Raw genomic sequence first — 57177 nt, 5'->3', positions numbered from 1 at the left:
AGGACATGGCCGGCGACCGCAAGAGCGTCGCGGTGCGCGAGCTGGTGCGCGGCGCCGTCTCGCTCAGCGACAACACCGCCGCCGACGTGCTGATGCGCCTGATCGGCGGGCCGGCCGCGGTCACCGCCGCGCTGATGGAAAGCGACATCGCCGGCCTGCGCGTCGACCGCTACGAGCGCGAGCTGCAGCCCGAACTGGCCGGCCTGCCGCCCTATGCCCCCGGGGTGACGATCGACCCGGCGGAGTGGAAGAACGCCGTGGCGGCCGTGCCGGAGGAGCGCAAGGCGGCGGCGCTGCAGACCTATCTGTCGACCGACGAGCGCGACACCGCGACCCCGAAGGCGGCTGTCGCCTTCCTGGCCAAGCTGGACCGCGGCGCCATGCTGTCGGCGGACATGACCGCGGTCATGATCCGCGCCATGGCCGAAAGCCCGACCGGCGCACAGCGCCTGAAGGCGGGCCTGCCGGCCGGCGCCCGGCTGGCGCACAAGACCGGCACCGGTCCGGACGTGCTCGGCCTCAACGCGGCGACCAACGATATCGGCATCGTCACGCTGCCCGGCGGCGCGAAGTTCGCCATCGCGGTGTTCCTGGCCGGCTCCGCCCTGCCGGAAGCCCAGCGCGAGGCGGTCCATGCCCGCGTCATGGCGATCCTTGCGGAGGCCGCGCGTTAGGCCTATCCGGAGGACCCGTTCCGGAGAGACTGCCCGATGCCGACCCTGATCCGCCCCGCGACACCCGACGATGCCGGCCTTGTCTTCGACTTCGTCATGAAGCTCGCCGAATATGAGAACCTGACGCACGAGGTCGACGCCACGGCGGAGGGCATCGCCGACGCCCTGTTCCGGCCCGATCCGAAGGCTTTCTGCGATCTGGCCTTCCGGGACGGCGAGCCGGCCGGCTTCGCGCTGTGGTTCTACAATTTCTCCACCTTCCGCGGCCGGCACGGCATCTATCTGGAGGATCTGTTCGTCGAGCCGAAATTCCGCGGCCTCGGCATCGGGCGGACGCTGCTCGAACGGCTCGCGGCGCGCTGCGTCGCGGAGGGGCTGGCCCGGTTCGAATGGTCGGTGCTCGACTGGAACGCGCCGTCGATCGCCTTCTATCGCTCGCTCGGCGCGGAGCCGAAGGACGAGTGGACTATGTATCAGGTCAGCGGCGCGGCGCTGGCGCGGCTCGGGGGAGGGGCGCGGTGAGCGCGACGGACGGCCGTGACCCGGAGCCGGGCGCGCCGGAGATCGCCCTTGTCGCGGCGGTCGCCCGCAATGGCGTGATCGGGCGCGACAACGATCTGCCCTGGCGGCTCTCGTCCGACCTCCGGCATTTCCGTCGCCTGACCATGGGGCGGCCGATCCTGATGGGGCGGCGCACCTTCCAATCCATCGGCAAGCCGCTCGACGGCCGGACCAATATCGTCATCACCCGCGACCCGGCCTTCGCGGTCGCGGGTGTCGAGGTCGCGGCCTCGCTCGCGGCGGCGCTGAAGCTCGGACGCGCCATCGCGATCCGCGACGGCGTCGATGCCGTCATGGTAACCGGCGGCGGGCAGATCTATGCCGAGGCCATGCCGTGCGCCGATGTGCTGCACCTGACCGAGGTCGACCTTGCGCCCGAGGGGGCGGTGCATTTTCCGGCGATCGATCCGTCCGTCTGGCAGGAGACGGACCGGGTGCCGGGCGAGCCTGGGCCGCGCGACGATGCCGGCTTCGCCTTCGTCACCTACCGGCGCCGCGATCGGCCCGCGCGCGCCGAACCGGCGTGAATTCAAACCGATATTCCGAACATGACAAGGTTGACAGGTTGGGTGCGGCACCCCACCTGTCGTGCCGTCAGGGCATCGCGGCGTGCGGCGGGTCCCTCTGAACGCGGCGCCTTTGCCCTGGTATCAGGGGGCCGGAGCGCCATCTAAAGGGGGGTCCGACGCGTGGCGTTCCCGGCGGCGCAAGCCGGACGTTAGGGATGAAGCGCGGTTTCGTTGAAAGAGCGGGCTCGCACCCCTATAACCCGCATGCCGGTCGCGAACCGGCGGCTTCGCCGACTGAACAGCCCGCGCCGCGACGGATGATCCGTCGGGGCGGGCGATCGAAGAGACAGGACGACACATGCCTTGGAGTAACCAGAGCGGTGGTGGCGGTTGGCGAGGCGGCGGTGGCGGCGGGGGCGGCGGTCCCTGGGGCTCGCCGCCGCGCGGCCCCTCGGGCGGCGGCGGACAGCCGCCGGACCTCGAGGATCTGCTGCGCAAGAGCCAGGACCGGCTGAAGAGCATTCTCCCGGGCGGCGGTGGCGGCGGCGGGTTCGGCGGCAAGGGCATCGCCCTGGTGGCGGCCGGCGCGCTCGTCCTCTGGCTGGTGACCGGCTTCTATCGCGTGGAACCGGACGAGACCGGCGTCGAGCTGGTGCTCGGCAAGGTCACCTCGCGCACCAGCCCGGGTCTGAACTATAATTTCCCCTATCCGATTGGGTCGGTCTATACGCCCAAGGTGCTGAGCGTCCGCGAAACGACGGTCGGCTTGAGAGAGACCGATACCGGCCGCGGCATCACGGTGCGCGACGTTCCCGAGGAAAGCCTGATGCTGACCGCCGACGAGAATCTCGTCGATGTCGACTTCAAGGTGCAGTGGGCGGTCAAGGATGCGGCCGCCTTCCTGTTCGCGATCCAAAATCCCCAAGACACCGTCAAGGCGGTCGCCGAGAGCGCCATGCGCGAGGTGATCGGCCGCAGCAACATCCAGCCGATCCTGACCGAGGACCGGCGCCGCATCGAAATTTCGGTGCGCGAACTGATGCAGAAGACGCTGGACGACTACAAGTCGGGCGTCGAAATCCGGCTCGTGCAGATGCAGAAGGTCGACCCGCCGGCGGACGTCATCGACGCCTTCCGCGACGTGCAGGCCGCACGCATCGACGCGGAGCGGCTGCAGAACGAAGCCCATTCCTACGCCAACCGGATCGTGCCGGAAGCGCGCGGCGAGGGCGCCAAGATCATCAACGCCGCCCAGGCCTATCTGCGCCAGACCGTCGAGGATGCGCGCGGCCAGGCCGACCGCTTCGTCAAGGTCTATGACGAATACGCCAAGGCGCCGCAGATCACGCGCGAGCGTCTCTATCTCGAAACCATGGAGCGCGTCTTCGGCGGCATGGACAAGGTCATTCTCGACCAGTCCGGCAATGCGCAGGGCGTCGTGCCCTACCTGCCGCTCGACCGCGTCAACCGCGCCGCCCCGGGCGGCACCCCGCGCACGGGAGGCCAGCCGTGAAGAACGGATTGTTCGGTATCGCCATCGCGGTCGCGGTGGGCGCGGCCATCGCCGCCGGCACGTCCGCCTTCGTGGTCGACCCGACGCGGCAGGCGCTCGTGCTCCAGTTCGGCCAGGTCAAGCGCGCGATCACGGAGTCTGGCCTCTACTTCAAGGTGCCCTTCATCCAGAATGTCGAGTATCTCGACCGCCGCATCCTGGATCTCGACATGGAGAGCCAGGAGGTCATCGCCTCCGACCAGAAGCGGCTGATCGTCGACGCCTTCGCGCGCTATCGGATCGCCGATCCGGTGCAGTTCTACCAGACGGTGCGAACGGTGCAGGGCGGCGCGCAGCGCCTGAACACCTTCACCTCCTCGGCGCTGCGCGCGGTGCTCGCCGATGCGACCTTCTCGTCGGTGGTGCGCGACGACCGCGCCCAGCTGATGGACAAGATCAAGGAAGCGGTCGACATCCAGGCGAAGACGATCGGCGTCGACATCATCGACGTGCGCATCCGGCGCGCCGACCTGCCGGCCCAGAACAGCCAGGCGATCTTCCAGCGCATGAAGACCGAGCGCCAGCGCGAAGCCACCGAACTGCGGGCGCGCGGTGCGGAGGAAAGCCAGCGCATCCGGTCCAAGTCCGACGCCGACAAGGAGATCATCCTGGCCGAGGCGCGGCGCGATTCGGAGCGCCTGCGCGGTGAGGGCGACGCCCAGCGCAACCGGGTCTTCGCCGAAGCCTTCGGCCGCGATCCGGAATTCTTCGCCTTCTACCGCTCCATGCAGGCCTACGAGCAGGGCCTGAAGGCGGGCGACACCCGGCTGGTCATCTCGCCCAATTCGGACTTCTTCCGCTACTTCGCGGATCCGAAGGGCCGGCCCGTCGGCACCGCTCCCGCGCCGGCCGCCGCCCCGGCTGCGGCGCAGTGATCGCCGACGGCCGCCGCATCCCACGGCCGGCCTTCGGTCCCGCATGACAGGAGGGCCCGTCTCGGACGGGCCCTCGCCGTTTCGACGGCGTCGGCGCGCTTACGACGACGGCCCGTCTTTCTGCAGGTCATCCCCCCTGCATGTCCTCACCCTGCATGTCCCCCCGCATGTCCCACTGGCCGGATCGAACAGCGCCATGAGCCTCTTCCTGATCGCCCTCGGTCTCGGTCTTGCGATCGAAGGCACGCTTTATGCGGCCTTTCCCCGCGTCGCCAAGGCCATGATGGCGCGTGCGCTCGGCCTGCCGGACCCGGTTTTCCGCCTGATGGGCGTCGGCGCGCTCGCTCTCGGGGTTGTGATCGTGGCCCTGGTCCGTCTGGCCGGCGGCGGCGTATGATCGCTATCTGTCCGGAGCGGTCGATTTTCCGCCCCATTTGAGATTTGATGCTGATCGATCGGTTGGTAGCCGGCGACGGCGCCATGTCGTGTGGCGCCGGTGTCCTGGGACCACGCAACAGTAGGCGATCCATGCTGAACGGAACTCAACGTCTGGGCGTCCTCAAGAGGACCTTCGCTGCCACTGCGGCGCTGGGTCTCGTTCTCGCCCCGCTCGTCCTGGCCCCGCTTGTGGTCTCCACCGGGCCGGTCGCGGCAGCGCCCGGCAAGGGGCCGGACTCGGTCGCCGATCTGGCCGAGGGCCTGCTCGACGCGGTCGTCAACATCTCGACCTCGCAGACCGCCAGCGCCGAGCGGGCGACCCCGCCGGTGCCGACCCCGAAGGCACCCGAGGGTTCGCCCTTCCAGGAGTTCTTCGACGAGTTCTTCAACAAGCAGCAGAAGAACCGTGAACGCGAGCCGCGCAAGGTCCAGTCGCTGGGCTCCGGCTTCGTCATCGACGCCGACGGCATCATCGTCACCAACAACCACGTCATCGACGGGGCCGACGAGATCACCGCCAATTTCCCCGACGGCACCAAGCTCAAGGCGGAGCTGATCGGCAAGGACCAGAAGACCGACATCGCCGTCCTGCGCGTCAAGCCGACCAAGCCCTTGAAGGCGGTCAAGTTCGGCAACAGCGACAAGGCCCGCGTCGGCGACTGGGTGATGGCGATCGGCAATCCGTTCGGCCTCGGCGGCACCGTGACGGTCGGCATCGTCTCGGCGCGCAACCGCGACATCAATTCGGGCCCCTACGACAACTTCATCCAGACCGACGCGGCCATCAACCGCGGCAATTCGGGCGGCCCGCTGTTCAACATGGACGGCGAGGTGATCGGCATCAACACGGCGATCATCTCGCCCTCGGGCGGCTCGATCGGCATCGGCTTCTCGATCCCGTCGAACGGCGCCGCCGCGGTCGTCGAGCAGCTGCGCACCTATCGCGAGACCCGGCGCGGCTGGCTCGGCGTGCGCATCCAGGGCGTGACCGAGGACATCGCCGAAAGCCTCGGGCTGAAGGACGTCAAGGGCGCGCTGGTCGCCGGCGTGACCGAGAAGGGTCCCGCCGAGGCGGCCGGCATCCAGGCCGGCGACGTGATCCTGAAATTCGACGGCCGCACGGTTCCGGGCGTGCGCGAACTGCCGCGCATGGTGGCGGATTCGGCGATCTCCAAGGAGGTCGACGTGGTCGTGCTGCGCAAGGGCAAGGAGGAGACCCTCAAGGTCCGGCTCGGCCGCCTGGAGGAGGGCGAGAAGATCGAGCGCGAGAAGGCGGCGGCCGGCAAGGGGACCACCGCACCGACCGTGCAGCCGGTCATCTCGCGCGCCCTCGGCCTCGGCCTCGCCGATCTCGACGCGGCCAACCGCGACCGCTTCAAGCTGAACAAGGACAAGGTCACCAAGGGCGTCGTCGTCACCGAGGTGACCCCGGATTCGCCGGCCGCCGAGAAGCGCATCGTCGCCGGCGACGTGATCCTCGAAGTCGGTCAGGAAGAGGTCAAGTCGGCCGACGACGTGGTCAAGCGGGTCGAGGCCCTGAAGAAGGACGGCCGCAAGCGGGCGCTGTTCCTGCTGTCCAACCCGGACGGCGAGATGCGCTTCGTCACCGTCCAGGTGGACTGACGCGATGGACGGCGCGCGATCCGGCAGGCCCGCCGTCGCGCCCGTCCCGATCCGGCCGCCCGTCCCGATCCGGCCGCCCGTCCCGATCCGGTCGCCTGACCCGATCCGGCCGCCTGGCCGGGTGCGGACCGCCATCGCGGCTGCGATGGCGGCAGCCGTTTCGGCAATCGGGCTGCCGTTGGCCGGCCTTCCGGTGGTCGGCCTTCCGGTGCTTGGGCTTCCGACAGCCAGCTTTTTGACGGTCGCCGTGCCCGGTTTCGCGCTGGCGGGGATTGCGCTGAGCGCGACCCGGGCCGCGGCCGGGCCGGCCGTTCTCGACGCCTTCCTGATCGGTTTCGAGGATGGCTGCCGCGAGGGGCACGACTTCGGTCTCTGGGCCGACACCGTCATGACCAACGACAAGGCCGGCCGCTGGACCATCACGGCCGGCGGCGAGGTCCCTCCGGAGCTCGCCGGGGCCTTCGGAAGGCCGAGCCTCACCGTGCAGCGCGAGAAGGCGTCCGATCTCGCCCGCCTGGTCGTGCCGGTCGCCGACGCGACCTACAAGGGCCTGCGCGTCACCGCCCTCGAACTGCGCCGCTCGACCGGCTATTTCCTCGCCGACGACACGGTCGTCTTCGCCGAACCGGAGGCGACCGTGCGCGATAAGCTCGCCCCGGTCCTGAGGCGCGCCCGCAAGCTGATCGGCAAGGGTCCGGCGATCATCGACCTGAAGACCGAGAACGGCCGGGTCCGCTTACGCTGTCTCGACAAGGACGACGCGACGGGCCGGCCGTGATGGTCATGCAGTCGTGCGGGACGGCGCTGCGATCCGGTGCTTCTGGCGGGCCGATATCATGGGGCGAGGAGGAGCTTGGATGCGGTTTCTGATGGCGGCGTTCTGCCTTCTATGGGCGATCGGCACGGCGCTCGCCGCCGAACCGGCGCCGGTCTTGGTCCTGTCGGCCTATGCGCCGGAGGTGGCGGCGATCCGGGCGCGCGTTGCGGAGCCGCGCGACAGCCGGCTCGGGGGGCTGCCGGTGCTGGAAGGGCGGCTCGGCGGCAAGGCCGTCGTGGTGGTGACGACCGGCATCAGCATGGTCAATGCCGCGATGAACGCGCAGCGCGCGATCGACCGCTACGCGCCGCGCCTCGTGGTCTTCTCCGGCATTGCCGGCGGGGTCGACCCGGCGCTCGGGATCGGCGACGTGGTCGTGGCCGCGCAATGGGCGCAGTATCTGGAGGCGTCCTTCGCCCGCGAGCGGGCAGGCGGGGCGGGGGGCGCCGGCGGCTACAGCCCGCCCGGCGGATACAGTCCGCCGCCGCTCTTCCCGAACGACTTGCCGAATTTCGGCATGATCTTCCCTCATCCCGTCGGCGTGGTCCTGCCGGACGGCACGGCCGAGACGCGCCTGTGGTTTCCGGTCGATGCCGAGGCCCTGGCGGTGATGCGCCGCGCCGCGGAGGGCCTCACCCTGGAGCGCTGCACGGCGGCCTCGGCCTGCCTCGATCGCACGCCGCGGCTGGTGATCGGCGGCAACGGCGTCTCCGGTCAGGCCTTCGTCGACAATGCCGCCTTCCGGGCCTGGACCCAGACCACCTTCCAGGCCTCGGTGCTGGACATGGAGAGCGCGGCCGTCGCGCATGTCGCCCGCGCCAACGGGGTCGGCTTCATCGCCATCCGCTCATTGTCCGATCTCGCCGGCGGCGGGCCGGGCGAGAACGAGATCATGACCTTCCTGGGGCTGGCGGCGGCCAATTCCAGCCGCGTCCTGGAGGCTTTTCTCGCCGCCCTGCCGTGACCGCCCGTCGCGCTCAGGCCGCGACGAAGTCCGAGTGGCGGTAGCCCTGCAGGTAGAGGAGGGCGGTCAGGTCGGCATGCTCGATGCGCGCCGCGGCCGCGGCGGCGACCTTGGGCTTGGCCCGATAGGCCACGCCGAGGCCGGCGGCCTGCAGCATCGGCAGGTCGTTGGCGCCGTCGCCGACGGCCAGCGTCAGGGCCAACGGGATGGCCCGCGCGGTCGCAATTTCATGCAAGGAGGCGAGCTTGGCGTCGGCGCCGAGGATCGGCTCGGCGACCCGTCCGACCAGGCGGCCGTCCTCGGCCAGCAGCGTGTTGGCGCGATTCTCGTCGAAGCCGATCTTGCCGGCGATCGGCCCGGTGAACACCGTGAAGCCGCCGGAGACCAGCGCCGTATAGGCGCCGTGCGCCCGCATCGTGCGCACCAGTTCGCGACCGCCCGGCGTCAGCGTGATGCGCGTGCCGATGATCCGCTCGACCACGCCGGCATCGATCCCGGCGAGCAGGCCGACACGCTCGCGCAAGGCCGGCTCGAAGGCGAGTTCGCCGCGCATGGCCCGCTCGGTGATCGCCGCGACATGATCCTTGATGCCGATCTCGGCGGCCAGTTCGTCGATGCATTCCTGACCGATCATGGTCGAATCCATGTCGGCGATCAGCAGGCGCTTGCGCCGGCCTTCGACCGGCTGGACGACGATGTCGAGCGGCAGCCCGGCCAGCGCGGCGCGCAGGTCCGCTTCTCCGTCGCTCCCGGCGACGGGTGCGAAGTGCAGGTCGGCGGCGACGCCCGGGGCGAGGAGAACGGTTTCGCCGGGGCCGAGCCGGTCGCGTGCGGCGGCGATCGCGTCCGGGGTGAGGGCCGGCGCGGCGGGCGACGAGATCAGGGTTGCAACGTGGGTCATCGTCCGGGGATAAGCAGGAGCCGGCGTCGAGCGGCCCGACGGGCGGGCGCCTCGGCCGGCTGCAGGGGGCGGAAGGCGGAATGGGCGGCATGACGGAAGGCCGGCCGCGCGCGGTCCTTATCGCAGGCCCGACCGCCAGCGGCAAGTCGGCCCTGGCCATGGCGGTCGCAGAGCGGATCGGCGGCGCCGTGGTCAATGCCGATTCCATGCAGGTCTATCGCGAACTCAGCATCGTGACCGCGCGGCCGACGCCCGCCGACGAGGCGCGGGTCCCACACCGGCTCTACGGCCATGTCGCGGCCGCGGCCGGATACTCGGTCGCCCAGTGGCGCGCCGACATGGCCGGCACGCTCGCCGAACTCGAAGCCGGCGGCCGGCCGGCCGTGGTGGTCGGCGGGACCGGGCTCTATTTCCGCTGTCTGACCGAAGGCCTGTCGGCGGTTCCTGAGATTCCGCAGGAGGTTCGCACGCACTGGCGCCAGCGCGGGCTGAACGAACCGGCGGCGGCGCTGCATGCCGAACTCGCCCGCCGCGATCCGGACGGAGCCGCCCGCCTCCGGCCGGGCGACGCGCAGCGCATCCTGCGCGCCCTGGAGGTGATCGACGCGACCGGCCGCTCGCTGGCCGCCTGGCAGGCCGCCCCGGGCCTGCCGCCGCTCCTCGAGGGGCCCGGCATCGAGCGGATCGTGCTCGCCATCGACCGTGCGGAACTGCATCGGCGCATCGACCGTCGCTTCGAGGCGATGGTTGCGGCCGGCGCCCTCGACGAGGCGGCGGCGCTCGATGCGCTCGGGCTCGATCCGGACCTGCCGGCGATGCGGGCGATCGGCGTCAAGCCCCTGATCGCGGCGGTTCGGGGCGAGATCGGGCTCGACGAGGCGATCCGGTGCGGCCAGGCGGAAAGCCGGCAATATGCCAAGCGCCAGGAAACCTGGTTCCGCAACCAGATGGCCGATTGGCCGCGGCGCGCCGCCTCGGCGGCAGCCTGACCCGGCGGGCGGCCGTCCCGTCCGGCGGATCGGTCGGTGGCGTGCCGTGGGACGGTCCTGCTGAGGGGCGGGGACTGTGCAGGGCGGCGGCTGCGGGGCGGGGCGTCACAGCGCTCCCCTATGGGGCGAGCCCGCCTGCTCTGTCTCGTTTGGCACTCCGGATCGTCCGCCGGATCGATAGGGTGGAGCCTGGGAGAGGGTGCGCTCGGCGCGGCCAGCGGCCATTGCGGGCGGACAGGCCGGCAAAGGCGAACCGGCCGGGACGTCGGGCGGGCCGAAGGTGTCGGCCTGTGGACAAGGGCGACGGACGCCCTTTCGAAGCCATCGGACGCCGGCGCCGCGGTGCGGGGGGCGTGCCGGACGACAGCATGCGGGACAGGCGTCCCGCGACAGGGAGGAAACCATGCAGCTTGCGGATGCGGTCCAACAACTCGGCCGTCAGATCGGCCTGCCTTTGAAGCTCGACGGCGACGGCGCCTGCCGGCTGGTCTTCGACGGCAAGCTACCGGTCGATATCGAGGCGGTCGAAGGGTCGGTCGCCTATCTGCACACCGGCATCGGCATCCTGCCGACATCGGGCGGCGAGGCGCTGATGCGCAGCCTGCTCGAAGGCAATCTGTTCGGGCGCGGGACGGGCGCCTCGGTGATCGGCATCGACAGCCATCTCGGCGAGATCCTGCTCACGCGCCGCCTCGACATGAGCAAGACCGACTATGCCGAATTCGCCGCGGCGATCGAGGATTTCGTCACCCATGCCAAGGCCTGGATCGAACGGATCCGGCAGATGAGAGCCGCGCCCGCAGCAGACGCGCCGGCTTTCGGCGCCGGCGAGAGCTTCCTGCGCGTCTGACCCGCGCGCCGACGCCATAGCGCGATCCTGGCTGCCGGCCGGGGACCCGGACGGAAGGTCCCGGTCCGTCCGATGCTGCCGCCATGGCGGCCGGGTCCGCCCGTCGCCGCCACGGCGCGCCGGCCCCCCTCGGCCGATCTGGTCCGGCCCGCTCCCTTTCAAGCCCGCGCGGGTCTTCGGTGCTTCGTGTCTCATTCGGCACAGCGGGGTGCGCGAGCGCCGCTAGTATCGATGTCACACACCGGCTGGTTCGATTGTCGGCGGCGAGAGCCCGACAGCAACGAGACGGAATTCGACAGACAAGACAGCCGCGCGATCGCGGCTTTACGCGACGATCAACAGGAGATCGACATGGCCGGCCCGGTCCACAACCAACCCCCGCCCGTGCAACAGCCGATCGGCATCGGCATCGGCCAGGTGCCGCAGGACCAGGACGGTGTCGTCCCGATGGGCCAGCATCAGGCCGAGGTCGGTCAGGCCCAGCCGCGGGCGACCAGCGCGCTGAAGACCGCCTGGATGGACGTGAAGCACTTCTTCACCTCGCTGTTCGGCAGCCGCGTCAGCACGCCGACCCCGCTCGCCGTCACCAATGGCCACGAGGCGACCGACAACGTCCTGCACGAGCTGACCCGCAGCAAGCCGAACGAGGGGCTGGTCTATCTGGCGCTCGCCGAATGGATCGGCCACAACCCGTTCCAGCAGGACGCGTCGCGCGACGGTTTGCGGCAGGAGGTTCAGGTCCAGTTCGGCGACAAGCTGGACGACATGTCCGACATGCAGCTGTTCCGCCTCTATCGGACCCTGCAGAACAATCCCTCCCTGGTCCAGGATCTCGGGCAGAACGGCTCCGCCTATGTGATGTCCAAGGTCGACGACATGAACGACCCGGGCGCGATGGAGATCATGCAGGCCTGCGGCAAGGTCAACGACATGGGCGGCGTGGTCACCGAGCTGGCCGCCATGGTCAAGGACCGGCTGGAGGGGCGCGGCTACGAGACGCCGCACATCAACGGCACCGGCCCGACCCCGTTCATGGACCGGTTCACCGAGAATGCCGTCCTGAATTCCGGCGATCTGGTTGCGGCGCTGCGCGACACGGTGCTGCAGAACAATGCCGAGAAGGACCGCGTGATCATCGGCTCCCTGGAGGTCTCGGGCCTGCGCGACGAACCGAAGGGCCCGCAGCGCAGCCCCGGCCGCCCGCAGGATGCCACGACGGCGCTCGAAGACCCGTTCTTCGACGATCCCTTCAAGGGCACCGGGACCGACGGCGAGAAGATGATCGACTTCTTCGACAAGCATTTCGAGGTCTGCAGCAGCCCGGAATTCTGGTCGCATTTCGGCGCCAAGACGAACCAGGACAATTTCGGTTCCGCCATGGCGCTGGCCTGCCTGTCGCGGATCGCCGGCAACGGCGAAGTCACGCCGCGCGACCTGGAAGATCTGCGCAAGGCGCTGAGCCCGCCGGACGACCGCGTCAAGCCGCTGGGGCAACTGCCGCTCAACCTCATCGGCACCGCCTCCGACGAGCGCATGAAGATGCTCGGCCAGCTGGTCTTCGACCGCTACTTCGCGATGGGCTCGCCGTTCGAGCTCAATCTCGAACCGCAATTCCCCGAGACCGGCATGGTTCGCGACACCTTCGCGGATCCGACCAAGACCGGCCAGGAACGCTTCGATGCGTTGACCAATGCCTTCGTGCAGATGCAGGGCCGCCAGCGCTTCCCGATGGACAGCCTGACCAATCCGCTCCGCGGCATCGCCGGCTGAGCGACGGTTCCCTGCGCCGCCCGGCCACGGCCTCGTCCGTCGCCGGGCGGTTGCGGTTCGCGACAAAGGCGGCGCGTTGGCGCTTGACCGCACCGCCATCGAGGCGTAGGGTCCGCGCCCATCGACCAGATCAGGGAAACGCGCGTCATGTCGCTGCGGACCATTATCGTACTTAGGGAGCGCGCGAGCGGGACGGGGCACTGACCCGTCACGGCAGGTTCGCGCGCAGCGAACGGGGCCCCTACGAAACGGTTCCCCTTTTTTCATCGACCGAAAGACACTCGAACGAAGGCCCGAGAGAGGCCCGAGACGTGAAAGGGAAGACCGATGACACGGGAAATGACCGGTGCGGAAATGGTGGTTCAGGCCCTGATCGACCAGGGCGTCGAGCACATCTTCGGCTATCCCGGCGGCGCCGTACTCCCGATCTATGACGAGCTGTTCCAGCAGGACAAGGTGCAGCATATCCTGGTCCGCCACGAGCAGGGCGCCGGCCATGCGGCCGAAGGCTATGCCCGCTCGACCGGCAAGGTCGGCGTGGCGCTGGTCACCTCCGGCCCCGGCGCGACCAACATGGTCACGCCGCTCACCGACGCCTTGATGGATTCCATCCCGATGGTCTGCATCACCGGGCAGGTGCCGACGCATCTGATCGGCAACGATGCCTTTCAGGAATGCGACACGGTCGGCATCACCCGGCCGTGCACCAAGCACAACTGGCTGGTCAAGCGCATCGAGGACCTGCCTCGCATCCTGCACGAGGCGTTCCGGATCGCCGAGACCGGCCGGCCCGGCCCGGTCGTGGTCGACATCCCGAAGGACATCCAGTTCAAGTCCGGCCTCTACGAGAATCTGAAGGGCGCCCGGCAGACCCAGTACCAGCCGCGCGTCGAGGGCGACGAGCGCGCCATGCGCGAGGCGGTGCGGCTGATGGCCGGCGCCAAGAAGCCGATCCTCTATACCGGCGGCGGCGTGATCAATTCCGGCCCCGAGGCGACCCGGCTGCTGCGCGAGTTGGTCGAGCTGACAGGCTTTCCGATCACCTCGACCCTGATGGGCCTCGGCGCCTATCCGGCGACGGGCAAGAACTGGCTCGGCATGCTCGGCATGCACGGCACCTACGAGGCCAATCTGGCCATGCACGACTGCGACGTGATGGTCTGCATCGGCGCGCGCTTCGACGACCGCATCACCGGCCGCACCGATGCCTTCTCGCCGAATTCGAAAAAGATCCACATCGACATCGATCCGTCCTCGATCAACAAGAACATCCGTGTCGACGTGCCGATCATCGGCGACGTGGCGCGCGTGCTCGCCGCCATGGTGGCGATGTGGAAGGAGGCGAAGCCGGTGCGCGATGCCGCCGCCCATGCCGCCTGGTGGGGCGAGATCGACCGCTGGCGCGCCAAGAAGTGCCTCGCCTATCGCAAGAACCGCGACGTGATCATGCCGCAATACGCGATCGAGCGGCTCTATCAGCTGACGCGCAAGCACGACACCTACATCACCACCGAAGTCGGTCAGCACCAGATGTGGGCGGCGCAGTATTTCGGCTTCGACGAGCCGAACCGCTGGCTGACCTCGGGCGGCCTCGGCACCATGGGCTACGGCCTGCCGGCCGCGCTCGGCGTGCAGATCGCCCATCCGGACTCGCTGGTCATCGACATCGCCGGCGATGCCTCGGTGCAGATGACCATCCAGGAGCTGTCCTCGGCGGTGCAATACGAGGCGCCGATCAAGATCTTCATCCTCAACAACCAGTATATGGGCATGGTCCGGCAGTGGCAGCAGCTGCTGCACGGCAACCGCCTGTCGCACAGCTACACCGAGGCGATGCCGGACTTCGTCAAGCTCGCCGAGGCCTATGGCGGCGTCGGCATCCGGGCCGACCGGCCGGACGAACTGGACGACAAGATCGAGGAGATGATCGCGGTCCGCAAGCCGGTCCTGTTCGACTGCCGCGTGGCCAGCCTCGCCAACTGCTTCCCGATGATCCCCTCGGGCAAGGCGCATAACGAGATGCTGCTCGGCGAGGAGGTGTCGGACGACGACATCGGCCAGGCGATCGGCGCCGAAGGCAAGATGCTGGTCTGACGCCCGGCCGTCGAACCTGCAACGCTCCCGTTTCCTTCGTTCGGCCCTGACCCGTTGCGGATCGCTTCGATCGGCACGGGACGGGCACCAGCCAATGAGCCACGGATATGAACGCCATGACCACGCCCGGGCAGTCCCATTCGGCCTATTTCCTTGACGACGCGCCGAAGACCACCGAGAGGCACACCCTTTCGGTCCTCGTCGACAACGAGCCCGGCGTCCTCGCCCGGGTGATCGGCCTGTTCTCGGGCCGCGGCTACAACATCGACAGCCTGACGGTCTCGGAGACCGAGCACGAGAAGCATCTCTCGCGCATCACCATCGTCACCACCGGCACCCCGATGGTGATCACCCAGATCAAGAACCAGCTCGACCGCATGGTGCCGGTGCACCGGGTGATCGACCTGACCGTGTCCGGCCCGGCGCTGGAGCGCGAACTGGCGCTGATCAAGGTGCGCGGCACCGGCGAGATGCGCGTCGAGGCGCTGCGCCTGGCGGAGGCCTTCAATGCCCGCGTGATGGACGCCACCACCGAGAGCTTCATCTTCGAGATCACCGGCAAGGGCGACAAGATCGACCAGTTCGTCACCATCATGGTGCCGCTCGGCCTGGTCGAGGTGTCGCGCACCGGCGTCGCCGCCATCCGTCGCGGCCCGGAACGGACCTGATCCCGGTACCGCCCGGCGGGCCGGCGCGGCCTGCCGGCGACGCGTTACCGCAATGCCGAAAGGCGAGGTCCCGGACGTGCGCCGGGACCGTCGCATTCTTTCTACACCCTTGGATATTTCATGAAAAAGTCGCTGTCCGGTCAGCCGCCTGACAGGCTGGAAACGGTATAAACGGGGTGTTCGCAGTGCTTCGGCTGCGGACTGGCTTTCCCGAACAGCGATCCTTTCCAATCATGAGCGAATCGATTTTGTTTCGCGCAAGCGCCATCGGCGCGCGCGTCCGCGCTGCCGCGCCGAGTGTCGGACTTGTCTTCGCTCTCCTGTTCGCGACGGTCTGCGTGCCGATCTTCGCCGTCAAGGTCGCGCCGCTCAACGACTACATCAACCATCTCGCCCGCATGCATGTCATGGCGGTCGGAGGGTCCGACCGGTTCCTGTCCGCCTTCTATGCCGTCGACTGGCAGCTCCTGCCCAACCTGGCGATGGATCTGGTCGTGCCGCGGCTGGCACGGGTGTTCGACATCTACACGTCGGGCCAGATCTTCGTCGCGCTGACCATGTTCATGCTCGCCTCCGGGCCGATGGCGATCAGCTGGGCGCTCAACCGGCGCTTCGAGCCGTGGCCGCTGGTCGCCTTCCTGATCCTCTACAATCAGGTCTTCCTGGTCGGCCTGATGAACTACCTGATGGGCGCCGGCTTCGCCATGTGGGGTCTGGCCGCCTGGATCGTGCTGCGCGAGCGGTCGATCCTGCTGCGCATGGCGGTGTCGGGCGCCGTCGTGGCGCTGACCTTCCTGTGCCATCTGTGCGCGGTCGGGCTCTACGGGCTGGCCATCGGTTCCTACGAGCTCTGGCTCTGGTATCGCCGCGGGCTGAAGGTCGACCGCCGGCTGGCGCTCGATTTCGCCGCGCTGGCCGTGCCGGCGCTGCCGATCGTGCCGCTCCTGCTGGCGAGCGCCACCTGGGGTCTGGCGGCCGAATACGAGTGGAGCGCGCAGGGCAAGCTCGATTCGATCACCATGATCTTCCGCGCCTATTCGGACCCGATCGACATTGCCGTGCTGGCGGTCTGCGCCGCCGCGCTGGCCTGGGCGGTGCGGCGTTCGCTGATCAGCTTCCATCCGGCGGCGGCGGTGTTCGCTGTCGTCAGCTGCGCCGTCTTCCTGGCGCTGCCGACCGTTCTGTTCGGCTCCTACATGGCCGACCAGCGCCTGCCGGTGGCGATGCTGCTCACGCTGATCGGCTTCGGCAGCATCCGTCTCGGCCAGCCGGCCGTGGCGCGCGCGTTCGTCTTCCTGGTCCTGGCGATCTCGACCATCCGGGTCGGCGACGTGACCGCCCAGTGGCTGCATCTGGCCAAGGCGCATGACGAATTCCGCGCGGTCGTCCAGGGTCTCGACCGCGGCCAGAAGTTCATCGTCGCCTATGCGGACGAGCCGCAGCTCAGCCAGCGCGAGCAGGATGCGATCAGCCATCTGGCCAGCACCGCCGTGATCGAGCGCTCGGCCCTGGTCTCGACCGAGTTCACCGTGCCGGGCAAGCAGATCCTGCGCGTGCGCTCGCCCTATGAGGACCGCGTCGACACCGAGGACGGCACGCCGCCGAATATCAGCCAGCTGATCGCCGCCACCATGGTCGAAGGGGCTGCGACCGGCCACTATTGGGATCGCTGGCAGGAGAAGCACGACTTCGTCCTGGTGCTGTTCACCGAACGCGGCCGGGCCAATCCGGATCCCGACCTCCTGTCGCTGGTCCATGACGGCAACGGCTTCCAGCTCTACGAAATCCTGCGCTGAGCGGTGACCGGCCGGGACTGCGGCGGCTCGCGGGCCGCATGCAGGCCCGGACCGGCGTGACGGTGGCGAGGTCTGCGTTTTTCGCTGCAGTGCAGCGATATGCCGTCCCACGCATGCTTGGGCGGCATGGCTGGCCCACGCGACGGCGTTTTCGGCGTCTGCGACCGGATTCCGCGCCCTTCCAGGCGTTCGGACGGTTGCCCTCCGGGGTCTCTCCCGCTAAACCGCTCCACGATTTTCACGCCCCGCGCCTCACCGCGACCGGGCGAGATCAGTCCAGCCGACAACACCCGAACCGGGGGGAACGCTTCCATGCGCGTCTATTACGATCGTGATGCCGACATCAATCTGATCAAGGGCAAGAAGGTGGCCATCGTCGGCTACGGCAGCCAGGGCCGCGCCCATGCCCTGAACCTGAAGGACAGCGGCGTCGCGGAAGTCACGATCGCGCTGAAGCTTGGCTCGGCCACGGTCAAGAAGGTCGAGGCCGACGGCCTGACCGTGAAGTCGGTGGCCGATGCCGCCGCCTGGGCCGACCTGATCATGATGTGCGCCCCGGACGAGCTGCAGGCCGACATCTACAACGACCACATCGCCCCGAACATCCGCGACGGCGCCGCGATCGCCTTCGCGCACGGCCTCAACGTGCATTTCAACCTGATCGAGGCGAAGTCCACGGTCGACGTGATCATGATCGCCCCGAAGGGGCCGGGCCACACCGTGCGCTCCGAGTATCAGCGCGGCGGCGGCGTGCCCTGCCTGATCGCGATCCATCAGGACGCCTCCGGCAACGCCCACGATCTGGCGCTGTCCTATGCCTGCGGCGTCGGCGGCGGCCGTTCGGGCGTCATCGAGACGACCTTCAAGGAAGAGTGCGAGACCGACCTGTTCGGCGAGCAGGTCGTGCTCTGCGGCGGCCTGGTCGAGCTGATCCGCGCCGGCTTCGAGACGCTGGTCGAGGCGGGCTACGCCCCCGAGATGGCCTATTTCGAGTGCCTGCACGAGGTGAAGCTGATCGTCGACCTCATCTATGAGGGCGGCATCGCCAACATGAACTACTCGATCTCGAACACCGCCGAGTTCGGCGAGTATGTCACCGGCCCGCGCATCATCACCGACGAGACCCGCGCCGAGATGCGCCGCGTGCTCAAGGACATCCAGTCCGGTGCCTTCACCACCGAGTGGATCCGCGAGTGCAAGGCCGGCCAGCCCAAGTTCAAGGCCACCCGCCGCCTGAACGACGCCCACCCGATCGAAGAGGTCGGCGTGAAGCTGCGCGGCATGATGCCCTGGATCAAGCAGAAGGCCCTGGTCGACAAGACCCGGAACTGAGATCGCGAAAGCCAGTCCTCGGGCTGAAGACAATCGCCGCCCGTGCGTCACGCACGGGCGGCAATTTTATGTTGAGGGGTCCGCAACCCTGCCGCATACTGCCTTCCGAAAGGTGACGGGGGGAGAACGGATGCGATGGGAGAGTGCAACGGAACTGCACAAGGAGTTGGTGGCGGATTTTCTCCCGGCGGCAGACGAGACCGCGCTACCGGCCACAGTTCATGGTGTTGCCGCGGACGATCGCCGCTCGCCCTTCCGAAACACCGTCCTGGCGCCGGGCTTTGCGATTGGGATCGGTATTTTTGATCAGGGCGGCAGGCGCAGCTACGGCATCGGCATCACGGTGCAGTCCGCCCGAGACCTCGGTTCTCCCGTCATCGATGAAATCGCCAGCCGCAGTCACGGCGAATTCGAGGTGGTCGTCGGCGGCCGTGTTCGGCCCGCGACCGGCTGGCATCTGACGCAGTGCAATCCGCTCAGGATCGGTTGCAGTGTCGGCCATCCGGATGTGTCGGCGGGAACGCTCGGGTGTTTCGTGCGTTCGAAGGCAGGGGGGCGACCGGGTTTCCTGTCGAACAATCATGTGCTGGCGAATTCCAACCGGGCGAAGGTCGGGGAGCCGATCTTCCAGCCCGGCCCTCTCGATGGCGGTCAGCAAGCCGATACGGTGGCCACCCTCGCCGGGTTCGTGCCGATCACCTTCGGAAATACGATCAATGGCTTCGATGCCGCTTGGGCCAGGCATCTGGCGCGCCAGCCGGATTTCGATCCGATCGCCTTGATGGACACGGGCGGCCGCCGCTATGGAGCCATTCCGGATGGTGCCTCCAGTAGCCTCTTGCCCGGGGCACATGTCGTGAAGGTGGGGCGGAGCACCGGTTTGACTTTTGGGCGGGTCAGACAGGTCAATGTGTACAATGTCAACGTGCCCTACGGCAATAAATACGCCCGATTTGACGGTCAGGTTCTGATCGAAAGCCGTTCGGTGGCGCCCTTCGCCTTGCCGGGAGACAGTGGGAGCGTCATTGTGGACGAAGAGTGCCGGGCCGCAGGCCTGCTCTTCGCGGTGACGTCATCCGGTGGTAGCTTCGGGTCGGGTCTCGTCTATGCGTCGCCGATGGAGCCAATCCTGACCGCTCTGGATCTCGAAATCGTATCGGGGTGATGCCATGTCCGAACTCACTGGAATGGACCGAGCCATCGCGGCTCAAAGCGAGCTTGCGAATGCGCTCTCGTCGGTCCGCGGCGTGAATGGCATCGGTGTCGGGGCCGGCCGAGAGCCGGGCACCTACGCGCTTTATGTCGCCGTCTCCGACAAGCGCGCCGCCAAGTCCATCCCGGACAGCTGTTCCGGTCTCGATGTGGTGGTGGATGTCGTCGGCAGGGTCTCCCATCTCTGACAGCCGAAGGTGAGGGCACTGCGCCATATCAAGGTCGGAACCGGAGCCGCAGGGCATGCTGGCGACGCGTTCCAAGGAGACCAAGGTGCCGCAACCCACTTCGATCGGGCATGATGCCGATCATTTCTGGCAGGACGGACCCGGGCCGGCCTTTGCGGCCGTCGGGTCGCGTGCGGAGGGGCTGACGGCGGCGGAGGCGGCCGAGCGGTTGGCGCGGTTCGGGCCGAACGAGGTTGCGGCGGAGCGCCGGCGCAGCATTCCCGCCAAGATCCTGCGGCGGCTGGCCGAGCCGATGGTCGCGATCCTGCTGACCGCGGCGGCCGTGTCGGGCGCGACCGGGGAGTGGCCGAGCTTCGTCATCATCCTGGCCATCGTCGCCGCGTCGATCACCCTCGACGTGGTCCAGGAACATCGCGCCGAGAAAACCGCGGAGGCGCTCAGGAGGTCGGTCGCGATCCATGCCGACGTCCTGCGCGACGGGGCCGTCGTCCGGGTCCCGGTCGACCGGCTGGTGCCGGGCGACGTGGTCCGTCTGGAGGCCGGCGATCTGGTCCCGGCCGACGGGATCGTGCTCGCCGCCCATGGCGCGCGCGCCGACGAGGCGCTTCTGACCGGCGAGCCCCTGCCGGTCGACAAGCGGCCCGGCCCGAGCGGGGCGACCGATGCCGCGGATGCCACGGACGCCCTCTTCGGCGGCACCGGCCTGGTCAGCGGCTCGGCCACCATGCTGGTGCTGCGGACCGGCGCCGCGACCCGCTTCGGCGGCATCGCGGCCGCCCTTGAGGCGGCTGAGGTGCCGACCGCCTTCGAGGTCGGGTTGCACCGGCTCGGCGTCCTGATCGTCCGGCTGACCGTGTTCCTGGTTCTCGGCGTCCTCCTGGCGCATCTGGTCTCGCACCGGCCGGTGGTCGAATCCTTCCTGTTCGCGGTCGCGCTGGCGGTCGGGCTGACGCCGGAACTGCTGCCGATGATCGTCACCGTGTCGCTGTCGCGCGGCGCGTTGCGGATGGCCGAACGCAAGGTGGTGGTGAAGCGGCTCGGCTCGATCCACGACCTCGGCTCGATGGACGTGCTCGCCACCGACAAGACCGGCACGCTGACCGAGGCGCGCATCGCGCTGACCGGCCATCCGGGCGCCGACGGGAGCGAGAGCGGCCGCGTCCTGATGCTGGCGGCCGCCAATGCGGCGCTGGGCACCGGCATCCGCAGCCCGCTCGACGAGGCGATCCTGGCCGGCTCGGGCGGGGCGGCCGCAGCCGGCTGGGCGCGCATCGCCGACATCCCGTTCGATTTCGAGCGCCGGCGGGTCACCGTCCTGGCGGAGCGGGACGGCGAGCGGATCGTGATCGTGAAGGGGGCGCCGGAGGAGGTGCGTGCGCGCGCGACCCGCATCGAGAACGCGGACGGCACGCTCGCGCCGCTCGATGCTGCGGCGGCGGCGCGGCTGGAGGTCTTCGAGGCGGCGCGCGCCGGGGAGGGGATGCGGCTGCTGGCGGTCGGCTGGCGTCCGGCGGCCGGACAGGAGACGCTCGACGAGGCCGGGGAGGCGGAGCTCGTCTTCGCCGGCTGGTGCGTCTTCGTCGACCCGCCCAAGGCGTCGGCAGCCGCGGCCGTCCTGCGGCTGAAGGCGGCCGGCGTGCATGTCAAGGTGATCTCCGGCGATGCCGCGCCGGTCGTCCAGCATCTGGTCGCGACCCTCGGCCTGCCGCATCGCGGCCTCCTCACCGGCCACGAGATTGAGGCGATGACCGACAGCGCGCTGGCGCATCGGGTCGGTTCGGTCGATCTCTTCGCGCGCGTCTCGCCGGACCAGAAGCTGCGCATCATTCGGGCGCTCAAGGCGCGCGGCCACCGGGTCGGCTTCATCGGCGACGGCATCAACGACGCGCCGGCCCTCAAGGCGGCCGATGTCGGCATCTCGGTCGACGGTGCGACCGACGTGGCGCGCGCGGCGGCCGACATGATCCTGCTCGCGCCCGATCTCGGCGTGCTCGCCGACGGCATCGAGGAGGGGCGGCGGACCTATGCCAACATCATGAAATATGTCCGCATGGGCACGTCGTCGAATTTCGGCAACATGCTGTCGATGGCGATCGCCTCGCTGGCGATCCCGTTCCTGCCGCTGACGCCCGTGCAGGTGCTGATCAACAACCTGCTCTACGACCTCTCCGAGGTCGGCATCCCGTTCGACCGGGCCGATCCGCAGGAGACCGCGCGCCCGCACGGCTGGGACATGGCCGACATCCTGCGCTTCACGCTGGTCATGGGGCCGCTCTCCTCGGTGTTCGATCTCCTGACCTTCGCGCTCTTGGCGCTGGTCTTCTCGGCCGAGCCGGCCGTGTTCCGCACCGCCTGGTTTGCCGAATCCATGACCACCCAGATCCTGGTCATCTTCGTCATCCGCACCGCGGCGCCGGCCTGGACCAGCCGGCCGCACCGGGTGCTGGTCGCCACCTCGCTCGGCGCGCTCGCCGTGGCGCTCCTTCTCGCGCTGACCCCGCTCGGCGCGCCCTTCGGCTTCGTCCCCCTGCCGCCGACCCTGCTTGCGACCCTCGCCGTGCTGGTGGTCGCCTATCTGACGCTCGCCGAATTCGTCAAGCGCTGGGCCATGGCGCCGCCCCGGCGCGGGCGGCACGTGCGGGTTGCTGCCGGGACGGCCGGGCGATAGTCTTGACGGGACAAGGGAGGCGGTCGTGAAGACATGGCCCGTTCAGAAATGTCCCGCTCTCCATGAAGCGGCCTCGGATGTGGCCATCAGGTTGCTGCTCGCACCCGAGCCGCGCTTCAAACTGGATCTGCCCGATCGAAGGGCTTTGACGGGACGTGCGATGCCCGATCTCGGGGGCTAAACAGCCTTCTGTGTTCCCATGTTCAATCCGTTCTCTTGACGGGCAACCGAGCAGGTCCGCCTCAGCCATGCCCATCCGCATCGCCACCTTCAATGTCGAGAACCTGATGCGGCGGCATACGGCCGAGCGCGACCGGCATACCGGAGCCTGGATTCCGGATGCGGCGGTGGGGCTCTACGATCATGCCAACGAGGCCGAGGGGCGGCTGATCGAGCGGGCGGTGCAGATCGGCATCTCCGACGACCAGCGCCAGATGACCGCGCAGGCGATCCGCGATCTCGATGCCGACATTGTCTGCCTGCAGGAGGTCGACGATCTGCGTGCCCTGCGCTACTTCCACGACCGCTATCTCCGCAAGGCGATCGACGAGCCCTACGAGGAATTCGCGCTGCTGCAGGGCAACGACAGCCGCGGCATCGATGTCGCCGTGATGGCGCGGCGCGGCTATCCGATCAAGGTCAAGAGCCACGCGACGCTGAGCTACCGCGACCTCAACCTCTTCAACGACGATCTGCGCCGCGGCGGCCATACCGAGGACGACCGCATCTTCCGGCGCGACTGCCTGGAGGTGGAGGTCGAGATCGCCGGCAAGGTGCTCGACATCTTCGTCTGCCATCTGAAATCGATGGGCGGCGACCGCGACCGGACCATGGCGATCCGGCGCGCCGAGGCGCGCGCCGTGCGCCGGATCATCGAGCGCAAATACGACCAGCGCGCCCGCTTCTGCAACTGGCTGATCTGCGGCGACATGAACGACTATCGCGAGAAGATCGCGGTCCGGCAGACGCGCCAGGGACCGCCGGACTGGACGCCGGCCAAGGCCGAGGCGTCCGGGCTCGATGCCTTCTTCGCGGATCGCTTCGCCATCAATCTGATCGAGCGGCTGCCCTGGGAGGAGCGCTGGACGCATTGGTGGGGCGAGGGCAAGGAGCTGTCGCAGCTCGACTACATCTTCGCCTCGCCGGCGCTCGCCGCCGCCAACCCGCGCGCCAAGCCGGAGATCGTGCGCCGCGGGCTGCCCTACCGAGTGCCGGTGCGCGCGCGCAATCCGGACGGAACCCCGTTCGAGCGCTATCCGCGCGTCGGCTTCGACCGGCCGAAGGCGTCCGACCATTGCCCGGTCGTGATCGAGCTCGAAATCCCCGACGACGGCCGGAGCCCGGCGTGACGCTGGCGGCGATGGACGCCCCCGTCGTTCGGGTCGAGGCGGTCGATCTGGTCATCCGGCCGGGCCGGCTCGGCTTCGCGCCCGAGGATGCGGACCGCATCGCGGCGCGCTGGGCGGAAACGCTCGCCGCCAAGCCGGAGGTCTGGAACGGGCCGTTCTTCCTGTTCGAGCGGGCCGGTTTCGAGACCCGCGCCGGCGCCGCCGTCTTTGCGGGCGAGGGCGCGCAGACGGATTTCGCCAGCTACATGGACTGGCGCGCCGTCGACCCGCCGAACCCGCGCTTCCGGCATGTCTTCCCCGTCGGCGCGATCCTGACCGCCGACCGCCGCCTGGTGGTCGGCCGCATGTCGCCGCACACCGCCAATGGCGGGCGTCTCTATCCGCCGTCCGGATCCTTCGATCCGCACGATCTGGTCGCCGGGCCGGACGGGCAGGTGCGGCTCGATCCGCTCGCCAACATCCTGCGCGAGATCGCCGAGGAGATCGGCTTCGACGCCTCCGGCTGGCCGCGCGCGCCCGGCTGGCTGGTGGTCGATTCCGGGCCGAACCGCCATGCCGTCGTGACGCTGATCGAGGCGCCGATGACCGCGGCGGCGATCGAGGCCGCCGCCATGCCCCATATGGCGGCCGATCCGGAGCGGGAACTCGATCGGCTGGTCTTCCCGGCCTTCGGCGAGCGGCTCGACCCGGCCGCCTCGGCGCTCTACGTCAACCGGTTGCTGGACCATCTGGCGGACCGATATCCGTAGAGGCCGGGCTTGCACCCGCGCCCCGGTCCGGGCCCTATCGGGGCTCGTGTCGCAATCAGGAGAATCCCCCCTCATGGCCGAGCGCCGCTACGCCGTCCTCGACGTGTTCACCAGCCGCCCCCTGGAGGGCAATCCGCTCGCCGTGGTGCTCGACGCCGACGGGCTCGACACGGCGGCGATGCAGCGGATCGCCGGGGAGTTCAACCTGTCGGAGACGGTGTTCGTGCTGCCGGCCGACAACCCGGCCCACAGTGCGCGGCTGCGCATCTTCACGCCGACGCGCGAACTGGCCTTCGCCGGCCATCCGACGGTCGGCACGGCCTGCCTGCTGGCGAGCCAGCGCTTCGCCAGCATGCCGGACGGCATCGACGCGGTGCTGGCGCTGGAGGAAGAGGTCGGGCTGGTCCGGGCGGCCGTCCGGCTGAAGCCCGACGCGCCGGCCTATGCCGAATTCGACATGCCGCGCCTGCCCGAGGCCGACGCCCTGGAACTCGGCGTCAAGACCGAGATCGCGCTCGCGCTCGGCCTATTGCCCGGTGAGGTCGGCTTCGAGAACCATGTGCCGAGCGTCTGGGGCGCCGGTAACCATCCCTTCGCCTTCGTGCCCGTCGCCGGCGTCGCGGCCATGCGCAAGGCGAAGCCGGATGCGGCCGGCTGGGCGGCGGCCTTCGGCACCTGTCCGTGGGTCTATCTCTATTGCCGCGAGACGCTCTTCCACGATTCGAGCTTCCACGCGCGGATGTTCGCGCCCGGAGCCGGCATTCTCGAGGATCCGGCGACCGGATCGGCGGTCGCCGCGATGACCGGCGTCATCAACCATTTCGACGACCTGCCCGACGGCACCTACCGGTATCGCATCGAGCAGGGCTTCGAGATGGGCCGGCCGAGCCTGATCGATCTGGAGATCGAGGTCGGCGGGTCGAAGGTGACCGCGGGCCGCATCGGCGGCCACGCGGTCCGGGTCATGCAGGGGACGCTGGAGGCGTGAGCCGTCCCGCGCCGCCCACGCACGGTCTCAGTTGGCGGCCTTCGGCGGCTCGTTGATCGGCTGGAAGGCGAACGGGGCTTCGACATTGTCCGGGTCGACCACGACCCGGACGGCGCCGACGATCGCCTCGCCCATCACCTGCAGGCGGGTGACGTTCGGCACCGGCTTCAGGTCGGTGCCGTAGAAGGGCGTGACCAGGAAGATGTGGTTGTCGCCGTTGATCACCAGCACCGGCTTGCCGAAAGCCCGCGCGCCGCGCTCGACCGCCTTGATGGTGTCGACGAAGCCCGAGGCGACCGGAACGGCCGGCTCGCTCTGCTTGATGTCCCAGACATCGGCCTGCCAGGCGATCACCATGGCGGAGAGATTGTCGGCCTTGGCCTTGGCGAAGGCGGCGTCGAGCCAGGCCACGTTGGCCTTGTTGCGGGCGAAATACTCGTTGACGGTGTCGAGGTCGCGCGGCTCGAAATTGTTGTTCGAGCCCGGCACGTGGACGGCCGCGAACAGAACGCCGTTCTTGACCCAGCGCGCATTCTCGACGAAGCCCGAGCCGTCGGTCGCCTTCATCTCCGGCATCACCTCGGCCTGACGTTCGACCGCGATGGCGGCCTTGGCGAGCGGCTTGCCGTCGAAGAACATCTGCCGGACCTTGGTCAGCCGCTCGGTCGGCTTGAACTTGCCGGCGCGCTCGCGGTGGCAGTCGGTCCACTCGTTGTCGCCGATGGCATAGACCAGCGGCTGCTCGAAGGTGGCGAACTGGTCCTTGACCTTCTGGAAATTCTCGTCGGTGCAGGGCGTCGAGCCGGACTTGATGTCGCCGACATGGATCGAGAATTCCGGCTTCGCCTTGTTGATCTTGGCGATCAGGGCGTCGAAGCGGGCATAGTCGTCGGGCAGCTTGTAGGGCATGTCGCCGAGCGCCATGAAGGCGAAGGCGCGCGGGCCGCCGACCTCGGCGCCTTGGGCGGCGGGCACGGCGACGGCAAGCGTGAGGGCGAGGGAGAGCGCGAGACGCATGGCGGGATCGTCCTTCCGGGAAAGCTGCCGCCCTGGTAGCCGGGCCGTGCGACAGACCCGTGACAGGCCGTCCGGGTCTCTGCCCCGGGCCGGCAGGCCGGCTGCCGCATCCGGAGCCCCGGTCGCGCTGGGCGGGCCTCCCGGGCCTCAGCGGCGCCCGGTCAGGCGGCGCCACAGCGCGGCCGGCGACCAGGCTCCGGGTCGCTTCGTGCCCGGCCCGCGACCGCCCGACCCGTGACCGCTTGGCCGGCCGCGTGCGATCTCGAGCGCGCGATTGACCACCGTCGGCAGCGGCACGGGGACGTGGCCGTCCGGCAGGGTCTCGGCGAGGGCGCGCCACATGGCCCGGTCCAGGAACAGGTCGTGGACGAGCCGGGATTCCTGCGTGCGCCGCGTTTCGTCCCAGCCGCTGCGCTCCGGACTGGCCAGCTTCAGGGTCGTCGCGGCCTTCGAACTCGCGACCCGCACCCAATCCTGGCTCAGGAACTTGCGCCACATGTTGAGGTCGGAGGCGACGCCGGGCGGTCCGGGACTCCAGCCGTCGGGCAGGCGCCTGTAGGCATCGAGCCGATGGCCGGCACAGGTCGGGCCGAAGCAGTTCCAGAGCTCGTCGATCATCCGCCGCCGCACCGCCGCATCGGCCGGCGTCTCGTCGATCGCCCGGATCGCCAGGTTCGGGGCGATCATGACATGCCGGGTATGGGCGAAATCGGCGTCGCGCAGCAGGCCGGCGAGCGCCTTCAGATGCTGCGGTCCCCAGATGTCGTCGTCGCCGCAATAGGCGACCGCATCGGCCTGGGCTGCGGACAGAATCTCGTGACGCCAGGCATCGCCGTTGCCGGCGCCCTTGGGGAAGACATGCAGTCTGACGCGGGCGTCCTTGGCGGCGAAGTGGCGGACGAGGTCATGCGTGTGCGGCGGCGACCCGTCGGCGATCACCGCCAATTCCAGATTGCGGTGCGACTGGTGCAGAATGCTGCGGATGGCGAATTCGATGGTCCGGCCGTGATCGAAGGTCGGGATGATGACGAGGAAGCGCATGGCGGTCTCCGCGGGGCGCCGGGACCCTAGATCATCCGGCCGGGCTGCGGAACCGGGCCGTGGCGCCATCACGCAACCGCAGGGCTGCTCTTCCACACCGGATCGGAATGCCGGCAAGTCGATGTTCCACCCGTGCGGGAAATGCGTTAGGTGTCGCGGCTCGGCGGATATCTTGCGGGTCTGCCGGTCCATGATCCCCAATGCGGTCCGGGCGTTCCGGCCCGATCTGCGCACCTGGACGGAGGGCGACGGAATGGCTTTGGAATTCGTGCAGGACGCGCCGCGCCCGATCGGCAGATCGGCGCGGGTGACGGATGGCGTGTCGATCGACGGCGTCGTGATCGAGCGGCTGGAGCCGAACGCCGACGGCCGCGGCCGGCTGATCGAACTGATCACCACCCGCGACGAGCCGATCGAGCCGATCGTGCATGTCTACCAGGTGATCGCCGAGGCCGGCAGCCGGCGCGGCTGGGTCTATCACAAATGGCAGCACGACCGGCTCGCCTTCACGATGGGCCGGTTCGAGATCCATTTGGTCGATATCCGCGAGAATTCGCCGACGCGCGGCGCCCGCATGGTGCTGGAGGCCGGGGAGGCCAATCCGACCCGCCTGCGCATTCCGCCCTATGTCGCCCACGCGGTGATCAACAATGGCGCGACGGCCTGCTTCGTCAACATGCCGACCAACATCTACGACCCGAACAATCCGGACAAGTTCCGCTATTCCGGCGATCTGGACGATCTCGGCACCGTCCCGGTCGCCTGAGGCCGGAGAGGCACCGGGACCGGCCGCGGCACGCTGCGGCCGGCGGCCCGGTGCCCCCCGCCGGGGCAACGACGCGTGGCCCATTCGGCCAGGGCCTCTTGCCAAGCGGGCTGCGTAAAGCTATTCGAAATCGATCCCGCGCAGACTGCGCGCGGGCGCCGGCATGAGGCCGGCCCTGGGACCGGAACCGAACGACCGCGTGATGACGATCGCGAACGCCACGACACCGCACGATGCGACCGCTCCGGTCGCCGCTGCCGTGCGTCTGTGCGTTCCCGCGCCGCGGCCGGCCGCTCTGCTTCTGTCCTCGCTTCTTCTCCTTACCGGCCCCTGAGCGCCGGCTGGCCCTTCGTGGCCGGGTACTCAGGGGATGCGCAACCGACCAGGCACCGAATCATCGGCGCCGATGGACGACGGCCGAGAGCCCGTCCGGAGCGCCCGGAAACACCCGAGAGGAAGCCCATGAACGCCCAGACCAGCTCCGCCGACGCCGTATCCGCTTCCGCCCGCGACCGCGTCATCATCTTCGACACCACGTTGCGCGACGGCGAACAGTCGGCCGGCGCCTCGATGACCTATGACGAGAAGCTGCAGGTCGCCGAACTGCTCGACGCGATGGGTGTCGACATCATCGAGGCCGGCTTCCCGATCGCCTCGATCGGTGATTTCGAGGCGGTCAGCGAGATCGCCCGCAACACCCAGAACGCGGTCATTGCCGGTCTCGCCCGCGCCATCCCGGCCGATATCGCCCGCTGCGGCGAGGCCGTGCGCCACGCCAGGCGCCCGCGCATCCACACCTTCGTGTCGACCTCGCCGATCCATCTGAAGTACCAGATGAACAAGTCGCTCGATCAGGTGATCGAGATCATCAACGCCACCGTCGCCCAGGCGCGCGGCCTGGTCGAGGATGTCGAGTGGTCGGCGATGGACGCGACCCGCACGCCGATCGACGATCTCTGCCGCTGCGTCGAGGCCGCGATCCGCTGCGGCGCGACCACCATCAACCTGCCCGACACGGTCGGCTATGCCACGCCCGAGGAATATGAGGCGATGTTCCGGCAGGTGATCGAGCGCGTGCCGGGCGCCGACAAGGCGATCTTCTCGGCCCATTGCCACGACGATCTCGGCCTGGCCACCGCCAACTCGCTGGCCGCCCTGCGCGGCGGCGCGCGGCAGATCGAATGCACCATCAACGGCCTCGGCGAGCGCGCCGGCAACGCGTCGCTGGAGGAGGTCGTCATGGCCATCCGCACCCGCGCCGACCGTCTGCCCTACGTCACCGGCGTCAAGACGCCGATGCTGGTGCAGGCCTCGCGGTTGGTCTCGGCCGTGTCCGGTTTCGCGGTCCAGTACAACAAGGCGATCGTCGGCAAGAACGCCTTCGCGCATGAGAGCGGCATCCATCAGGACGGCATGCTCAAGAACAACGAGACCTACGAGATCATGCGCCCCGAGGATGTCGGCGTGCGCGCCACCAACCTGGTGATGGGCAAGCATTCCGGCCGCCATGCCTTCAAGGAGAAGCTGAAGGAGCTCGGCTTCGAACTGGGCGACAACGCCTTCGAGGATGCCTTCCGCCGCTTCAAGGACCTGGCCGACCGCAAGAAGCATGTCTACGACGAGGATATCGAGGCGCTGGTCGAGGACGAGATCTCCAGCGCGGGCGAATCCGTCAAGGTGATGGCGCTGACCGTCATCGCGGGCACGGGCGGGCCGCAGAAGGCGATCATCACCATGGACGTGAACGGCACCCACGTCACCAAGGAGGCCAACGGCACCGGCCCGGTCGACGCCACCTTCAACGCCATCACGTCGATCTGGCCGCACCAGGCCAAGCTGTCGCTCTACCAGGTCCATGCCGTCACCGAGGGCACCGACGCCCAGGCCGAGGTCTCCGTGCGCCTGGAGGAGAACGGCCGCATCGCCACCGGCCGCGGCGCCGATGTCGACACGCTGGTCGCCTCGGCCAAGGCCTATGTGTCGGCCCTCAACAAGCTGACCGTGCGCCGGCAGTCGCCGATCGTGAATGTCGCCGGCGCCGAGCCGATCCGGATCGGCGAGCGGGTCTGAGGGCGCGGGCCGGCGCGGCCCGACCGACCCATTTGAAGGCGAGGGGCGGCCATCGGTCGCCCCTTTTTTGCGTCGAGTCCTGCCCCGTGTACGGGCGCCGGCGGGAGGCCTGGGTGCAACGCGGCAAGGCGCGTCAGCGCGCCGGATAGGCGCCGCCGCCGCCGGGGCGATCGGGCGGGGCGAGGGCCAGCACGTCGGTGACCGCGGCCGGCTGCGGGCCGGCCGGCTGGCCGCGTTTCGGCATATGGGCGACGAAGGGCATCAGCTGCAGGCGCGCGATGCCGAGGATGCGGCGCAGTTCGCCGACCGGGTGCGGGTGCTCGTCGGCGCGGATGTCGAGCAGCGGATAGGCTTCCGGCCCATGGACCCTGAGCGCTGCGGACTGCTTGCCGCGCCGGTCGCCGCCGGCGGCGTCGCCGGCCTCCAGCGCGCGCATCAGCCGTTCGTCGAGCGCCTCCCCCGCGGACGCGCGGAAGGCCGCCGCCATGGCGTCGATCACCTCCGGCCCGGTCAGCATGTTGCCCTGGACGGCGAAATCCTCACCCACGATATGCCCGGCCCAGGGCGTGCAGGCGGCGCCGGTCCAGGCGCTCGCGCGTCCGGCGCCGTCGACCACGCCGATCTGGCGCAGGTCCGCCGCCTCGTCCTCGGCCAGCACCGCCGCGAGCGCGGCCTCGGCGTCTTCGCCGCCGGCAAGCCGGTCGAGCACGGCCAGCGCTAGGTAGGGATTGACCCAGGACTGGGTCGAGACCGCGCCGGTGGCGGCCATCGTGAACGGGCACATCGACCCGACCGCCGGCACGGCGGTCGCGACCGCGACGCCGAGATGGCCGGCCGCCGCACAGCGCGCGACGATCGAGAAGGTGTTCAGTTCCATCCTTCGGGTCCCCTCACAGACTGAGATGGCGCGCGATCTCGGCCGCCGCGCCGGGCGCGCCGGCTGCGCCGGCATCGACGATCTCGCCGCGGTCCATCACGACGAAGCGGTCCGCGACCGCGAGCGCGAAGGGGATATGCTGCTCGACCAGCAGGATGCCGGCTGCGCTGCGGCCGCGTTCGGCGCGCAGCACGCCGCCGAGCCGTTCGATCACCGAAGGCTGCAAGCCTTCCGTGATCTCGTCGACCAGCAGGAGCTTCGGGTCGGCGGCGAGCGAGCGGGCCATCAGAAGCATCTTCTGCTCGCCGCCGCTGAGCGTGCCGGCGCGCTGGCGGATGCGTTCGAGCAGGAACGGGAAGGAGCGCTCGACCGCCGCCCGGGCCTTCGGCCAGTCGCGGTCGGAGGCGAGCGCGAGGCGGATATTCTCCTCGACCGACAGGTCCTGGAACAGCGACTTCTCCTGCGCCACATAGGCGACGCCGCGCCGCGCGATCCGGTGCGGCGCCTCGCGCGTCACGTCCGCGCCGCCGATCGCGATCCGACCGGCGAGCTTGGGCAGGTAGCCCATGATGCTTTTCAGCAGCGTCGACTTGCCGGTGCCGTTCTTGCCGAGCACGGCCAGGATTTCGCCGGGGGCGACGGTGAGCGCGATCTCGCGCAGCACGACCGCCTCGCCATAGCCGGCCGAGATCGCGTCGATGTGGAGGGCGGGCGTCATCGGGCGGCCTCCGCGGGGGCGCCGTGATGGCCGGCGCCGGCATAGATCTGCTTGACCGTCTCCGATCCGACCACCTCCTCGACGGTGCCGTCGAGCACCAGGCGGCCCTGATGCAGCACCACGACGCGCGAGGAAATCTCGCGGACGAAGTCGAGATCGTGCTCGACCAGCAGGATGCACAGCCGCTCTTGCGTGGCGAGATCGGTCAGGATGCCGCCGATCAGCATCCGCTCGGCCTTGGAGAGACCGGCGGTCGGCTCGTCGAGCAGCAGCACCTTCGGTTCGAGCGCCAGCACCATGGCGAGTTCGAGCGCCTGTTTCTGGCCGTGCGACAGGAGCCGCGCCGGGGTGGCGAGCCGCTGGTCGAGGCCGGTCGTGGCGACGACGCGGGCGGCCGGGCCGGGCAGGGCAAGCTCGGTCGAGCGCCTGACGAGCGACGGCCGGTCGATCCGCGTGCGGGCGATCTGCAGGCATTCGGCGACCGTCAGGCTGTCGAAGACATTGGCCATCTGGAACTTGCGGCCGATGCCGAGCGCGACGCAGCGCTCCGGCGGCAGCCGGCCGATCGAGACGCCGCCGATCTCGATCGTGCCGCCCGAGCGCTCCGAGCCGTCCGCGATGCAGCGCATCAGCGTGGTCTTGCCGGCCCCGTTCGGGCCGACCAGGCTGACGAGTTCTCCGGCCCGCGCCTCGAAATCGATGCCGCGCAGCACCGGCAGGCTGCCGAAATGCTTCGCCACGCCCCGGATACGGATGGCCGGGCCGTCGGAGGCGGTCGCGACGGTGCGGCGGGCGGCCGTCACGAGGGTGGCGGTCCGGGCCGTCGTCTTGCCGCCGAGCCCGACCCAGCGGCCGAGCCGCTTCAGGCCGTCGCCGAGGATCGGCAGAAAGCCGCGCGGCAGGGCGACGATGACGGCGACGAAGACGAGGCCGATGATCAGCTTCCAGACGAAGGGATAGTCGCCGGAGAGCTGCGCGCTCTCGTAGTCGACCAGCACGGTGCCGATGACCGGGCCGAGCAGGGTGCCGCGGCCGCCGAGCGCGACCCAGATGACCAGTTCGGTGCCGAACACGAAGCCGACCAGCTCGGGTGCGACCACGGCAGCGTAACCGGCGAAGACATAGCCGGCGACCGCCGCCAGCGCTGCGGATACCAGGAAGGCGATGCTCTTCAGCCGCGCCGTGCCGATGCCGAGATACTTGCAGCGCTGCTCGTTCTCGCGGATCGCGACGATCAGCCGGCCGGCATCGCTTGCCATGACCACCCAGGCGGCCGCCGTCGCCACGGCCAGCAGCGATCCGGCGAGCACGAACCAGGCCTCGATCGAGAGATCGAAGGTCTCGAAGCCGGACAGGCCGCTGCTCGATCCGGTCCAGGTGCCGCCGGAGAAGATCACCTGCGTGGCGACGATCGGCAGCACCAGGGTGATGACCGAGGCATAGAGTTCGCTGGCGCCGTGCCAGAAGGCGAGCCAGGCGACGACGGCGGCGACCAGGACGGCGATCGCGATGCCGGCCGCCAGGGCGAGGACGGCTGTGCCGGGCGAGAAGCCGACATGCATGAAGACCAGTCCGGCCGCATAGGCGCCGATGCCGAAGAAGGTCGACTGGCCGAAGGTCAGGATGCCGAGATAGCCCCACAGGATGTCGACCGTCAGCGCGACCATCGCATAGAGCAGCGAGCGCACCAGCACGTTCATCGAATAGGTGTCGAGGATCTGTGTCGCGCCCGCAAAGGCGGCGATGGCCAGCGCGGCCATGCCGGCGGCGAGGAGAATGGGACGTTCAGCCACGGGCGAAGCCTTGCGGACGGGTGCGGAGGATGATCGCCGCCAAGAGCGCGATCGTGATGCCGCCGAGGACGGGGCTGTAGAGGCTCGACACGATCACCTGCGCACCGCCGAGCACCAGGCAGGCGGCGGCGAGGCTGGCGAGCGAGGTGCCGGAGACCAGGACCAGCATGAAGGCGTTGACGAGCCACGGCACGCCCATGTTCGGATCGACGCTCGACAGCGGCGTGATCAGCGCGCCGGCGACTGCCGCGAGCGCCGAGCCGAGCGCGAAGGTGACGAAGCGGACCCAGGTCGAATCGATGCCGAGGCCGCGCGCCAGGTCCTCGTTCATGATCACCGCGCGCGTGGCCAGGCCGAGCCGGGTGCCGTTCAGCAGGAGCGCGATGCCGAGGCCGAGCAGGATGGCGATCGGCACCATGACGATGCGGTAGAGCGAATAGCTCTCGCCGAGGAGGTCGATCGTGCCGCCGAGCGGGGCGGCGGCGAACTGCACCTCGCGGCCGAAGACCAGCACGATGGTCTGGCCGATGATGATGCCGAGGCCCCAGGTGGCGAGGATCGCGTCGAGCGGCCGGGCATAGAGCGGGCGCACCACGACGCGCTCGATCAGCGTGCCGGCGACGGCACCGAACAGGGCCGCCATCGGAATGCCGAACCAGGGATTGAGGCCGAGCTGGGTGGTGATCAGCGCCGCGTAGCCGCCGAGCGTGATCAGGCCGCCATGGGCGAAGTTGATGATCTTCATGACGCCGAAGACCAAGAGCAGCCCGGAGGCGACCGCGAACAGGATCGCGGCGGTGGTCACGACATCGAGCAGAAGTGCGGTCATCCGGTCGGTTTGCCTTCTCTTCGGGGCGTCGCCGCGCTCCAGCCTGATCCGGCCCCAGCCTGATCCGGGGGAGGGCCGGCAGCAAGGGTCGCGCGCCGCATCCGGCCGATGGCCGGCAGCAGGAGTCGCGCGCCGCGGCGGGACCCGCGGCGCGCGAACCCGTCAGGCCCTCACTTCAGGTTCGGGCACTGTTCGCCGGGGTCGACATCCTTGAAGGTCGACAGGAGCTTGATGCCGCCGTCGGCCTGGACCTGGCCGAGATACATGGTCAGCGGCGCATGACGCTGCTTGCTCATGGTGATCTTGCCGCGCGGGCCGTCGACCGACACTTCCGCCAGCGCCTTCAGAACGGCGGCGGCATCGGTCGAGCCCGCCTTCTCGACGGCGGCCTTGTAGGCGTAGACCGCCTCGTATTGCGGCACCGACAGGTCGTTCGGGGTCTTCAGGTTGGAGCCGAACTTCTTGTCCATCGAGGCCAGGAAGGTCTTGTTGGCGGCGCTGTCGATGTTGGTCAGGTAGGAGCCGGAGATGTAGATGCCCTCGGCATCCGGCCCCATCGCCTTGGCGGTGCCCTCGTCGACGGCGAGATTGCCGTAGGGCGCCTTGATGCCGGCCGCGCGCAGCTGCTTGGTCAGGGTGACGTTCGGCGCGCCGCCGGCCGTCGAAGTGACCAGCGCGTCCGGATTGCTCGCCTTGATCTTGCTGATGATCGCGGTCCAGTCGGTGGCATCCATCGGCGCATATTCGTCGCCGATCACCTTGCCGCCCTTCTTCTCGATGTAGCTCTTGGTGAAGGCCAACATGCCGCGGCCGAAGGCATAGTCGCTGCCGACCAGGAAGAAGGTCTTGGCGCTCTTCTCCTTCATGAAATAGTCGATGATCGGCGCCACCTGCTGGTCGGGCACCCAGGCATTGACGAACAGATACGGGCTGCAGGAGCGGCCTTCGTAGAAGGAGGTGTAGATGTAGGGGGTCTTGCCGCGGGCGACGATCGGCAGGCCGGCATTGCGGGCGGCCGAGGTCTCCATCGAGATCAGCACGTCGACCTTCTTCTGGAAGATCAGGCTGTCGAAGGCCTTCTGCGCGCCGGCCGCGCCCGAGCCGTCATCGGCGACCTCGAGCTTGACCTTCTTGCCGAGGATGCCGCCCTTGGCGTTGATCTCCTCGACCGCCAGTTCGGCGGACTGCACCACCGACGGCGCCACGACGCTGTTGGCGCCGGACAGGCCGACCGGGATGCCGATCGTGATGGTGTCGGCGGCGAGCGCCGGGGAGGCGAGCAGGCAGGCGGCGAGCACGAGGCCGCCGATCGTCCGGGGATGGGGATGGGTCATCGGAAGGTCTCCGTTCTGCGTCTCGGGGGGTCAGTACCAGCCGCGCGGAACCGTCGAGCCGAGCATCTCGGCATAGACGTCCGTGCGGCGATCTCGCAGGATCTGGTTGAAATCGTTCCAGTTCCGCTTGCGTCGCGCCTCGCCGAGATCGACCTCGGCATAGATGATCTCCTCGCGGTCGCGGCTCGCCGGGCCGGCCGCCGGCCAGCCGGTGTAGCTCGCGATCAGGCTCTGCCCGACGAAGGGCTGGCCGCGTTCGGTGCCGACCCGGTCGGCGGCGGCGATGAAGATCGAGTTGGAATGGGCGGCCGCCATGACCAGGATATTGGCCATCGCCTCCCGGTCCGGCGCCTGGCCGGGGATCGGCACCCAGTTGGTCGGCACGCAGACGATGTCGGCGCCCTGCAGCGCCTGGAGGCGGAAGGTTTCCGGGAACCAGCCGTCATAGCAGATGGCGACGCCGATCCGGCCGATCGGCGTGGCGAAGACCGGGAAGCCGCGGTCGCCGGGCTCGAAGAACAGGTTCTCCTGGCCCCAGAGATGCATCTTGCGGTAGGTGCCGATATGGCCGGAAGGGCCGATCACCACCGCGGAATTGTAGAGCGACTGGCCGTCGCGCTCGGTGATGCCGGCGACGATGTAGAGGTTGCGCGCGGCGGCCACCTCCATCCAGCGCCGGCTGCTCGGCCCGTCCGGCACCGCCTCGGCCAGCGCGAAGGCTTCCTCGCGGGTGGCGAAGACATAGCCGGTATTGGCGAGTTCCGGCAGCACGATCAGCCGCGCGCCGTTGTCGGCCGCCTCGCCGATGCGCCGGACCGAGGCCTCGACATTGGCCGCGGTGTCGCCGAAGGACGGTTCCATCTGAATACAGGCGATCGTAATCGCGCTGCTCTTGTCCATGAGACAAGCCTTCTCCTTGGCCCGTCGTCGCAAGGACGCGGAACCGGAAAACAAAAAAGCTCCCGCCGGCACCGTCAGGTGCGCTGCGAGAGCTGCATAGCTTTTATATGGAGCGGCAACGCTGCCGCGTGGCCCGACTGAGCGGGTCGGCAACGATGGAACAACAGGATGCCGTCGCTGTCAATACGGACGTGGACGGAAAATAATCTGCCGTAATCTTCGGCAGCAACTGCCCATCTGGTCGGCAGATCGAGCCGTCGGGGACGGCCGCTCCGGTCAGCCGTCGCCGTCGAGCCGCAGGCCGTCGAGCATCTCGGTGGCGCGGATGATCGAGGAGGCGATCACGCTGATCGAGACGCGCTTGGCGGTCGCCTGGCGGCGGATCAGCTGGTAGGCGTCGTTCTCGGAGATGTTCTTCAGGCCCATCAGGATGCGGGTCGCCTTCTCGATCTCGCGCCGGGTCTTCAGCGTCTCCTCAAGCTTGGCGACCTTGGCATTGAGGCGGGTCTCGTAGCCCTTCTGCGACAGCGCCAAGAGGAGCGTCGACAGCACGCCGGACGGGCGGATCGGCCGGACCAGTACCGCATGGGCGTTGGAATCGATCAGCGCCTTGAGGATGGTCGGGTTTTCGTACTCGACGATGGCGATCGCCGCCGGCTGATCGCCGGTGCGCCAGGGCATGGACTTCTTCAGATCGCCGTCGAGCAGGAAGAAGATCGCGTCGACCGGCCCCGGCAGCTGCGCGGCCGGCGGCCATTGCGTGCTCGTCTGCACGCCGATGCGGCGCAGTTGGCGGACGAGATCCTCGCCGTCGCGGTCGGGCGGGTGGATCACGACGACGCGCGTGTTGCGCAGGTTCTGGATGAGGGCGTTGGTGCTCATGACCCGCTCACTCCGTCCAGGCGTCGTCATAGGCGTGGTTGACGAGGTAGGGGTCCGGCTTGATCGGCTGGCGCGCCTCCCAGACGACGGCGAATTCGCCCTCGGCCGTGGCCTTGCCGATGCGCGGGCGGACCCAGGCATGCTGGTTGTCGGCGTCGATCATCACGGCGCCCTGCGGCGCCTCGATCTCCAGCCCGAGCGCGGCATCGACCAGGCGCTGGGTGTCGAGCGAGCCGGCCCGGGCGAGGGAGCGGGCGAACAGGTGGATCTGGAAATAGGCCGCCTCGGCATACATGGTCACGGCCGACCCGGCGCCGAAGCGGCTGCGATAGGCGGCGACGAAGCGCCGGCTCGCGGGCGTGTCGAGGCTGGAGAAATAGGGCGCCGAGGTCAGGTGGCCGACGCAGAGCTCCGGCCCGATCGCCTGGATCTCGCCCTCCGCCATGGTCAGGCTGGCGATCGGCATGGTCGCCGGATCGAGCCCGGCGGCGTGGAACAGGCGGTAGAACTCGCGGCTGCCGCGGCCGACCACGGTCGAGAAGACCGCCGCCGGCCGGGTCCGGCGGATGTCGTCGACGACCCGGCGCAGCTGCTCCTCGCCCGGCTCCATCGGCAGGTAGCGCTCGGCCGCGATGGTGCCGCCCTCGCGCTCGACGAATTCGCGCATGACCCGGTTCGATTCGCGCGGGTAGATGTAGTCCGAGCCGACCAGATAGAGGCTCTTGCCATAATGGGCGAAGAGATACTGGGCCAGCTGGATCGAATTCTGGTTCGGCGTCGCTCCTGTATAGATCACGTTGGGCGAGTATTCGAAGCCCTCGTAGAGCGACGGATACCAGAGCAACGCGTTGCGCCGCTCGACGATCGGCAGGATGGCCTTGCGCTCGGAGGACAGGCAGCAGCCGAAGATGGTCGAGACGCCGTCCTCGACGATCAGCCGCTCGGCGAAGCGCCGGTAGAGATCGGGGCTGGTCGCCGGATCGTAGCAGACCGGCTCGATGTCGCGCCCGAGCACGCCGCCGGCCAGGTTGATCTCCTCCACCGCCAGCGCGCTGCCGCGGAAATGCTCGGTCTCGACCAGTTCCATGATGCCGGAGCGCGAAAACAGCAACCCGATGCGCCAGGGTTCGTTGTCCGAACGGGATGTGCGTGATTGCCCTGCCATTCCGAATGAACCCGTGCCTCACCTGCAGACCGACATCATTGCCGCCAGAAGCGCAGCTTATAGGCCGTATTCGGCGACCGAAAAAGATATCCACAATCGGTCGAACTTCGCGGGCGTTACGTCTTGCGGTCGAGATGGCTAGGATAAAGGTAAATTTTTGTTCAATTTATTTTTATGAAATGCATCCTACGTCGTGGAACCGGCGCGCATGTCGTAGCGTTACGAATGCTGGAGAAAGAATGAGAGACCACCCTATCCTATGAACCTTGCCCGCCTCGTCTTCTACAGCTCAAACGTGACGCAGCCGAGTCAGGTTTCTCAGACCGTTCAAGCGATAGTGCGAGAGTGCAGCGCGCCCGGTCTGACCGGAACCTTGCTTTTCGACGAACGATATTTCCTCTACGCGGTCGAAGGTCCGCGGACCGCTTTGTCGGCCAGGCTCGGGGAAATGTTCATCGACGCAAGGCAACGCGATGTGACGCTGTTATCGCTGACCTATGTCTCTGAGCGACGGTTCCCCAGCTGGCTGCTGGCGTTCGCGGCTCCGACGCCGGAGTTTCAGGAGCTGTTCATCCGTTTCGGGTCGACACCGAGCTTCGATCCGCCGGCGCTTTCACCCGAAAATGCGAACGGGCTGCTGCAAGAATTGTGGCGTTCGGAAAGCCGGTACATTTCTCGTCGTCCGCCATCAGCCGGCCGGGCTGAGGTTTCGGGGCGGGCCGCTCCCGCGGAAGCAAGGCCGGAAGTCGGTCTGGACTCGCCGTCGACCGGGCGCCAGCCCGCCGCGACCCACGGCAACCCGGCGATGCATGGATCACGGCGATCGCCGCGCGTCCGCGGATTCTAGTGCGCCATCCAGGCGCAGATCGGGCATCGTCCACTGTGGCGCATGGCCGCCGGCAATGGCGAACCGCCGGCACCGATCGCCGCAATCGATCCGTATCGGCCGTGCAATGCCGAGCCATGCGGCAAGAATTCAACGCGGCGACCGGCTTCGGAGGAAGGTCAGGGCGCCGGGTCGACGCCGACCCTGGCGTCCGTTCCGACGACGCGTCGCAGCGCCTCTCTCAGGCAGTCTTCCGTATAGGGCTTTCTCAGGATCGGCACGGCACCCATCGCTGCCGGAATCATGGTCGAGTCGCCGTAGCCGGTGGCGAAGATGAACGGCACCTTGAGCCGGATCAGTTCCTCGGCGACAGACAGGGACGTTCCGTGGCCGAGATTCACGTCCAGGATGGCGAAATCGGGCGCCGAATGGGTGATCGCCTTCAGGGCGTCCTGGGCGGTGGCGACGGTCACGGAGGTCTCGACGCCGATCCCCCGAAGCATCTCTTCGACATCCAGGGCGATCACCAGTTGATCCTCGACCAGGAGGGCGCTCGACCTCGGGAAATCGATCGCATCGGCACTCGGCTGTCGCTCGACCGCGCCCGGCTCACGGGCCGGCAGGTGTTCCATCAGAAAGCGGGCCGGAATGTTGATCTTGGCCGACACCCCGCTCTCGCCGTAGACGACCTCGCTCGTGCCGTTGAGATCGAATGGAACACTCCGATCGAGCAGGACGGAGCCGAATCCCTTCCGGGTCGGAGACCGGACCCGGGGGCCGCCGCTCTCGACCCAGCGGATGGTGCAACTGCCATCCTCCTCGGCGGCAAATCCGATTTCGAGCTTTCCGCCGACGACGCTGAGGGCGCCATATTTGGCGGCATTGGTGGCGAGTTCGTGCAGCACCAGCGCCATGACCGAATAGGCCCGCGAATCGAGGCCGACATCGGGGCCATCCAGCACAATCTGGTTGGCATCGTAGGGCGACAGCTCGGCCATGAGAAGCTGACGCAAGCTGCCGCCGCCCTCGGAGCGAACCACCTGATCGTGCGCATTGGACAGGGCAAGAATGCGCCCGCGGAGGCTGCCCATGAACCCTTCAAGCGTCTCGCGGTCGTCCGGCTTCTGGTTGACCAAGGATTTGATCAGCGCGAGGATATTCTTCACGCGGTGATTGAGTTCGTCGTTGAGGATACGTTGGCGCACCTCGGCCCGCTTGCGCTCCGCGGCCAATACTTCGGTATGGCGCAGGATGACCTCCCGCAGCCCGGTCAGCAGAGCCTCGGCGGTGGTGCGGTCGTCTTCCGACCATGGGTCCGACTGACCTTTGACGATCTCCTTCCACACCGCAAAGCTCTTGCGTGGGCTCAGCCGGTCGCCCATCGGGCCGCTCGCATAGGTCTTGTTGGGGTCGCCGCCCCACTCGAGCGTTTGGATCTTTTCCTTGCGGAAGAAGAAAAGATAGTCGCGCGGCAATTGGGACAGCGGGACGACGAGCGCGCCGGCGGCTTCGGCGACGAACGCCATGGCGTTGGGCATGAGGTCGAACAGGGCGTGCGTGGCCATGACCGCGTTTTGGGCGAGCCCGGACATGACCTTCGCAAGCCGCGGCATGACGGCCGCCGGCGGCGTGGACCCGTATGGCGTCCACACGCCGTTCAGCCACAGCCCGACGCCGTCGCACGCCACGAGCGTCGAGATCGTGGGCAGCGATTGCCGAAGAAACTGCTCGACATCGTGTTGGAACGACATCTCCGCGAGCATCTTGTCGAGCAGGACACGGGCTCGAATGCTCGCCTCCGCGCGCCGCCGGTGATGCATCGCCGTCAGGTGCAGGGATAGAAAATCGCCATAGAGCTCGGCCGCCGTCCGCTGCGCCATGGTCAGGACCTTCGGCGCATAGTGATGGCAGGCGAGCAGCCCCCACAGCCGGCCATTGACGATGATCGAGATGGACATCGAGGCTCCGACGCCCATGTTGCGCAGATATTCGAGGTGGATCGGGGAAACGCTGCGCAAGTGCGCATAGGAAAGGTCGAGCGGTTCGCCGGAGGCGTCCCGCTCGGGGCGGATGGCGCTCGACGGGCCGCTGGCGTCGGAAATGACGCGGATCGTGTTCTTGATGTACAAGTCGCGCGCCTGTTTCGGGATGTCCGCGGCAGGGAAATGCTGGCCGAGAAACGATTCCAGGTGCGGCACCTTGGCCTCGCCGATCACCTTTCCCGAGTCGTCGGCGGCGAACTCGTAGAGCATGACACGGTCATAGCCGAGCAACGCCTGCAGCAGGCGCGGCACCGACTGGCTTAAGGTCTTGGGTTCGACGAGGGATTGCGTCCGGGCAATCAGCGCCCTGGCTATTTCGAGCGTGGAGTCGGGTGCGTCGGCGCTTGCCGCCTCGAACTCCACGATGACGGTCCCGGCCTGCGCGTGGACGGCGATGTCCCAGAGGCGCGACCCGAGCGGGATCGACCTCATCAGCGAGGGTCTGCGCGGCGTCGAGGACTTCGCCAGGGCGTTGTTCAGGTCGTGAACCAGGGCCTCGCCGACGAGGTCCGCCAGGCGTTGGCCGATCGGATCGGACGCAAGGCCGAGCGCCTGCTCGGCATTGTCGGAGCAGCGGAGCACCCGCATGTCGCCGCCGCTGCAGGCGATGAGAACGCCATGGGATTGGATGCTGCCTGGAATATGGATCGGCTCTCGATCGCAGGTCGTCAGATCCACGCTACTCGCCATGGCTCTCAGTCCCCGCCGACGAGATCGCCACATCGAACAGGCACACCGCCGCATCGACCGCTTCGTTGAGAGAGAACGGCTCCGAAGCCTCCAAAACGCGCAAGAAGGCAGGCCAGCGCGTCCTGTCGGCGATCTGTCTTGCGAGATGGCGCGCGCCGCGGGTCGCGGTCATGCCGAGCTGCTCGGCCTGCGCCATCAGAACATGCGCACCCAGCGCGGAGCCTTCGAGAACATACATCATGCCGAGCTGTCCGCTGCGAGTCGTTGGGCTGTTCCACGCCATCGCGAATATCTGCGGATCGCTGCCGAGGTCGGCGCAGTCCAGCCGCAGTTCCGAAAGAAGCAGAACAGGCTCAAGTCCCGCATCCAACGGATGCAGGCGTGCAAGGTGAGGGTCGATCGACGCCCTGAAGGCCAGCATCATGCGCAAGTAGCGCATGTATGTGACGGGGTCCGACAACCGTCCCGTCAGCCCGTCAAGCCTCTCGTGGTGACTTCTTGTTGCCTCGCGCAGAGCCTGCCTTCGAAACCCAATCACCGAGCGCCATTTCCGAGAGCTTTCCGATCCCGCCGCTGCGGCGATCCATGGAACCTAAATAGCCCAGGCACGTTACGCCGTCTGTTCACTAGTGCACACAACGTCCGCTATCGGGAGGGAATATCGATATGTCTGCAGGAGTGAGGGAGCGCCCCAACAGCAATCTGCTCTCTGCGCTGAGGGATCCGGATTTTGCGCTGATCGAGCCGTACCTTGTGAAGGAAACACGGATTACGGGCGATCTGCTCTATCGTCCGGGGGACAATATCGCCCAGGTCTACTTCCCACTGGGGCCCAGTCTTGTGTCCTACCTGGTGACCAATTTCGATGGCCGCGATGTCGAAACGGTCATGGTCGGCCGCGAAGGCGCGGTGGGCGGCATCGTCAGTTCCGGCTATCTGCCCGCCTACTGCCGGATTACGGTGAAGTTCGGCGGCCCATTCCTGCGCGCGACGGTCAGTTGCATCCAGGCGGCCAAGGACCAGTCGGCGTCCTTTCGCAGGCTGTTTGCCCGCTATGCCGACTGCCTGATGGCGCAGATGTTCCAGTCCTCCGCCTGCAATGCGATCCACTCCATCGAGCAGAGAACGGCCAAGTGGATCGTGGCGTCCATGGATCGCACGGGCGAAGACGTCGTGCCGCTGACCCATGAGGAACTGGCATCTCTTCTGGGCGTCGGGCGGAGCTATGCGAGCCGCGTCCTTCAGAAATTCAAGGCGGACGGCGTGCTCAACACCTCGCGGGGAGCCCTGATCGTGAAAGACCGGGATGAGCTGGTGGCCCGCGCCTGCCATTGCCATAGCAGCGTTCGCGCCCATTTCGACACCGTGCTGCAGGGCGTCTATCCGGATCGCGAGTGACCGATCGGAGGGTCGCGGAGTTATCGTTGGTGAGCCGGGCGGGGATCGAACCCGCGACCACATGATTAAAAGTCAAAAAAATCGATATGTTCCGGTCTTGTTCTCATGCCTGTCAGTTGTCAAAATAACAGAAAAACCCTTGATTTCTGCTATTTTAGCAGTGTAGAGCATTTGACGGGTTTTTCGCGATCTACTCGTGGAGACCCCAAATTGATGACAGATGATAACAGGATTTCCGATGCCCAAGGCTCTGACCCCCGCTGCCGTCCGCAATGCCAAGTCAGCCGACAAGCGGACCTGGGTCCGTGATGGTGAGACGGCGCTCTACGTTCAGATTGAGCCCTACGGCACGAAGGCTTACGTGGTCCGTTTCCGGCCGGCCCCTGGCGCGGCGCAGATCAGCCGCACGATCGGCAAGGTCGATGACATCGATCTCGATGCCGCACGCCTCCGGGCCGCCGACATCATCAGGGCCGCGAAGGCTGCCCCGGAAGCCCCGGCGGCTCAGCCCAAGCGGATCGGTGGCATCACTTTCGGCGAGTGCCTGGACGCCTACGCGGCCGGCCCCTGCGCTGAGATCAAGTCGGGCGCCTTGCGGATCGCAGCCATGAAGAAGCACTGCGCGGCATGGCTCGCCCTGCCGGTCGCCTCGGTCACGATCGACGACGCAGAGACCCTTGTCGATCGCCTGAAGAAGGAAGGGAAGGGGACCACCGCGAACCGGGTGGTCGCGTACCTGAAGCATTTCGGCTCCTTCATCGCCAAGCGCCCGATGCGCGCGGTTCCGGCGAATCCCTTCTCGGAACTCGATCGCGTCCACAGGGAGGTCGAGCGCGAGGTGACGTTGTCGATACCGCAGCTGGCTTGCGTCTGGCTGGCTTCGGAGCGGCTTGGCCGGCCGTACTCGACACTGTACCGCGCTCTGATCCTGGCCGGCCTTCGGCTTCGCGAAGTCGCCGAGGCGCCGAAAGCAGAGATCGACACGACCGCACGCCTCTGGACTATCCCGGCCGAGCGCATGAAGGCAGGCCGCGCGCATCATGTTCCGCTGTCGAGCGCGCTACAGGCGGTCATCGCCGACGCTCTGCCGGGTGAGTTGCTCTGCCCGTCGCCCAAGACGGGGAGGGCGCTGTCGGGGTGGTCGAAGATCGGCGACTCCATGCACAAGGAAGCGGCGGCCATCGCCGAGGCGGCCGGTGTTGATGCCTTGCCGGAGGGGTGGACGAACCACGACATCCGCCGCAGTGTCGCGACCGCGCTCGGCGAGGCTCCTGTCTATGCCGACCGAGACACCGTCGAGGACGTGCTGGCGCACAGCCGGACCAAGTTGGAGCGGACTTACAACAAATCCCGCGCCCTGGAGAAGCGGTTGGCCGTCCTTGAGGCCTGGGCAGGAGTCATCACCACCGAAGTCGAGCGGCTGCGACATTCCGCCGAGGCATCAGCCAAGCCGAAGCCAGACGTCGCCGCGTTCGCTGCCGATCTATCCCTGAACAACTCCGAAGCCGCTCGGCGGGCCGGAGTAACCGAGGCCGCGATCCGCAAGGCTCGCAAGAGGATCGCCGCCGCCTGATCGCCGTCCCCACCTCTGACAGCTGATGGCCTTCCGCGGGGTTCTGCGGAGGGCCATTTTCGTTTCATGAGCACGAACCTTCTCTCCACCCCCGCCGCTGTCTACGTGGCCGACACGTGCAGAAAGGTCATTCGCCACAACCTCCGGTCGGCTGGGCACGGCAAGTGGCGCCTGCGCGATGTCGCTCGCCTCGCCGGGCTCGCGCCGGCCGAAGCCGAACAGCGCGCCATCGAATTCGAGATCGCCCTGGCCGGCGCTCGCAAGGCCGCGCAGCAGCTGGTGGCCGCATGAGCGAGGACCGCTTCGCCCGCGCCATCCAGGCCGCCGCCCGCGCCCGCGCCGGACAGGCCGCCGAGATCCGTTCCAAGAACCTCCAGCCGGCTCCGAGCATGAAGCCGGCGAGGGAGGAGGCCCCGCAGCCGGTGACCGCGCCGATCAAGAGCACGGCACCGGCTGCACAGGCCACCCAGGCCGCTCCGGTGGCGTCTTCCGCCCGACTGTTCCGCGCCTATCGGAAGCCGGCTGGCGGCTACGAGATCGCGCCCTCGGCGAATGCCAGCCTCCCGGCCGGCGCCAAGCCGATCGAGGATGCCGCCCTCCACGCCCAGCTCGCCGCGGCCGGCTGGGCCGGTGTCGCGCTCTACAGCGGCGGCTACGTCACCGGCACCGCGCCGGCCTCCTGATCCAGTTCGCAGCGCGGGGTTTGTGGGTGATCCCCTGCGCGCGATAGCCGGCCCGGAGGACAATTCTCCCGCCTCCGGGCCGGCACCAACGAATATGCGGCCTAACCGCCGCAAGGGGTCTTCCGAAGGCTTGCCTTCGGAGCCCCGCCGACAGCCGGCCCGACCAAGCTCGAAGCGGTTCGAAATGGTCACGGCTGGCTTGCCATCGGTCTTCGGGCCGGTGGCCCCATTCAGCTCGCGGCCCTGGGAAGCCGCGACGTCCCGTGCCGGCCGGTGGGTTTCCAGCTTGACCACCGAGCCGGCCGGGACACCCTCAACAACCGAAGGACTTCTCCGATGATCCTGCATTCCGGCAAGTATCTGATGCGAGCCGACCTCGCCGCCCAGGCTCTGAACCGAGCCGATGGCATCTATGCCGCCGACAGCCTCGCCATCAACATCGCCGAGTACGAGCGCCACCTGAACAGCGTCCTGACCGCCGCGAGCGAAGTCTACCAGGGGCCGGATGGCCGGCAGTATATCCCCGTCGCCGAGGCGACCGACAGCGTGCCGAGCCCGTCCGGCAAGGCCGCGGCTCAGTCGGCCGTCGAGTCCTTCGCTGGCGTCGTCGAGCCCTACGACGGCTCGGCCCTCGTGCAGATCCGATAAGGAGCAACGAACATGAATATCAACGGAAGCGCGCATTTCCGCTGGGATCGGCTGGCGTCAGCCCTGGCGCTGCCCGAAGCGAGCCGGGCGGGTCTCCTGGCCGAGCTGCAGAAGCGCGGCGCGGTCGCGGAGTATGAGGGGCGGACCTTCGTCGATGCCGAGGCGGTGTTCGGCACGATCTCCGCGACCTATGCGCAGCGCCGGGCGATCCGGGCGGCTTACGACAGCGCTCGGGGTCGGTGAGATGATCTCGCTGCAGGTCGGCCGGCGCGGCAACCTCCTCGGCTTCGTGCAGGAGGCGAACAGCACGGTCGGCAAGAAGGTGGTTCGGATGTCCCTGGTGGGCGCCACCCGCGCCGCGACCGTGGTGGCGAAGCGCGAGCTGAAGGCCGTTGGCGGCTTCTCGACCGCCTCGCTGTCGGCCGGCGTCAAGTCGGTCGTCACAGACCTGAGCGCCAAGATCATCGGTGCCGGCCGCCCCAAGTCGTGGAAGAACTTCGGCCTGGGCATCGGTGGCGGTGGCGGTTCCAAGTTCGGGCCGCTGCGCAAGGACCAGTATGCCGGCGCGAACCGACGCCTGCGCAAGTCCGGTGGTGGCCTGAGTGCCAAGCCCTGGAACATCGCGCGCCACGCGCCCAAGGGCTTCATCCTGAATGTCCAGGGCGGATTGCCGGTCGTCCGTGACGGCAAGGCCCGCAGTGCTCTGAAGGGCCTCTACGGTCCCGGCATCGCCAACGAACTGGCCAAGCCCGAAGTCCACAATCCGACCGTCCGCGCCTTCGAGGAGAAGGGCGCCTCCGAAATACACCGCCTCGTTCGCGTCGAGGTCGGCAAGCTGCGCAACAAGTACAGCGCCAAGTAAGGATCACCCGCCGCCATGGCAAAGACCGTTGAAATCCTCGAACTTGTTGGCAAGGACAGTACGGCCGGAGCGTTCGCCGCGGCACTGCGCTCGCTGAACCAGCTCCAGGCGCAAGTCCAGCGGATGCAGAGCCAGTCGGCCGCGCTTCGCAACGCCTTCGCCGGGTTCGCCTCGCTCAACTTCGCGCAGTCGCTGGTCAGCGGCTTTGATCGCGCCATCGAGCGCGCTCGCAAGCTGCAAGACGAGATGAACAACGTCCGGCGGCTGACCCAGGACAGCCTGCAGGCCAACATCGAGCGCCGCGCGGCCGAGCGGGGGCAGAGCGAACCGAATGGCGTCTCCAAGCTCTTCGGAACCATCGACTACAATCTGGACCTGCAGGCGCTGAACAAGCTCGTTCTGCAGCAGTCGCGCGAGTCCGGCCGGCCCGAAGCGCAGATCATGGGTGCCGCGGGGGCTCTGTTCGCGGCTGGCGCCAATCTCCAGCAGGTCACGCAGATCCTGCCGGCCGCTGTCCAGGCCGCTCTGGTCGAGGGTAGCCAGAACATCGCCGGCATGGGCGCGGACTACATGAACATCCTGCGCGCGCTCGATGCGTCGGGGAACCGCGCCAAGGATCCTGAGAAGCTGAAGGAGGATGTCAACTTCGCGCGGGCCACCGCCGGCTACGTTGCCGACAAGACGCGGCTTTCGCCGTCCGAAGTCCTTCCGGCGATCAAGGAGGCGCTGCCTTACATCCAGCTGCGCGCCAAGCGCGACGCGCCCGTTCTCGGCAAGGATGTCGACACGCTGATCAAGCAGTACATGTCGCAGGCGCTCGGCACCGCCGTGGCGCTCGGCAACCAGTACAAGCCCGGCGAGATCTCGACCTATCAGCGCTCCCTCGAAGCGAAGCTGATGGACCCGACCGACGAAGCCATCAAGGTGGCGCGCGGCGAGAAGGTCAACCCGAACAACTTCTATACCTTCGACAATCGGGATCCCCTGGCCGGTTCCCGCGCCATTGCCGGCCGCCTGGGTGCCGGCGACATCGGCTTCGAGAAGCTCTATAACGGCAACAAGAAGTTCAAGGCCGCGTTCGATAAGGAGTATGCCGACTCGGTCAAGGCTGGAAAGAACGTCTACGAGGTGTCCGACCGTCTGGTGGAGCTTGTCAACAAGTTCGACCCGATGAAGGACAGCGCCAAGTCGGCGATGCGGACCAAGATCGACAAGGCGCAGATCAATTCTGCTGTCTCAGCCAACCCTGATGCCTTCCTGCGCGAGACCGCGCGCATGAATGCGCAGGGCACCATGCAGAACTTCACGGACAGCGAACACGCCGCCAAGGCGTTCGCCGCCCGTGACCAGCTCGGCGAAGACAATGCCGGCAAGGTGTATCGGGCCGGCACCGATCCGGCGCAGCTCGCCAAGCTGAACAAGGACGTCGACCGGGTCGGCACGTCGATGGGCGTCATGCTCGATCGGCTGAAGTCGGGCTTCGAGCGGATCTCCAACCGCTTCATCGAGAACGTTGCGGACGTCGCGCGCACGCCTGACGGCAACCCGATCAAGAACCCGATCAACGTGCAGGACGAGAAGGGCAATACGGTCCTCAGCCATCGCCTGCCGGACAGCGCGCCGCTCGCGACGCTGATGCAGACGGTCACCGCTGCGGCCGAGGCCGTCTCGGACTTCATCGCGCGGTCCCGCGATCTGGTGAACACGATCGTCCGCACGAGCATGGCGGCGACCGGCATGGGCCTCGCGTTCGGCGCAATGAAGCTCGGCATGATCGCCACCACGGCGGCCTCTACGGCGCTCATGGGCGGCCTGACGGGCCTCCTGGGCGTCATGCGGGCGATGTCGCGCCTGACGCTGATCGGTGGGTTCCTGGCGCTGTCCTACGCCATCGGTGAGCTGTCCGCGCGCATGAAGGACTTCTCGATCGCGTCGTTCGTCGATGCGTTCCGGGATCTGGACTTCATCACCCAGGCGGCAGCGGTGTTCGGCTCTGTTGCCGTCGCGATCGGGGTGCTCGGGCCGGTGGTCACCGCCGCGGCAACGGCCCTCACGGGGCTTGCAGCGGCTGCTACGGCGGCCGGCGCTGCCCTGGCGCCCATTGTGGCCATCGTTGCAGCTGTGGCGATCGGAGCCTATGGCATCCGGGCGAGTTGGTCGGCGGCTTCCGAGACCATCGGCCGGGCCGCGGCAGCGTTCGTCGGGGTCTACAATGCGGCGCGCGATCTGCACGCGGGTATCGCGGGGCTCGATATGTCGGCCATCGGCACGGCGCTGGTGAACGGCCTGCAGTCCGGCGTGACGGCGCTCTACGAGTCCGCCAAGGTCGTCGGCCTGGGCATCGTTACCGGTATCGGGGCGATCTTCGGAGCGGATGCGCCGGCCCTCTGGAAGAAGCTCGAGTCCGGGCTCGACGTGTTCGTGTCGAGCGCGGTCGCGAACGTCCAGCGGATCGGCTCGGCCATCGCAGAACTGGCCAGCTCGATCCCGAACCCGTTCGCCAGCTGGGTAGACTCGCTATCCTCGGCCATCGACAAGCTGAAGGCGCTCCTCGGCATGTCGACGGGCGCCAAGCCGGTGGTTCCCGACGTCAGGACGCCGCAGGGCCTGTTCACGGCGCCGCAGCTCCAGCCGGGGGACCGGTCGGTCATCAACCCGGACGGGACCGAAGACTACATCCCTGGGCCGGTCGCCCCGAAGCCGCAGACGTTCCAAGAGCAGGGCATCCGCGGCGGCCTCCGGCAGGGTGCCGGCGATGCCCAGCCGGTCAAGCTCGACGGGCCGGTCGAGGTCCAGGGCGAGACGCGGGTCCGGCTCGATGTCCAATACAACGGCCCGATCACGGGCGAGAAGCAGAAGGACTCGGTCGTCAAGTTGGACACCGGCCGCAGCTCGGTCGGCTGATCGGCCTGGAGCGGCGGGAAGGGTTGAGGGCGGGGCCGGAGACGGTCTCGCCCTTTCGTTGCGGGGTGCCAAGTTGGCAGTGGTGTGGATGACCAGCGGCGCCATTCGCAAGCGGCGACAGAAGGGAGCATTCCCGGAATTCGCCGCACCTGCGGTGAAATCCGGGAATACCAACAAGCCTGCCGGCCGTCCCAAGGGTGTGGTTGCTGAGATCTGCGTCGGGCGACTCGCTCGTCGGAATTCGCCGCACCTGCGGTGAAATCCGACGCCGCCCCGTCCGCGCCGGAGGATGCCGAAGGCGAGAGGTTAGGGCTGGAGCGGCGCCGAGGCGGGTGGCGGTGTCCAGCGCCATCGGGTCGGGCGATGGCGGGCAAGCCTCGCAGCACGGCCGGCAAGCTGCGTCAGAAGTTAGAGACAATTTCGGCGCATGAGCCGAAATTGTCTCTGGGTGGCCGACCACCCCGAAGCAGATCAAGAGGGCTTCTACAGTTTCGGGACATGACCCGAAACTGTAGAACAAGGGTGGCCGCCGCAGCGTCGCGCCGGCGGCCTCAGAACGTCGCGCCCTCCTTGGTATCCTCGATCGACGCCGCCACGATGCCGTCCAGCGCGAGGCTGAGGTCCGCCAGGATCAAGGCGACCTGTTCGCGCACCAGGGCCACCCGATCGGCGCCATCGCCTACGGCCTCCAGCAGGCGCGCCTGCAAGGCGTCCAGTTCCTCGGCCGCAATGGCCCGGATGGCCGCGAGCGTCTCCTCGACCTCGCCGACCGGGATCAAGCCATCTTCGATGTCGTCGGCCTTTGACTGCACGAGCGCGGCGCGGGCGCTGCGCTCGGCCTGCCGGGCCTGCCGAATGATCTCTTCGCTCGAAAGTTGCATCACTGGAACCTTGCCTGCAGGCGGTGAAGGGCATCGTGAAGGATGGCACGCAGGTCGGCACTGGTGACGCTCGACATCAGCGCCGGGGTCAGGGTCGGTTCCAGCTGCAGAATGCGCTGCTTTGCGCTTGTGACGGCGGCCGATAGGCGGCTCTGGACGGCCATGACGTCCAAGAGATCGCCGCGGGCGACGTCGAGCTTCAGCTTCGCGATGCGGGCCCTGCCGACCGCGAGGGCGGCCATTGCCTTGGCCGCGTCGCCGGTCTGCGGCATGGGTGCGGACTTCTTCTGCCGGGTCTCGATGCCGCGGCGGCTGTTGACCTTCTGGCGGGCACTCCATTCGGGATCGGTGGTCGCGCCGTAGGCGGCTCGGCAAGCGGCAATGTCGAAGCCGGCCGTGCCGGCGGGCGGCAGGCGGCCTTCCTTGATGAGCTGGCCGGTACGAGTCTTGCCGATGCCGAGATGGGTGGCGAGGTCGCGGATTGTGCGGGCGTAGGTGGGCGTTGTCATGCCTCGAATATGGGGTCGGAGGCCGTCCAGATGGGGCGGCGCGGTCGGCGATTTGGGGTCGTCCACATGAGGCTGCGGGTTTGTGAGCGATGTTCACTATGGGGTTGATCGAGCTGACAATGTGGCTGCAGCCGGTGGGCGGATTCCTGGGTGGTCCAGATGGTTTTTGCACCCGGCCTGCGGACATTTCGCGAGGCCGCGACCCCGCGTTACTTGGAGACGACTGGGAGGACCCAAATGAATATTGACCGTGGCATTTTTATCACGCTTTCGGCACTTACTGGCGTTTCCGAAACGGTTTCGGATGGCCATGCCGCACGTCATCGCGTTCTCTGTCTACTGAATTGCATGGGACAACCGTGGTAATATGCGCAAAATGCATGCACTGATGTGGTCTTTTGATACCGCTCATGTTCTCGATGCACCCCTTGGGTAGGTGCTGAGGAGCGATGTACCACGCCCGCGGCCATGTATTCATTAGGCCTCGGTTGCAGGTTTCTCTTGACTGCGTCGCTTCTGACCTTGCAGCCCCGCTGCGAGCACTGTGAGGTGCCGAATGGATACTGATTTTGCGGGCATGGCATACCGCATGATCCAAAAAATAAGCACGCCTCGCTGCGGGTTACGCAATCGAAGCGTGCTGACTTGGTATATGTAGAATTGGGCAAGTTATATGAGTTAAGAGGTCATGCCTCCGAGTCTTCTAAGTCGCTGATTTGTCAGAAGTAGAGGCTAACAACCCCTCATCTTGATGCGCGCCTTATGCCACCAACCCGATGGCGCCAGGATGATGATGTTGACATCAACGAAGCCCGTCTCACCGAGCCAGATCGAATACAGCCGCGCCGCGAACGGAACGCCCGCATCGGTCAAGTCGGCATGAAGCTCGGCAGCGAGGCCAGCCGGCACGAAGCCCAGGAAATACCGGTCTCGGGCGGGGCCGCGCAAGAAGCGAGACCGCATTGCCCAACCATAGACACGGATTGCGAAGGGGTCGACCGGGTTCGTCGGCTCGGGCTCCAGGTCGACACCATAGGCCATCGCGTTCGCCTCGGCCCGTTGGACCGCAGCCACGAAGCTCTCGAAGGCCTCTTGGTGGTGTCTCAGGCCGGCGACCTTGACGACTGCCGTAGTCGTGACCCATTCGCCCGGCGGATCAGTGCTGTTCGTGCCGATCGTCATTGCGCGCCTTGGGTCCAGGCCGTCAGGGCATCGGCCACGACCCGGCCTCCGTCGCCGTTCTTCTCCAACGTCAGGATGCCGCGCCTGCCGTTGTCGAACAGGATCGGAATGTCGATCCAACCGCGCTCCCTGAGCAGGCCTAGATTGCGCTGCTTCTCCACCTCCGGCTTCGACAGGGCGACCCAGAAGAAGCCGGCCGATATGCGAGACGCCGCGCCGACCAGGGGATCGCCGCGCGAATGTTCGGTCTGCTTCAGGATCAGACCCGGGACGTTGGAGACGCCCTTGTTGTCGAAATCCGCCGGCACCTCGAACTTAAGCTCGATCAGATGGCTGGCCGGGAAGGAATTGTCAGAATTCGGCTGGATCGACAGGTTGAGCACCAGCCCGCGGTCCGGCACATCCACCCGCGCCTTGATCATGGTGACGACCGGCCTCCCGACGCCGGGGCTCTCGCGCACCATCTGCCAGACGACGCGGCCAGAACTGATCTGGCCCTGGGGTGAGCTGCCGCGACCCTCCTCCAGCAATTGCGCCTTTTGGGCCAGGGGCGGAACTGCATACTCACCAGAAGCGGCCGTGTTTGATCGGAACAAATCAAAAGGAACTACATCATAATTCCTTGTCTCCTGGCCCCTTAAAAAATTTTCGTCGCTCCCGCGAAATACTGTAATTATGTGCAATTCACCATCATAAATGGATAAATTTGCAATTTTTATTTCCGATTTTTTATCATCGAAACTCAATCCTAATTTGATTTTAGTAGTTTTACTAAGATTTTTGAGTGGGTATGATTGAGTTACTGCAGATACGATACGCGTGATATCAACCTCATCTGCGCCGTTTTTCTTTAATATATCTACAAAATATTTCTCGTCGGGCACATCGAATCGCCTATCTGGTATACGGGGTCCGGCGGCAAACGTAAGGGGCTGGGTCCGCACATTGCTGATCACAGGCTGAGTCAGGGCCTTGTTAGGTGTATCCTGCAGCATTGCTGACTTCTGAAGTGCGACCACATCGCCGCCGAGCGAGCCGACCTGATAAGGCCGCTGCCGCCCCTCTGTCGCCTTGGACACGGCATCGCGAACCCGCCCGAGCGCTATCCGAACATCGAGGTCGGGCGCGAACAGGTGCTCGGCAAGCGCAGCAGCGAACGGACTCATCTTGCCGTCGCCATCGGTTGCAGTTGCACCGGCCGCGGTGGCGTAGGCGACCAAAGTGTCGGCCTGGCTGGCCTCGACGCGCGCCAGGCCTTTGCCGGACGCTCCTCGGGTCTGCGCCACGAACGGGTTATCCCGGCAGGCATCGAGAAGGATCAGCCGCAGCCGCGTGGCGCCGTGTGATGCCTGAACCAGATCGTCGAGCGGGATGGCTTCGAACTTCACCTCGCGAGCGCTGGCCACCTTGGCGTCGACCGGCAGCAGATAGTTCGTGCCGTTGATCTCCAGGCCGTGGCCAGAAAAGTAGATCACCGAGACGTCCGCGCCATCGGAGGCGGCTTCGAAGGCGTCGAGCGCGCGGGACATGCCTTCGCGAGTGAGGTTCTTGTGGACCTGGACGGCATCAAAGCCAGCGGCCCGGAAGGCCTTCGCCATGGCGTCAACATCGCGCTCTGGGTTCGCCAGTGGGCCGGCGCGATAGGTCGCATTGCCGATCACCAGCGCGACGCGCTTGCCGGCCATCGCCGGGGAGGCGAAAGCCACAGCGGACAGCGCGATGATTAGAAGTCGTTTCATGACCCACCCCAATGTAGTGAAACTACGGCATAAGGAGGGACGTCACAATTGGGGCGGGTGGCAATGTGATTGGTGGGCCGGTTCCAACGCGTTCACGCGTCGGATTGATTTGCCAGCCGCCTTGCGACCCATTGTCGTGGTTACGGCGACCCTTGGCTGAACCTGAAATCCGCCGTTCGTTCAAGCTTAGGTTGCGCAGAAGCTGATATGCGTTTATTGGCTAAAGCTACCCGCGGTGTCGGTCCGGACAGTTGTAGTTGCCCTTGCATTTCAACCGATCGCGGCCGAAAATACGGATCCCTGGGGGGGGTGACCAATGCAACTTGAGCGCGCGCGCATCAAAAATTTTCGATCGATTCGGGATGTCGAAGTCGCCTTTGGCGCACACACCGCATTTATCGGAGGTAACGGCGCCGGAAAATCGTCAATACTAAAGGCGATTGAGAAATTCTACTCAACATCGAAGAGTTGTGACGCCGATGATTATTTCGGACGAAATCAGGGTCAACCAATTGAGATTGAGCTGACCTTTCATCAACTGGGTGATCAAGAAGCTACATCGTTTGAGGATCGGGTTCGCGACGGCAAGCTGGTGGTCACCCGCATTTTCGATGGTAGCACGTCGAGCGGACGTTATCACGGTGCGATTCCCCAGAACCCCGATTTCGTAGCGATCAGATCGCAGACCGCCGCAAACCCCAAGCGTACCGCGTACAATGCCCTTCGCGAAGCCAATCCCCTCTATGCGGCATTGCCCAACGCTGGAAGCGCGGCTGCTGTTGACCAAGCACTACTGGAATGGGAAGCGAACCATCCTGCCCAGTTGGTACTGTTGCCGGACGATGGTCAGTTCTTCGGCTTCCAAAACAACAGCCGCGGCAAGCTTCAGCGTCATACGAGTTTCGTGTTCATTCCAGCCGTGCGCGAGGCGTCGGTGGATGCTGCGGACGGTAAGGCGAGTGTAATTGGCAAGCTTCTTGAAATTCTGGTGCGGAGTCGGATTTTGCAACGCCCGGATGTTCAGGCCTTCAAGGCACAAATGACCGAAGCTTACAAGGTGCTGGTTTCCGCCGAGAACATGCCCGAGCTTGGTACTTTGGCAGGCACCCTCACCGCGGACTTACGCGGCCTGTACCAAGACGCCGAAGTGGCGCTAAACTGGCGCGAAATCGGAGAAATGCCAGTCCCGTTGCCAATGGCGGACGTCCTGCTCAAGGATGACGGGTTCGGTGGGCCGGTGGATCGGCAAGGCCACGGTCTCCAGCGCGCGTTCATCTTTACTTTGCTCCAGCATCTGGCACGCACGGCGGTGCCGGAGGCCGACGATGCCGCAGCGGGTGGCGGCGACAGCGCGCATGACGCTGCGGCGGTAGTGGTACAAGCTCCGACCCTGATTCTCGCGATTGAAGAGCCCGAACTCTATCAGCACCCAACCAAGCAGCGGCATTTCGCTGAGGTGCTGCGCGGTTTGAGCAGCGGCACCCTCCCGGGCGTCCAGGGGCACACCCAGATCATTTTCGGGTCGCATTCGCCGATGTTCATCTCGATGGGCAAGGCGGACGAAATCCGGCTCACCCGGCGTTCGGTCTGCGCTGACAGCGCGTTCAAGCAATGCAGCTTGCAGGCGCTTGACCTCGAAATCGTCGCACGGAAGCTCGAGCGTGGCTGGGATAAACCCGCCGGCTCATACAGCGCACAGACGTTGATGCCGCGGCTCCACATCCTAGGCGCCGAATTAGCCGAAGGATTCTTCGCCAACGGCGTCATCCTGGTTGAGGGTCGTAGCGATAAGGCAGCGCTTACCGCAACGGCACGGATGCTCGGCGTGAATTTTGAGGCGGCCGGGATCGCGATTCTTTCGGCCGAAGGCAAAGCCAATCTCGATCGTCCCTACGTGATCTTTCGGGAGTTGGGCATTCCGACCTTCCTGCTGTGGGATTGCGACCAGAATCTGCCCGCAGGCAAACGAACGCCGGCAATAGATCTTGCTCTGAGCAAGCTTGCGATGCCAGAAAACGTGTTCGACGCCGCTCCGATCGTCGATTTCGTCGGCGATTGCTATGCGCATTTTGGTACGAACTTGGAACATAGGTTGAAGGAGGACCTCACACCGGAGGTACATGCGGCATGTCTTGCCGCGGCCTGCGAGCCGTTCGGAGTGAACCCCGGCAATGACACGCAGAAGATACCCGAGGTCGTCTACGAGACACTGCGGCGTGCGAAGGAGCAGGGTCGCGAGAGCGAGATGCTTAAGAACCTTATTCGTTCGATGTGGCGCTTT

General features: G+C 67.3%; 51 protein-coding genes (2 of these 51 running past the window's edge). 34 read left to right on the top strand and 17 right to left on the bottom strand.

From position 1 onward, the window contains the following. From bla to ABB55_RS03470, 9 genes are all read left to right on the top strand, one after another. Window positions 1-674, top strand: partial view of a class A beta-lactamase gene (gene bla, locus ABB55_RS03510; RefSeq protein WP_054357572.1) — the 3' portion only. Its footprint begins 319 nt before the window's first position; only the last 674 of its 993 coding nucleotides appear in the window; its start codon lies off the left edge, out of view; the stop codon is at window positions 672-674. A 36-nt stretch (window positions 675-710) separates the two neighbouring features. After that, a complete protein-coding gene (locus tag ABB55_RS03505; protein WP_054357571.1) occupies window positions 711-1196 on the top strand; it encodes a GNAT family N-acetyltransferase in 486 nt (161 codons plus the stop codon). Next, complete coding sequence (locus ABB55_RS03500; RefSeq protein WP_083463317.1) at window positions 1193-1762, top strand: dihydrofolate reductase; 570 nt, start codon at window positions 1193-1195, stop codon at window positions 1760-1762. The genes ABB55_RS03505 and ABB55_RS03500 overlap by 4 nt, the downstream gene beginning before the upstream one ends. A 340-nt stretch (window positions 1763-2102) precedes the next feature. Continuing rightward, complete coding sequence (gene hflK, locus ABB55_RS03495; RefSeq protein ID WP_054357570.1) at window positions 2103-3257, top strand: FtsH protease activity modulator HflK; 1155 nt, start codon at window positions 2103-2105, stop codon at window positions 3255-3257. Further along, window positions 3254-4171, top strand: a complete 918-nt coding sequence (hflC, locus tag ABB55_RS03490) for a protease modulator HflC (protein WP_054357569.1) — start codon at window positions 3254-3256, stop codon at window positions 4169-4171. The genes hflK and hflC overlap by 4 nt, the downstream gene beginning before the upstream one ends. Window positions 4172-4367: 196 nt before the next feature. Then, window positions 4368-4568: a DUF2065 domain-containing protein gene (locus ABB55_RS03485; protein WP_054357568.1), complete on the top strand. Its 201-nt coding sequence runs from the start codon at window positions 4368-4370 to the stop codon at window positions 4566-4568. A 131-nt stretch (window positions 4569-4699) separates the two neighbouring features. Continuing rightward, window positions 4700-6232, top strand: coding sequence for a DegQ family serine endoprotease (locus tag ABB55_RS03480; RefSeq protein WP_054357567.1), 1533 nt, complete (start codon window positions 4700-4702; stop codon window positions 6230-6232). A gap of 235 nt (window positions 6233-6467) precedes the next feature. Next, window positions 6468-7010, top strand: coding sequence for a hypothetical protein (locus tag ABB55_RS03475; protein WP_152981910.1), 543 nt, complete (start codon window positions 6468-6470; stop codon window positions 7008-7010). A gap of 79 nt (window positions 7011-7089) precedes the next feature. After that, complete coding sequence (locus ABB55_RS03470; RefSeq protein WP_083463316.1) at window positions 7090-8013, top strand: 5'-methylthioadenosine/S-adenosylhomocysteine nucleosidase; 924 nt, start codon at window positions 7090-7092, stop codon at window positions 8011-8013. Between the two features lie 13 nt (window positions 8014-8026). Here ABB55_RS03470 and serB read toward each other — a convergent pair whose 3' ends face one another. Then, window positions 8027-8914: a phosphoserine phosphatase SerB gene (serB, locus tag ABB55_RS03465; RefSeq protein WP_054357565.1), complete on the bottom strand. Its 888-nt coding sequence runs from the start codon at window positions 8912-8914 to the stop codon at window positions 8027-8029. A gap of 80 nt (window positions 8915-8994) precedes the next feature. On the opposite strand from serB, the gene miaA reads away from it, so the two are divergent. The 13 genes from miaA (at window position 8995) to ABB55_RS03400 (ending at window position 25567) form a co-directional block, all read left to right on the top strand. Continuing rightward, on the top strand, window positions 8995-9903 hold the full coding sequence (gene miaA / locus ABB55_RS03460) for a tRNA (adenosine(37)-N6)-dimethylallyltransferase MiaA (RefSeq protein WP_338053643.1): 909 nt from the start codon (window positions 8995-8997) through the stop codon (window positions 9901-9903). Between the two features lie 403 nt (window positions 9904-10306). Continuing rightward, entirely contained in the window at window positions 10307-10753 is a 447-nt protein-coding gene (locus ABB55_RS03455; protein WP_054357564.1) for a type III secretion system chaperone, read from the top strand. A gap of 351 nt (window positions 10754-11104) precedes the next feature. Next, window positions 11105-12523, top strand: a complete 1419-nt coding sequence (locus ABB55_RS03450; RefSeq protein ID WP_054357563.1) for a hypothetical protein — start codon at window positions 11105-11107, stop codon at window positions 12521-12523. Between the two features lie 339 nt (window positions 12524-12862). After that, complete coding sequence (locus ABB55_RS03445) at window positions 12863-14617, top strand: acetolactate synthase 3 large subunit (RefSeq protein ID WP_054357562.1); 1755 nt, start codon at window positions 12863-12865, stop codon at window positions 14615-14617. Between the two features lie 116 nt (window positions 14618-14733). Beyond that, complete coding sequence (gene ilvN / locus ABB55_RS03440) at window positions 14734-15285, top strand: acetolactate synthase small subunit (RefSeq protein WP_140941615.1); 552 nt, start codon at window positions 14734-14736, stop codon at window positions 15283-15285. Window positions 15286-15518: 233 nt separating this feature from the next. Next, the gene (locus tag ABB55_RS03435) at window positions 15519-17081 is read left to right on the top strand and encodes a hypothetical protein (RefSeq protein WP_054357560.1); all 1563 of its coding nucleotides are present in this window, start codon (window positions 15519-15521) and stop codon (window positions 17079-17081) included. A gap of 312 nt (window positions 17082-17393) precedes the next feature. Continuing rightward, window positions 17394-18413: a ketol-acid reductoisomerase gene (gene ilvC / locus ABB55_RS03430; RefSeq protein WP_054357559.1), complete on the top strand. Its 1020-nt coding sequence runs from the start codon at window positions 17394-17396 to the stop codon at window positions 18411-18413. 130 nt (window positions 18414-18543) lie between these two features. Beyond that, the gene (locus tag ABB55_RS03425) at window positions 18544-19578 is read left to right on the top strand and encodes a Nal1-like putative serine protease (protein WP_054357558.1); all 1035 of its coding nucleotides are present in this window, start codon (window positions 18544-18546) and stop codon (window positions 19576-19578) included. A 4-nt stretch (window positions 19579-19582) separates the two neighbouring features. Continuing rightward, window positions 19583-19813, top strand: coding sequence for a hypothetical protein (locus ABB55_RS03420; RefSeq protein ID WP_152981909.1), 231 nt, complete (start codon window positions 19583-19585; stop codon window positions 19811-19813). Between the two features lie 55 nt (window positions 19814-19868). Next, window positions 19869-22481, top strand: a complete 2613-nt coding sequence (mgtA, locus tag ABB55_RS03415) for a magnesium-translocating P-type ATPase (RefSeq protein WP_083463315.1) — start codon at window positions 19869-19871, stop codon at window positions 22479-22481. 248 nt (window positions 22482-22729) lie between these two features. Beyond that, window positions 22730-23830 carry an endonuclease/exonuclease/phosphatase family protein gene (locus tag ABB55_RS03410; RefSeq protein ID WP_054357556.1) on the top strand — a complete coding sequence of 367 codons (1101 nt, stop codon included), beginning with the start codon at window positions 22730-22732 and terminating at the stop codon, window positions 23828-23830. Then, a complete protein-coding gene (locus tag ABB55_RS03405; protein WP_054357555.1) occupies window positions 23827-24579 on the top strand; it encodes a hypothetical protein in 753 nt (250 codons plus the stop codon). Before ABB55_RS03410 ends, ABB55_RS03405 begins: the two co-directional genes overlap by 4 nt. A 73-nt stretch (window positions 24580-24652) precedes the next feature. Then, window positions 24653-25567, top strand: a complete 915-nt coding sequence (locus ABB55_RS03400; RefSeq protein WP_054357554.1) for a PhzF family phenazine biosynthesis protein — start codon at window positions 24653-24655, stop codon at window positions 25565-25567. A 27-nt stretch (window positions 25568-25594) separates the two neighbouring features. Here the strand turns inward: ABB55_RS03400 and ABB55_RS03395 are convergent, their stop codons facing one another. Then, entirely contained in the window at window positions 25595-26584 is a 990-nt protein-coding gene (locus tag ABB55_RS03395) for a hypothetical protein (protein ID WP_054357553.1), read from the bottom strand. Window positions 26585-26731: 147 nt separating this feature from the next. Then, window positions 26732-27625, bottom strand: coding sequence for a glycosyltransferase family 2 protein (locus ABB55_RS03390; RefSeq protein ID WP_054357552.1), 894 nt, complete (start codon window positions 27623-27625; stop codon window positions 26732-26734). 253 nt (window positions 27626-27878) lie between these two features. On the opposite strand from ABB55_RS03390, the gene ABB55_RS03385 reads away from it, so the two are divergent. Both ABB55_RS03385 and ABB55_RS03380 read left to right on the top strand, forming a co-directional pair. Next, the gene (locus tag ABB55_RS03385) at window positions 27879-28391 is read left to right on the top strand and encodes a dTDP-4-dehydrorhamnose 3,5-epimerase family protein (RefSeq protein ID WP_054361812.1); all 513 of its coding nucleotides are present in this window, start codon (window positions 27879-27881) and stop codon (window positions 28389-28391) included. A gap of 462 nt (window positions 28392-28853) precedes the next feature. Further along, a complete protein-coding gene (locus tag ABB55_RS03380; protein WP_054357551.1) occupies window positions 28854-30461 on the top strand; it encodes a 2-isopropylmalate synthase in 1608 nt (535 codons plus the stop codon). Between the two features lie 133 nt (window positions 30462-30594). Here the strand turns inward: ABB55_RS03380 and ABB55_RS03375 are convergent, their stop codons facing one another. The 8 genes from ABB55_RS03375 to ABB55_RS03340 form a co-directional block, all read right to left on the bottom strand. Continuing rightward, entirely contained in the window at window positions 30595-31338 is a 744-nt protein-coding gene (locus ABB55_RS03375; protein WP_054357550.1) for a DUF1028 domain-containing protein, read from the bottom strand. Window positions 31339-31351: 13 nt separating this feature from the next. After that, a complete protein-coding gene (locus ABB55_RS03370; protein WP_054357549.1) occupies window positions 31352-32056 on the bottom strand; it encodes an ABC transporter ATP-binding protein in 705 nt (234 codons plus the stop codon). Further along, window positions 32053-33816, bottom strand: a complete 1764-nt coding sequence (locus ABB55_RS03365) for a branched-chain amino acid ABC transporter ATP-binding protein/permease (RefSeq protein WP_054357548.1) — start codon at window positions 33814-33816, stop codon at window positions 32053-32055. Before ABB55_RS03365 ends, ABB55_RS03370 begins: the two co-directional genes overlap by 4 nt. Window positions 33817-33841: 25 nt before the next feature. Next, a complete protein-coding gene (locus tag ABB55_RS03360; protein ID WP_054357547.1) occupies window positions 33842-34678 on the bottom strand; it encodes a branched-chain amino acid ABC transporter permease in 837 nt (278 codons plus the stop codon). A 170-nt stretch (window positions 34679-34848) separates the two neighbouring features. Further along, a complete protein-coding gene (locus ABB55_RS03355; RefSeq protein WP_054357546.1) occupies window positions 34849-36012 on the bottom strand; it encodes a substrate-binding protein in 1164 nt (387 codons plus the stop codon). Window positions 36013-36042: 30 nt separating this feature from the next. Then, window positions 36043-36912 (bottom strand): nitrilase family protein, encoded by an 870-nt coding sequence (locus tag ABB55_RS03350; protein ID WP_054357545.1) that lies wholly within the window; start codon window positions 36910-36912, stop codon window positions 36043-36045. Window positions 36913-37188: 276 nt separating this feature from the next. Further along, complete coding sequence (locus ABB55_RS03345) at window positions 37189-37794, bottom strand: ANTAR domain-containing response regulator (RefSeq protein ID WP_054357544.1); 606 nt, start codon at window positions 37792-37794, stop codon at window positions 37189-37191. A 7-nt stretch (window positions 37795-37801) separates the two neighbouring features. Further along, window positions 37802-38959 (bottom strand): transporter substrate-binding domain-containing protein, encoded by a 1158-nt coding sequence (locus ABB55_RS03340; RefSeq protein ID WP_054357543.1) that lies wholly within the window; start codon window positions 38957-38959, stop codon window positions 37802-37804. 259 nt (window positions 38960-39218) lie between these two features. Between ABB55_RS03340 and ABB55_RS28670 the strand changes: the two genes are divergently transcribed. Further along, a complete protein-coding gene (locus ABB55_RS28670; RefSeq protein WP_083463313.1) occupies window positions 39219-39806 on the top strand; it encodes a BLUF domain-containing protein in 588 nt (195 codons plus the stop codon). A 158-nt stretch (window positions 39807-39964) separates the two neighbouring features. Here the strand turns inward: ABB55_RS28670 and ABB55_RS03335 are convergent, their stop codons facing one another. Both ABB55_RS03335 and ABB55_RS03330 read right to left on the bottom strand, forming a co-directional pair. Next, window positions 39965-42517: an HWE histidine kinase domain-containing protein gene (locus tag ABB55_RS03335; protein ID WP_054357542.1), complete on the bottom strand. Its 2553-nt coding sequence runs from the start codon at window positions 42515-42517 to the stop codon at window positions 39965-39967. Continuing rightward, a complete protein-coding gene (locus tag ABB55_RS03330) occupies window positions 42507-42956 on the bottom strand; it encodes a biliverdin-producing heme oxygenase (RefSeq protein WP_152981908.1) in 450 nt (149 codons plus the stop codon). The genes ABB55_RS03335 and ABB55_RS03330 overlap by 11 nt, the downstream gene beginning before the upstream one ends. Before the next feature lie 227 nt (window positions 42957-43183). Between ABB55_RS03330 and ABB55_RS03325 the strand changes: the two genes are divergently transcribed. The 8 genes from ABB55_RS03325 (at window position 43184) to ABB55_RS03290 (ending at window position 50585) form a co-directional block, all read left to right on the top strand. Then, window positions 43184-43915 (top strand): Crp/Fnr family transcriptional regulator, encoded by a 732-nt coding sequence (locus ABB55_RS03325; protein ID WP_054357540.1) that lies wholly within the window; start codon window positions 43184-43186, stop codon window positions 43913-43915. Between the two features lie 238 nt (window positions 43916-44153). Then, the gene (locus tag ABB55_RS03320; protein WP_054357539.1) at window positions 44154-45488 is read left to right on the top strand and encodes a tyrosine-type recombinase/integrase; all 1335 of its coding nucleotides are present in this window, start codon (window positions 44154-44156) and stop codon (window positions 45486-45488) included. Window positions 45489-45554: 66 nt separating this feature from the next. Next, window positions 45555-45779 carry a hypothetical protein gene (locus tag ABB55_RS03315; RefSeq protein WP_054357538.1) on the top strand — a complete coding sequence of 75 codons (225 nt, stop codon included), beginning with the start codon at window positions 45555-45557 and terminating at the stop codon, window positions 45777-45779. Continuing rightward, complete coding sequence (locus tag ABB55_RS03310; protein ID WP_054357537.1) at window positions 45776-46171, top strand: hypothetical protein; 396 nt, start codon at window positions 45776-45778, stop codon at window positions 46169-46171. Before ABB55_RS03315 ends, ABB55_RS03310 begins: the two co-directional genes overlap by 4 nt. Before the next feature lie 336 nt (window positions 46172-46507). Next, window positions 46508-46819, top strand: coding sequence for a hypothetical protein (locus ABB55_RS03305; RefSeq protein WP_054357536.1), 312 nt, complete (start codon window positions 46508-46510; stop codon window positions 46817-46819). A gap of 12 nt (window positions 46820-46831) precedes the next feature. Next, a complete protein-coding gene (locus ABB55_RS03300; protein WP_054357535.1) occupies window positions 46832-47062 on the top strand; it encodes a hypothetical protein in 231 nt (76 codons plus the stop codon). Between the two features lies 1 nt (window position 47063). Then, window positions 47064-47681 (top strand): hypothetical protein, encoded by a 618-nt coding sequence (locus ABB55_RS03295; protein ID WP_054357534.1) that lies wholly within the window; start codon window positions 47064-47066, stop codon window positions 47679-47681. Between the two features lie 15 nt (window positions 47682-47696). Continuing rightward, entirely contained in the window at window positions 47697-50585 is a 2889-nt protein-coding gene (locus ABB55_RS03290) for a hypothetical protein (RefSeq protein WP_054357533.1), read from the top strand. Window positions 50586-51136: 551 nt separating this feature from the next. Here ABB55_RS03290 and ABB55_RS03285 read toward each other — a convergent pair. From ABB55_RS03285 to ABB55_RS28665, 4 genes are all read right to left on the bottom strand, one after another. Then, a complete protein-coding gene (locus ABB55_RS03285; RefSeq protein WP_054357532.1) occupies window positions 51137-51466 on the bottom strand; it encodes a hypothetical protein in 330 nt (109 codons plus the stop codon). After that, window positions 51466-52041 (bottom strand): hypothetical protein, encoded by a 576-nt coding sequence (locus ABB55_RS03280; protein WP_152981907.1) that lies wholly within the window; start codon window positions 52039-52041, stop codon window positions 51466-51468. Before ABB55_RS03280 ends, ABB55_RS03285 begins: the two co-directional genes overlap by 1 nt. A 666-nt stretch (window positions 52042-52707) precedes the next feature. Continuing rightward, window positions 52708-53157 (bottom strand): hypothetical protein, encoded by a 450-nt coding sequence (locus ABB55_RS03275; protein WP_054357530.1) that lies wholly within the window; start codon window positions 53155-53157, stop codon window positions 52708-52710. Continuing rightward, a complete protein-coding gene (locus tag ABB55_RS28665) occupies window positions 53154-54896 on the bottom strand; it encodes a caspase family protein (protein ID WP_152981906.1) in 1743 nt (580 codons plus the stop codon). The genes ABB55_RS03275 and ABB55_RS28665 overlap by 4 nt, the downstream gene beginning before the upstream one ends. Before the next feature lie 316 nt (window positions 54897-55212). Between ABB55_RS28665 and ABB55_RS03265 the strand changes: the two genes are divergently transcribed. Further along, a protein-coding gene (locus ABB55_RS03265) for an ATP-dependent nuclease (protein ID WP_054357528.1) crosses the window boundary here: on the top strand, window positions 55213-57177 show its 5' portion. Its footprint extends 60 nt past the window's final position; only the first 1965 of its 2025 coding nucleotides appear in the window; its start codon is at window positions 55213-55215; its stop codon lies beyond the right edge, outside the window.

Source organism: Prosthecodimorpha hirschii (genome assembly GCF_001305515.1).
Taxonomy (GTDB): domain Bacteria; phylum Pseudomonadota; class Alphaproteobacteria; order Rhizobiales; family Ancalomicrobiaceae; genus Prosthecodimorpha; species Prosthecodimorpha hirschii.
Note: the sequence above shows the minus strand (reverse complement) of the source record. Positions and strands in the feature narration are given on the sequence as shown.

Bases quoted from the DNA above. Each gene is read 5' to 3' on its own strand.
- ABB55_RS03505 (WP_054357571.1), top strand. From the start codon at position 711: ATGCCGACCCTGATCCGCCCCGCGACACCCGACGATGCCGGCCTTGTC.
- hflK (WP_054357570.1), top strand. From the start codon at position 2,103: ATGCCTTGGAGTAACCAGAGCGGTGGTGGCGGTTGGCGAGGCGGCGGT.
- ABB55_RS03485 (WP_054357568.1), top strand. From the start codon at position 4,368: ATGAGCCTCTTCCTGATCGCCCTCGGTCTCGGTCTTGCGATCGAAGGC.
- ABB55_RS03480 (WP_054357567.1), top strand. From the start codon at position 4,700: ATGCTGAACGGAACTCAACGTCTGGGCGTCCTCAAGAGGACCTTCGCT.
- ABB55_RS03470 (WP_083463316.1), top strand. From the start codon at position 7,090: ATGCGGTTTCTGATGGCGGCGTTCTGCCTTCTATGGGCGATCGGCACG.
- serB (WP_054357565.1), bottom strand. From the start codon at position 8,914: ATGACCCACGTTGCAACCCTGATCTCGTCGCCCGCCGCGCCGGCCCTC.
- miaA (WP_338053643.1), top strand. From the start codon at position 8,995: ATGGGCGGCATGACGGAAGGCCGGCCGCGCGCGGTCCTTATCGCAGGC.
- ABB55_RS03455 (WP_054357564.1), top strand. From the start codon at position 10,307: ATGCAGCTTGCGGATGCGGTCCAACAACTCGGCCGTCAGATCGGCCTG.
- ABB55_RS03450 (WP_054357563.1), top strand. From the start codon at position 11,105: ATGGCCGGCCCGGTCCACAACCAACCCCCGCCCGTGCAACAGCCGATC.
- ABB55_RS03445 (WP_054357562.1), top strand. From the start codon at position 12,863: ATGACCGGTGCGGAAATGGTGGTTCAGGCCCTGATCGACCAGGGCGTC.
- ilvN (WP_140941615.1), top strand. From the start codon at position 14,734: ATGACCACGCCCGGGCAGTCCCATTCGGCCTATTTCCTTGACGACGCG.
- ABB55_RS03435 (WP_054357560.1), top strand. From the start codon at position 15,519: ATGAGCGAATCGATTTTGTTTCGCGCAAGCGCCATCGGCGCGCGCGTC.
- ilvC (WP_054357559.1), top strand. From the start codon at position 17,394: ATGCGCGTCTATTACGATCGTGATGCCGACATCAATCTGATCAAGGGC.
- ABB55_RS03425 (WP_054357558.1), top strand. From the start codon at position 18,544: ATGCGATGGGAGAGTGCAACGGAACTGCACAAGGAGTTGGTGGCGGAT.
- ABB55_RS03420 (WP_152981909.1), top strand. From the start codon at position 19,583: ATGTCCGAACTCACTGGAATGGACCGAGCCATCGCGGCTCAAAGCGAG.
- mgtA (WP_083463315.1), top strand. From the start codon at position 19,869: ATGCTGGCGACGCGTTCCAAGGAGACCAAGGTGCCGCAACCCACTTCG.
- ABB55_RS03410 (WP_054357556.1), top strand. From the start codon at position 22,730: ATGCCCATCCGCATCGCCACCTTCAATGTCGAGAACCTGATGCGGCGG.
- ABB55_RS03400 (WP_054357554.1), top strand. From the start codon at position 24,653: ATGGCCGAGCGCCGCTACGCCGTCCTCGACGTGTTCACCAGCCGCCCC.
- ABB55_RS03395 (WP_054357553.1), bottom strand. From the start codon at position 26,584: ATGCGTCTCGCGCTCTCCCTCGCCCTCACGCTTGCCGTCGCCGTGCCC.
- ABB55_RS03390 (WP_054357552.1), bottom strand. From the start codon at position 27,625: ATGCGCTTCCTCGTCATCATCCCGACCTTCGATCACGGCCGGACCATC.
- ABB55_RS03385 (WP_054361812.1), top strand. From the start codon at position 27,879: ATGGCTTTGGAATTCGTGCAGGACGCGCCGCGCCCGATCGGCAGATCG.
- ABB55_RS03380 (WP_054357551.1), top strand. From the start codon at position 28,854: ATGAACGCCCAGACCAGCTCCGCCGACGCCGTATCCGCTTCCGCCCGC.
- ABB55_RS03375 (WP_054357550.1), bottom strand. From the start codon at position 31,338: ATGGAACTGAACACCTTCTCGATCGTCGCGCGCTGTGCGGCGGCCGGC.
- ABB55_RS03370 (WP_054357549.1), bottom strand. From the start codon at position 32,056: ATGACGCCCGCCCTCCACATCGACGCGATCTCGGCCGGCTATGGCGAG.
- ABB55_RS03365 (WP_054357548.1), bottom strand. From the start codon at position 33,816: ATGGCCGCGCTGGCCATCGCCGCCTTTGCGGGCGCGACACAGATCCTC.
- ABB55_RS03360 (WP_054357547.1), bottom strand. From the start codon at position 34,678: ATGACCGCACTTCTGCTCGATGTCGTGACCACCGCCGCGATCCTGTTC.
- ABB55_RS03355 (WP_054357546.1), bottom strand. From the start codon at position 36,012: ATGACCCATCCCCATCCCCGGACGATCGGCGGCCTCGTGCTCGCCGCC.
- ABB55_RS03350 (WP_054357545.1), bottom strand. From the start codon at position 36,912: ATGGACAAGAGCAGCGCGATTACGATCGCCTGTATTCAGATGGAACCG.
- ABB55_RS03345 (WP_054357544.1), bottom strand. From the start codon at position 37,794: ATGAGCACCAACGCCCTCATCCAGAACCTGCGCAACACGCGCGTCGTC.
- ABB55_RS03340 (WP_054357543.1), bottom strand. From the start codon at position 38,959: ATGGCAGGGCAATCACGCACATCCCGTTCGGACAACGAACCCTGGCGC.
- ABB55_RS28670 (WP_083463313.1), top strand. From the start codon at position 39,219: ATGAACCTTGCCCGCCTCGTCTTCTACAGCTCAAACGTGACGCAGCCG.
- ABB55_RS03335 (WP_054357542.1), bottom strand. From the start codon at position 42,517: ATGGCGAGTAGCGTGGATCTGACGACCTGCGATCGAGAGCCGATCCAT.
- ABB55_RS03330 (WP_152981908.1), bottom strand. From the start codon at position 42,956: ATGCGCTACTTGCGCATGATGCTGGCCTTCAGGGCGTCGATCGACCCT.
- ABB55_RS03325 (WP_054357540.1), top strand. From the start codon at position 43,184: ATGTCTGCAGGAGTGAGGGAGCGCCCCAACAGCAATCTGCTCTCTGCG.
- ABB55_RS03320 (WP_054357539.1), top strand. From the start codon at position 44,154: ATGCCCAAGGCTCTGACCCCCGCTGCCGTCCGCAATGCCAAGTCAGCC.
- ABB55_RS03315 (WP_054357538.1), top strand. From the start codon at position 45,555: ATGAGCACGAACCTTCTCTCCACCCCCGCCGCTGTCTACGTGGCCGAC.
- ABB55_RS03310 (WP_054357537.1), top strand. From the start codon at position 45,776: ATGAGCGAGGACCGCTTCGCCCGCGCCATCCAGGCCGCCGCCCGCGCC.
- ABB55_RS03305 (WP_054357536.1), top strand. From the start codon at position 46,508: ATGATCCTGCATTCCGGCAAGTATCTGATGCGAGCCGACCTCGCCGCC.
- ABB55_RS03300 (WP_054357535.1), top strand. From the start codon at position 46,832: ATGAATATCAACGGAAGCGCGCATTTCCGCTGGGATCGGCTGGCGTCA.
- ABB55_RS03295 (WP_054357534.1), top strand. From the start codon at position 47,064: ATGATCTCGCTGCAGGTCGGCCGGCGCGGCAACCTCCTCGGCTTCGTG.
- ABB55_RS03290 (WP_054357533.1), top strand. From the start codon at position 47,697: ATGGCAAAGACCGTTGAAATCCTCGAACTTGTTGGCAAGGACAGTACG.
- ABB55_RS03285 (WP_054357532.1), bottom strand. From the start codon at position 51,466: ATGCAACTTTCGAGCGAAGAGATCATTCGGCAGGCCCGGCAGGCCGAG.
- ABB55_RS03275 (WP_054357530.1), bottom strand. From the start codon at position 53,157: ATGACGATCGGCACGAACAGCACTGATCCGCCGGGCGAATGGGTCACG.
- ABB55_RS28665 (WP_152981906.1), bottom strand. From the start codon at position 54,896: ATGAAACGACTTCTAATCATCGCGCTGTCCGCTGTGGCTTTCGCCTCC.